This window comes from Enterococcus sp. DIV0970a (assembly GCF_051711265.1).
In the GTDB taxonomy this organism is placed as follows: Bacteria; Bacillota; Bacilli; order Lactobacillales; family Enterococcaceae; genus Enterococcus_D; species Enterococcus_D casseliflavus.
The window spans coordinates 2685858-2742409 of the sequence record NZ_JBIOMF010000001.1 but is presented as its reverse complement, the minus strand read 5'-3'; the positions used below and the strand labels follow the sequence as shown (position 1 = coordinate 2742409).

Below are 56552 nucleotides of genomic sequence, written 5' to 3'. Positions count from 1 at the left end.
ATCTGATGCCTTGATGGAAGAAAACATCGAACAAATGATTTTGGTTTCCTACGATTTAGTCAAACAAAAACTGACAAAAAAACAAAAAAGTGAGCTGGAAAACAGCGAATCGTAAGTCAAAGATTTAGCGACAAAAAATAATCAAACCAGTATCGAGGATCATCATAATCCCTTTACTATTCGTTATTTTCGACAACATTTATGCAATATTTTCAAAGAGCTTTCATGAAAGCTCTTTTTGTTTTATTTGTTCGCTTGTTTCCCGTCGGGATCCATGGTAAATTGTTGTGCAACCGAAATTTTTTGGCAGTCTTTTCTGCTAAACAAAAAGGAGTGGTACGTATATGGATCTGGTCTTACGCCATGTCAAAAAGTACAAAGCGGCAACCGGCATTGCCTTATTATCGGTCATTTTAATGGTCGTTGCTGCATTATGGCAGCCGAAGCTCTTGCAGCAAGTGCTAGAATCAATTATTACCGAAAACAATGATGAAATGAAAAAAATTGGTATGCAGCTGATTGGGCTAGCATTGCTAGGCCTTGTTGCAGGGATTATCAACACGATTTTTTCTGCGAAAGTGGCGCAAGGCGTTAGTGCCGATATTCGGGAAGAGATGTTTCGGAAAATCCAGACATTCTCATTTGGTAATATCGAAACCTTCTCGGCAGGAAACCTAGTGGTGCGCTTGACCAATGACATCACTCAAATTCAAAACTTAGTGATGATCTCGCTGCAATCGTTGTTTCGCATCCCGTTCTTATTTATCGGTGCCTTCATTTTGGCGATGACAACCATGCCGCAACTTTGGTGGATCATCGTCTTACTAATTATCGCTGTCTTAGTGATTACGGCACTCTCCTTTACACGGATGGGCAAACACTTTATGATCATCCAGAACTTGATCGACAAAATCAATGGGATTGCCAAAGAAAATTTGATGGGGATTCGTGTGGTGAAATCTTTTGTTCAAGAAGAAAACCAGCTACAAGGCTTTTCCAAAGTCAGTGAAACGTTAACGAAGCATAATATTATCGTAGGAACCTTGTTCTCTGTAATGATCCCCTCCTTTATGCTGGCAGCCAACTTAGCCGTCGTTGGCGCGATCTTCTTTGTCAGTGATCTAGCGAAAGATGATCCAACCTTGATTGGGGGAATTGCCTCATTCATGAATTATTTGATGCAAATTATGATGGCGATCATTATCGGCGGCATGATGATGATGATGACATCGCGGGCTGCAGTTTCGCTTAAACGGATCAAAGAGATTCTAGATACCGAACCGGATCTGCAATACCAAGATGTCCCAGAACAAGAGTTGTCTGGAAGTGTCGCTTTTGAAAACGTCAGCTTCCGTTACCCTGGGGATGAAAAAAATGCCCTAACGGCTATCAGTTTTACCATCAAACCTGGTGAAATGATTGGGATCGTAGGGGCGACTGGTGCCGGCAAATCAACACTGGCGCAGCTGATTCCTCGTTTGTTTGACCCAACGGAAGGTGTCGTGCGAGTTGGCGGCGTTGACTTGAAAGAAGTCAATGAACAAAGCTTGCGTAAAACGGTCGCTTTTGTCTTGCAAAAAGCGATCCTCTTTTCAGGAACGATTGCCCAAAACTTGCGGCAAGGGAAAAAAGACGCCTCAGAATCTGAGATGTCTCGCGCAACGGAAATCGCCCAAGCCAGTGAATTTATTCAAAAATTGACCGCTGGGTTTGAAGCGCCGGTCTCCGAGCGCAGCAGCAATTTTTCTGGAGGGCAAAAGCAACGCTTATCGATTTCTCGAGGAGTGATCGGTGAACCGAAAATTTTGATTTTGGATGATAGTACGAGTGCATTAGATGCTCGTTCGGAAAAATTGGTTCGCGAAGCGTTTGAAAAACAATTAAAAGACACGACAACGATCATCATCGCGCAAAAGATTGCCTCTGTTGTGAAAGCCGACCGCATCTTCGTTTTAGATAATGGACGTCTGGTTGGTGAAGGAAGCCATGAATTTTTAGCCAATAACAATGCCATCTATCAAGAAATCTTCGCAACACAGAAAGGAGAGGAGTAACCATGACAGATTTGTTCAAAGCGAGTAAATTTTTCTACCATTACTTAAAACAATACAAGTGGTCGTTTCTATTCATTTTTGTGACGGTGATTCTGGCAACGTATCTGCAAGTGCAAGCGCCAGTCTTTGTCGGAGAAGCGTTCCAAGAGTTGGCGAATTATGTTGGTGGTTTGATGCAAGGGGTCGATGATAAATCAGCTTTTCTATCGATCATTTGGAAATTGTTGATTTTTTATGTCTTAGCCAGTGCAGCCAATTTTGTTTATAGTATCTTGTTCACGCAAGTGGTGGGGAAATCAACCAACAGAATGCGGATCGGTTTATTTAATAAACTGGAAAAATTGACGATCAAATTCTTTGATTCTCATCAAGACGGTGATATTTTGAGCCGTTTTACCAGTGACTTGGATAACATCCAAAACAGTCTGAACCAAGCATTGTTGCAAGTGCTGACCAATGTAGTCTTAATGGTGGGGATCTTGATCATGATGTTCCGTCAAAACGTTGAATTGGCATGGGCAACGATTGCTTCTACCCCGATTGCGGTCTTAATCGCGGTGATCGTGATCCAAAAAGCCCGCAAATATGTCGATCTGCAGCAAGATGAAGTCGGAAAATTAAACGGCTATATTGATGAAAAAATCAGTGGTCAACGAATCATCATCACCAATGGACTGCAAGAAGAAACCATCGACGGTTTCTTGGTCCACAACCAACAAGTCCGCGAAGCTACCTACAAAGGGCAAGTCTACTCTGGGCTGCTTTTCCCCTTGATGCAAGGGATGTCCTTGTTGAACACGGCAATCGTGATTTTCTTTGGTGGCTGGTTAGCATTGAACGGTGACTTAGAACGTTCTGTTGCTTTAGGATTAGTTGTGACCTTTGTCCAGTATTCGCAGCAGTATTACCAACCATTGATGCAGATCTCTTCTGGTTACAGCATGATTCAATTGGCGATCACCGGTGCGCGCAGAATCAATGAAATGTTTGATGAACCTGATGAAGTCAAACCAAAAGACGGGATCAAAGTGAAGGGCATCAAAGAGGCGGTTGCTTTGAATCATGTGGACTTTGGGTATGACAGTCAAAAATTGGTCCTAAAAGATGTCTCGATCACAGTCAACAAAGGCGAAATGGTCGCATTAGTCGGACCGACGGGTTCAGGAAAAACGACCATCATGAACCTGTTGAATCGCTTCTATGATGTGAATGGTGGTTCTGTGACCTTTGACGGCATCGACATCCGGGAGCTAGACTTGGATCTGCTGCGTTCTCAAGTGGGAATCGTTTTGCAAGAATCCGTGTTGTTCTCAGGGACGATTCGCGAAAACATTGCTTTTGGGAAACCAGAAGCGACTGAAGCCGAAGTCATTGCAGCAGCGAAACAAGCCAATATCCATGAGTTTGTTATGACGTTGGAAAAAGGCTATGACACGGAGATCACCGAAGAGAACAATCTTTTCAGTACTGGTCAAAAACAATTGATGAGTATTGCCCGAACGATTTTGACCAATCCAGAATTGTTGATTTTGGATGAAGCCACCAGTAACGTTGATACCGTGACCGAAGCGAAAATTCAACGAGCAATGGATGAAGCGATCAAAGGACGAACCAGTTTTGTGATCGCCCATCGCTTGAAGACGATTTTGAATGCCGACCGCATCGTTGTCTTGAAGGATGGCAAAGTCATTGAAGAAGGCAATCACCATCAATTGGTGGCGGCCGACGGATTTTATGCGGAACTGTATCACAATCAATTCGTTTTTGAATAAGCGCAAACCAACGTAAAATCATCAAGAAGACACTAGCAGGACAGCCCGCAATTTCGTCAACCAATCGACGAAACAGCGGGCTGTTTTTTTTTAGGTTAAAGCAAGCGCTTCTTATGACGACAATGTCTATGAGCAGTTAGTGGTATAAGAGATCCGTTGTTCTGATAACCAAAAAAGACCAGCCTTAAGCATGGTCTTCTTTGGTTTTTTAGTGATACGCAGCGGTTTGAGCCAACCACTCAATAAAATGGTCTGGCTGTTGCGTATCCTGTGCCACGATATTCCACTGCTGGTTTTTGCAGCGGGTGCATTCATGCAGCAGCTGATATCCTTTTTTGGAATGTTGGCGATAGTCAATCGGTCGCATCAAGCCATGGCAAGTATTTTGACGATCACCCGGGCGAATATCCACGTGTAACGAGTAGAGACACTGGGGACAATGGTTGCGGTAAGAACCATTGGTCAAGGGTGCCACAGGCGTACTGCAGTTTTTACAAACAAAGGTCGTATTTTCATCTTTTCTCATTTTGCTTTCCTCCAAAAGAATGATTTCTTTTGAGAGAAAAGGGTTCCGTTCGTTCTTCATCAGGCTTCTTTGGCTAGGGACACATTCACCGTCCGTAACGATTACTTCTGCTTCCAGCTTCATGCGATTTCGCAATCCGTACCACGCTTAGTTTTTTCGTTTTGTGCTAAGCACTGTGTTGCGGCAGCCCACAACCCAGCAGTAAGTGTAGTCCAAAGTCACTGTCATTGGCGTCGTCCCCTAGAAAGCAATTGAGGAATGCTTTTTCATCGAGTACCTCCTATGTGTTTACGAGGGTATTATAGCAGAAATAGAGTTGGAATTCTAAGACAGATGAAACCTGATCGTAATTCATTCCTTTTTTATCGTTAAAAACAATAATATGTAGATAATAATGCTATTTTGTGACAAAATATTTACATGTAGGTTTCGCTCGATTTTATTTTGGTCACTGAAGAAGAGACACGGAATCACAAAATGAAGGAAGGATGACCTAACGAAAGGAGAACAAAAATGTTTGGTACGAACAAGAAATCCGAAAATTCGAATGGTACACAAGGCAAGAAACGAAAAAAGCGTTTGACTGTAGAAAATCTGATCAACCAATATCTTGAAGAAAAAGAGATCCATGAATTGAGTGATGGTCTGTCTGTCCAGATCTTTAATGACTTATCTGCACACCGAATACATTTCATGGAGATCCCCAACCTTAGTTACAAAAATCTCGGAGCAGCTATCCAAATCGATCAAAACTGGATTAAAATCAAGCAACAAGATACGATCATCAAACAGCAGGCAGAGATCATTCAGCTTTTGAAAGAAAAACGATAGAAGAAAAGTATTTTTTCAATTAAAAAAACGAAGAACGAGCTGAGTGGTTCTCCTTGAAAAGGAGGGCAGCTAGCTGGTTCTTCGGTTCCTTGTTGACAATGAAAGATCAATAGTACTCCCCGTGGCGATAGTCCCATGAGTTGAAGTAATCAGAAAGGTACATTTGGATTTTTTCAACATCGAGTCCTTTACGGATCAAGACAGGTGCGGGTGTGATGGAGCGTTGGTCTCCTTGCTCAGGAATCAAGTTGCCGTCTTTATCAACGAAAGAAACCATGACTCCTTGCTCATAGCGGGTTTCCAGCGTTTTGTCTGGTTGGATCGATGCAACATAGTCGTTGCCTTCAATGATTAGATCGGCTTCTTGCGCGATTTGTTCGCCGATCCCTTCAACAAGTCCGCGGTTTCCTTTGCCTGAAGGGTTCGCTGAGCTGGCGAAAAGCAATTTCTTTTGCTGATCCCAAAATTCTTTTGAAATCTGCTCACCAGGGACACCGAATTTGATCACAAAACAGCTGGTTCCCCGAACGTCCGTCATCAATTCTTCTGAACCATCATTTGGGATATAGGCTTTTCCTGATTCTTTCCAAGGCAAAATCGCACCGAATAACACGTCATTGTTCCAGCAAGTTTCGTAAACGGCGGCGGTTTCCGCATTTAGTTCGGCTAATTCATGTAGCTGTTCCAATGAGCTGCAAAGAACGACGCCTGGTTTGTTACGCTTGCGATTTTTCGCTGAAAACTTGCGTTCCAGCCCTTTTTTATCAGAGACGGCAATGATATAGCCGACTTTGGTTGGGCAAACGATCACTTTGCCTTCTTCATTCAAATAGTTGATCGCACGTTGATTTGGTTCTCCTGTCCATGGGACTTGTTTTGCTTCATTCACTCTCTTCATCCTCCCTGTCTTCCAATGAATCGCCGTTATGAAAAATATAACGGAATATTCTGAAAATTCTGATTGAATATGGTTACCCTTGATGATAAGGGAATCAATCCGCGTAGTCAAGGGGATTTACACCAGAATGTAAAAAGAGTGGAATAGAAAGATCGAATATGCATCACTAGAGAATAGAGTGAATGATTGACAGCAACACTATTTTTTTCCGCTTTGTATGAAAAAATTGACTGTTTTTCATGTTATTTATATGGGAAGATAGGCTTATAGATGGAAGAACGCAATCAAAAGAATAGTTTTTTTGTGAAAGATGAGGAGTATCATGAGTGAAAAGAAAAAAATACGCAAGCTTTTGTTGGCATCGATTGTCGCTGGGAGTATCTATGGTGGCGGTGCCTTGCTTTTTGGGTTGCTGGTCAGTTATAACGTCCTCTTGTTAGATGGGGTCTATACATTGATTGGTGCAGTGATGTCACTGATTGCTTTGTACGTGGCAAAATATATCCAAGCCCAAGATTTTGAACGTTTTCCATTCGGTAAAGAGGCATTGATGCCATTAGTGGTATTTATTCAATATAGTATCATCCTGCTGATCTCAATTTATGGGATCATTGAATCTGCTTTTAGTTTATTACACGTCAGTGATGGCATGATTGATCCAATCGGTTTGTATTTCTCGCTGGTTGGTACGATCTACTGTTTCTCTTTTTACTTGTACTTAAAAAAGAAACCACTGACCCATCCCTTTTATTGGGTGGAACTAGAACAATGGCGTTTCGGCTTTTTCTTTAGTCTGGGTGTCGTCGGTTCATTTCTTGTGTCCTGGCTGATCCAAGCCAGTCCCTATGGGGATTTTGCGATGTATGTCGACCCAATCATCTCCATCGGGATCACCTTGTTCTTTATCCAGCTTTCGATAAAAGAGTTGAAAGCAGCGATTTTAGAATTGACTTCCTCTACCCCAAAAGAAGAACTGCGGGAGACCATCATGACGATCGTTGAAAAAGAATTGCGCGCAGAAGAAGTGGTGGACTTTGTGTTACGTACCGCCAAAGTCGGTAATCAAGTCATTGTGGAATTAGATGTAGTGATTTTACCTGCAACTCCTCTCGATACAGTAGGTCAGCAAGATCCCTTGCGAGAACGATTGAATCAGGCAATCAGCCAACAGATTTCTGGTTATTCCCTCTGGCTAAACATAAATTTTGTCGGTGACATCTAATGGGCGTATAGTGAGGAGTAAGAATGGCTGCAAAGCAGCTTGAATAAACCGTGAAAATGACAGAGAAAAGAGGAAACAAATGACAATTCTGAAAGCCTATGGAAAAATCACCGCAGCACTTTTCTTGTTAGCGGCAAGCATCAATTTATTTTTAGGACCGCATCATGTGGCAGCTGGCGGTGTCAGCGGAATCGGTATTTTATTAGAGTCAGCACTCGGTTGGGATCGAGCGGCTGTGATCATGGTCTTGAATATTCTCATGCTTATTCTTGCCTATGCCTTTTTAGGGAAGGGGCCTTTTATGAAAGTCCTCTATGGTAGTTTTGCTTTTCCAGTAGCAATTGCTTTAGTTCCGGAATATATGGTGGCTGAAGACCGGTTGCTTTCCGTGATTTTTGGCAGTGCGATTTTTGCTTTAGGAGTAGCGATTTTGTACAAAAATCAGTCTTCCAGCGGCGGCACAACGATTCCACCGCTGATTTTCAAGAAATACTTTAATTTGAATCCAGCGATTGGCTTGCTGGCGACCGATGCGATCGTTGTTTCCATGAACTTGTTCGTTTTCGGGTTTGAAGAGTTCTTGTTTGCGATCTTATCGATCGTGATCACCTCTGGTGTGATGACCTACATTGAAACCGGCTTTAACCGAAAGAAATCTATCATGATCTTAAGTGAGAACCACGTGAATAAGATTCGAGAAGCGGTCTTTGATAAAACAGCTCGGGGTGCGACCCTGTTGGCTGCCCAAGGCGGTTACCAGCAAGCCGACAAGCAAGTGCTGCTGATCGTTGCCAGCGACCAAGAGTTTATGCAGATCAGACAAATCATTGAGACGATTGACCCAAAAGCGTTTGTGATCGTCAATAATGTCTCAGAAGTACTGGGGCAAGGCTTTAGTTATCACCCGATCGAATGAGCGTATTCTCGCTTGTTCAGCGTATGAAACCACCCTCGTCAAGTAGGCTATCTACTCGACGAGGGTGGTTTTTAAGGTCCATGATTTTCAAATAGCTTTACTCCGTAAAGTAATCGGGGAAGGCTTTTTCCACAAAAACCAGATCGTTATCAATGACATCAATGTGTTGCCCGACCAAGGGAGCAATTTTGGCTTGGTCTTTTTCTTTTAAGGTTGCTAAGATTTCTTCATGATCTCGCAAAATAATTTCCCAAGACAATTCCTCCACCTCTAAACGTAAGAAGCGGAAGCGATTTAATGGCAGATTGATCGTTTGTAGCCAATTCCAGACATTTTCTTTGTCGGCGATTTTATAAATCAACTGATGGAAGGCCTCGTCGAGTTGGAAAAACTCGATTTCATCCTTCAATTGGGCATAGGTCCGCTGCAAAATAACGAGTTTTTCTAGTTCTTTCAGTTGTTCTTCTGTAACGGCTTGGCAGGCAGCTACGAATACTTCTTTTTCAAGCGTCTCTCTGACAAAACGAGCTTCTTCAATTTGTTTGATGCTGATTTTAGAAATATAGGTGCCGCTTTGGGGAACGACATGGATCAGTGCTTCACGGCGCAGACGAATAATTGCTTCGCGGATCGGCGTCCTGCCGATGGTTAGTCGTTGCTCCAATTCCTTTTCAGATATTTTTTGACCGGGAATCAGTTTGGCGGTTAAGATCAACTCTTTGATTGATTCATAAGCTTGTGATTGAAAATTTGTAAGGTTCAACATAAACGCTTCTTTCTGTATCAGGCATTCAATTCCCTTCGAAAGAAAAACTCTGAAGGAAAGTGCCTAGGGATAGTTTTGAGTAATAAAACTAGTATATAAGTTGAATAACCTTTTGTAAAGGCTTGCAATTCAGTATGGAATGAACTAGAATACTAATATATCATTTTTAAGAAAAAGGAGGAAGTAGGATGTTTGATTTTGCTGCCTTGAAGCAGGCAGGAGTTACGATGCCGGTCGTTCCCAAAGAAGTGAGGGATCAATCAGATACTCAGTTTCAATGGCTACACTTTGGTGGGGGAAATTTGTATCGGGCATTTCACGCAGAAGTAGCCCAAACGTTGATCGATCAACAAGCGTTGTCAAAAGGAATCGTAGTGTGTGAAACCTTTGATGAACAAGTGATCGATCAAGTGTACGCGCCTTACGAGAATGACATTTTAGAAGTGATCATGCACGAAGGGGGACGGTTGGAGAAAAAATTGCTCCAATCAACGGCGGCTAGTTATTATTGCCATCCTTCCCGCACTGCGAGTTATGAGCATATACGTAAAGTATTTCGTGAGCCGTCACTACAATTGGTCACCGTAACAATCACAGAAAAAGGCTATGGCTTAAAAGACAGTCAGGGGAATTTTTTGCCTGTCGTCCAAGCGGATCTCGCTGCGGGTCCTCATCAGGTCAACCATACAATGAGCATTTTGGCTAGCTTTTTATGGGATCGTTTTCAATCAGGGGCTCTTCCGATCGCTATGGTCTCTACCGACAATTTTTCGCAAAATGGGCTCCGTTTCCAAGCTGCGATTGTCACCATCGCAAAAGAGTGGCAAAAGCTGGGGCATATTTCAGAAGCGTTCGTCCGATACTTAGAAAACAACGCGCAAGTGACGTTTCCGTGGTCAATGATCGATCGGATCACGCCAAATCCTTCAACAGCAGTTGCAGAAGAATTAGCAGCAGCTGGCATTCAGCAGCTGCCAGTCATTCGGACCGATAAAGGAACGATGATCGCTCCGTTTGCTAATACAGAGGCGACTCATTATTTAGTGATTGAAGATGATTTCCCGAACGGTCGCCCGAATTTAGACAAAGCGGGGGTGATCTTGACGAGTCGAGAGATCGTAGACAAAACCGATAGTATGAAAGTCACAACTTGTTTGAATCCACTGCATACGGCAATGAGTTTGTTCGGCTGTTTACTCGGCTATACATCCATTGCTGCGGAAATGACCGATCCAGATATTGTCGCTTTGATCAAAGGAATCGGCTATCGTGAAGGCTTGCCGGTAGTGGAAGATCCTGAGATCATTCAGCCAAAGAAATTTATCGATGAGGTGGTCGGTCTTCGTTTACCGAATCCGCTGATTCCTGACACCCCCCAGCGCATCGCCGCAGACACCTCACAGAAAATCGCCATCCGTTTTGGTGAAACCATCAAAAAGTATGTGGAGAAAGAAGGCTCGGCTTCTGAGCTGACTTTTATTCCTTTAGCGATTGCTGGCTGGTTGCGTTATCTCTTAGCGATCGATGATGAAGGCCATCCATTTGTCCCAAGTCCTGATCCCCTCTTAGCAGAATTGCAAGAGATTTTACATGAGTGTCAGTTGGGGTCAGCCGCCGATGTTCAAGAGATCATTCGACCAATCTTAGCAAATCCGCAGATTTTTGGTTTGGATCTCTATCAAGCAGGAATCGCTGAAAACGTGGGTCACTTGTTCGCTAAGATGCTAACAGGAACCGGCGCAGTTCGTAAAACATTACATGAAACAGTAGAAGGGATCGAATAAAAAATGGAAATGACATTTCGTTGGTATGGAAAAGAATACGATAAAATCAAGTTAGCAGATATCCGTCAAATTCCTGGGATGAAAGGCATCGTCGGCACACTTTTTGATTTGCCTGCTGGGGCAGTTTGGCCCAAACAACGGATCAAGGCGCTCGTGGAAGAAGTCGAAGCAGCTGGACTTTCTCTGAAGGTGATCGAAAGTGTCAATATTCATGATGACATCAAGATTGGCTTGCCTTCGAGAGACCTGTATATCGAAAACTACAAAGAAACGATTCGTAATTTGGCAGCATACGGAATCGAAGTGATCTGCTATAATTTTATGCCGATTTTTGATTGGATCAAAACGGATCTCGATTATCGCTTAGCCGATGGTTCTTCTACGATGGCATTTGAAAAAGCAGGGATCGACAAAGACCCAGAAGAGATCGTCAAAGAAGTTGAGGAGTCAAGCTCTGGCTATACCTTGCCAGGCTGGGAACCAGAACGTTTGGCACATGTCAAAGAATTGTTTGCTGCGTATAAGGATGTCGATGATGACAAATTAAGAGAAAACTTTGCTTATTTCCTAAAAGCCATCATTCCCACCTGCGAAGAGGTCGGCATCAAGATGGCTGTTCATCCAGATGATCCTCCCTATTCGATTTTTGGTCTGCCGCGTATCGTTAAAAACCGTGATGATCTGGATTGGGTCTGTAACGTGGTCGACAGTCCGTCAAATGGCATCACACTTTGTACTGGCAGTATCGCCGAAGACCCAGCCAATAATGTCTATGAGATTTTGGCTGAGTTTTGTCGCCGGGATCGGATTCCTTTTGCCCATGTTCGTAACATTCAATACTTGGGCAATGACAAAGACTTTTATGAAGCACCGCATCTCTCCTCTGAAGGCTCGTTAGACATGTATCAGATCCTAGAAGCGATGTACAAAAATGGCTTTGACGGCTATATTCGACCAGATCATGGGCGAATGATCTGGGGAGAAACGGGACGTCCAGGCTATGGCTTATATGATCGGGCGATCGGCGCTTCCTACTTATTAGGGTTGTGGGAAGCCATCGACAAGAGCGTGGGGCGTTAAGAAAAGGAGCGAAGAAATGTTTTTAACTGACGATTTTATTTTGAAAAACAGCTTTGCCAAAGAGTTATACCATGGGTATGCAAAAAAGCAGCCGATCATTGATTACCATTGTCATTTAGATCCGAAAGAGATTTTCGAAGACCAAAACTTCACCAATCTGACCCAAGCGTGGCTGGCGGGGGACCATTACAAATGGCGCTTGATGCGAGCCAATGGTGTTGCAGAATCTTTGATCACTGGCGATGCTGATGACTACGAAAAATTCTGTGCTTGGGCGCAGACCTTGGAGGCTTGCATTGGCAATCCATTATATGTCTGGACCAATTTGGAATTGAAGCGAATCTTTGGTATGGATGAGCGGTTGACACTAGCCAATGCAGCAAGCATTTGGGAAAAAGCCAATCAACAGTTGCAGACGAAGGAATTTTCACCACGAGGGCTGATCAAAAAGATGGCCGTTGAGGTGATCTGTACGACGGATGATCCCATTGATTCGTTGACGTATCATCAAAAGCTGGCAGAAGAATCCTTTGCTGTGTATCCTACCTTTCGTCCTGACAAAGCAATCAATCTGCAGAATTCAGAATTTCCAGCATACCTTAAGCAATTGGCTGCAGCTGCGAACAAAGAAATCACTAGCTATCAAACGCTGGTTGAAGCATTGGCCGTACGTATTTTTTACTTCCAGCAACGGGGCTGTCGTTTAGCAGATCACAGTCTATCACGTCTTGGAGAGGAAGCCTACGATACCGCTGCACTTGAAGCGATTTTTCAGAAGCGTTTGACCACTGGGACACTGACTAATGAAGAAATCAGACAGTTTCAAACCGGCTTGCTGATTGACTTGATGCGCCAATACGCGAAGCAAGGTTGGACCGCGCAATTGCATCTGATGGCGACTCGCAACAACAGTCAAAAACTTTTCCAACAACTAGGACCTGATAGCGGCGGTGATGCGATGGGGGACGATCGTCTAGCGAGCGGCTTAAGTCGGACATTGGCGCAGCTTCAGGCGGAAAGCTTATTGCCGAAGACGATTTTGTATTCACTGAACCCCAAAGATTATCCAGTGTTGACTGCGCTGATGGGGGCGTTCCAAGAAGAGCGCAAAGGCAAGCTGCAATTAGGCTCTACTTGGTGGTTCAATGATACGTATTCTGGTATGCGATATCAGTTGACGACCCTAGCAGAAGGCGGGATTCTTGGAAACTTCGTCGGCATGCTGACGGATTCTCGCAGCTTTTTGTCTTATCCACGCCACGAGTATTTCCGGCGGATTTTGTGTCAGGTGATCAGTGAATGGGTAGAAGACGGACAACTACCAGCAGATGAAATATATTTAGGGCAGATCGTCGCAGATATCTCTTATCACAATGCGAAAACCTACTTTGATTTTCCAAACTAATGACTACTCGATTCGTTCTTGGCTTGCTAGAGAAGGAATCGAGTGTTTGTATGGCTATTGCTAAAGTTGCGTCTGTTCATTTACTATTGGCAGGGAATCCAGTACTATGATAGAAAGAATCAAAGAAGGAGCGAACAGTATGAATCCATTCTATGAAGAAGTCTATGCGCTGGCGCGGCAGATCCCTTTTGGTAAAGTCGTCTCCTATAGTCAGATTGCGTGGAAATTGGGACAAATCAACGGCGCGCGAGCAGTCGGTCGAGCGATGCGCTTGAGCCCTCAGGATGTCCCTGCCCATCGAGTCGTGCGGGCAGATGGCGTCTTAGTTGGTCCCACCGCCAATGGGCGAAAAGCAGCACTCGTCGATGAAGGGGTGGTCTTCAAAGCCAGTGGTCGTATCGATATGAAGGCTTGCAGTTGGTCCATGAGCGAGATCGCTCCCGCTCAAATGAAGGAGCCATTATGAAAAAACGTGAATTTATCGTGCAAGATCTGTTGAGTAAAATCTATCAGGAAGAATTTTCTGCCGGCAAATTACCCAACCAAAGAACCCTTGCGCAAACCTATGGCGTTTCGCGGTTTACGATCCAGCAAGCAATCAAAAACCTTGAAGAGATCGGGATCGTCAAAGTGGTACAAGGTTCAGGGATTTTTATCCATGAAAAATGGGTCAAAAACCCAATGATCTTTAATTCCTTGACCCGCACCCCTTATGACCGCATCCATTCCAAAATGATTTCCTTGAATAAGGCGGCAGCAACGTTGGATGAACAGCAGATTTTCCAAATAGGCCCAGACGAGGAAGTCTGGATCTTTGAACGAGTGCGGATCGTCAATTATAAAATCGAACAGCTGGAAACCTCTAAATTGCCCGTCAGCCTATTTCCTGAATTGACACAAGAAATCGTGGAGCACTCGATCCAACGCTATGTCGAAAGCTGCGGATACCGCATTTCCCACTACATCACAAGCTATACCCCCATCACCACATCGACCGCGCAATCGGGTATTTTATTGTGCAAGCGGGGAACACCGGCAATGCAGATCAGCAATCGGGCGATTTTAGAAGACGGCCGCGTGTATGAGTTCAGCAATATCGTTGCCATTGATTATGCCGTGACCTACATCCGTCCCTTTGACCGTGAGATCCATCGCTCACGCATCGATTGATTTTTAGGAAAGCAAATGTGCCAGTTGCGTCGTCTTTACCCAGAGAGAACAAAGACATCCCCTGTCGATTGGACAGGGGATGTCTTTTGTTGTGTTTAAGGAGTGATCAAAGTGCCGTCTGGTGTACGGCTCTGGGTCCATTCGTGAGGACGGTAAACCACGGGAAATTCCGAAGCTGCTGCTTCATCGAACGTGATTCCGATCCCACTTTTCTCGATGGGATAAAAATAGCCGTTTTCAGGTTGTGGACTACCACCAAAGACCGACTGGGTATTTGCTGGGATCGCAATCGTTTCTTGGATCGCGGCATTGTGGAGATGGATATTTAGATGGGTGTTGACGGCTAAGCCGACAGGGCTGATATCAGACGGCGTGTGCCAAGCGATCCGAATGCCCATCGCATCGCAGAAGTGAGCCAATTTCAATGCTGGCGTGATCCCACCGATTTGTGAGACATGGGCACGCATAAAGTCAATCTGTTGATTTTTGACTAGCTCTTGCCATTCCATCGGATTATTGAACAATTCGCCGGTCGCGATCGGGGTCGCCGACTGGCTGCGGAGTTGCTGCAACCACTTGTTTTGATCCGGCGGCAAAATATCTTCTAGGAAAAAGAGATTGAAAGGCTCAGCGGCTTTTGCAAATTGAATCGCTTGGTTTGGATGCAGCCGTTCATGCACGTCATGCAGCATTTGAAATTGATTGCCGTATCGTTCTTGGATCGCAGCAAACATTTTCAGTGTTGTGTCCATGTAGTCTGTTTGATCAAAATAGGAACCAGCGATGGGCTGATCGGGTGTTTGCAGTTGGCTAGGATTTCCACCATAAAAGCCTAATTGGCAACGGATATAGCGATAGCCCTCAGCCAAGAAGCGATCGATTTCTTGATAAAGGTCTTCGAGATTATCTGCCACGGCATGGGTATAGGCGGGAATCGCCGTACGCGCTTTTCCACCTAACAGTTGATACAATGGCATATCGGCTAATTGTCCCTTGATGTCCCATAAAGCCATGTCGACTCCTGAGATGGCATTGTTGGTGATCGGACCATTCCGCCAGTAAGAATTGACATTCATCACTTGCCAAAGATCTTCGATTTGATTGGCATCGCGGCCAAGTAAGAGGGGGCGTAAATACTCGTCAACGACGGTTTTTACGGCTAGTGGGCGAAACTGGAAGGTTGCGCAACCTAACCCAGATACGCCTTTGTTTGTTTCTACTTTAACGACAACAAGGTTATGACGATCAGGTTTGATCGCAAAGGCTTTGACGTCGGTGATGATCGTTGGTGTCATTTCATTCACTCCAATTTTTGTCTCTAGTTGCTATAGCCATTGAAACATGCTTGGCAACCGCTGTCAATTTGGTCTAATAAAAACTGGATATACACCATAAAACCAGTCCAATTTTTGCCTATTTTATAATAAAACGTTGATATATAGCGTTTTTATTCTGGTTTTATCAAAAAAGGACTGGTTTTACAAGTCTGTGTGAGCATGCTACTATGTGTGTGAAAACGGAAACACCTGAAAGGGCGCCCGTCAAATGGATCAGGACCGTTAGCAAACAACAGGGGGAAAAAAAGATGACCAAAGAAGACATCGTAAAACAGATCATTAAAGATGTTGGCGGATCAGACAATATCAACAATGCATGGCACTGTATGACTCGCTTGCGTTTTGATTTAAAGGATGAGAAAAAAGTCGACTATGCGGCGTTAGAAAAAACACCCAAAGTCGTAGGAACAAAATATCAAAGCAATCAGCTGCAGGTAGTGATAGGAACGGATGTTGCTGATTATTATGCACCTTTAGCCAAAGAATTAGGTCTTGATGAAGCGAACCAAGGGGAAACATCAGAGAAAAAAGGAGCCGTTTCCTTATTTATGGATACCGTTTCTGGCGTTTTTGGTCCGATCGTTCCAGCTATCGCTGGCGCAGGAATGATCAAAGGATTGATGGCTGGATTGGTGGCATTGAATGTCATCTCTAATCAAACAGATACCTATTTAGTGATCGACATGATCGCGAGCGGCGTATTCACATTCTTGCCATTTTTTGTTGCTGCTTCTGCCGCTCGGATTTTTAAAACCAATCAATATTTAGCGATCGCAATCGCGGCAACGCTGCAATTTCCAACGATGACCAATGCGGTAGCCGAAGGGAGTATTTCCGCCTTTCGTTTGTTCGGCGTATTGCCAGTACCCGTCTTTAACTATGCAGGGACAGTGATTCCCATTATCTTTGCCGTGCTGGCGCTCAGTTATATTTACCGTTGGGTCGATAAACTCTTACCACAAGTGCTGCGTACCGTGTTTACACCGACGATTTCGTTGTTTGTCGCTGGTATCTTGACATTAACGGTCATTGGCCCAATCAGTATCCATCTAGGAAACTTATTGGCTGCTGGCGTGGCTGGATTATTCACTATCTCGCCTGTCTTAGCAGGAATCGTGGTAGGGGCGATTCGACCAATCGCAATCTTCACGGGACTGCATCATGCCATGACCCCGATCGCTTTGCAAAACTTTGCCAATCAAGGATATGATATGCTGATGCCAATGATGTTTATGGCAAATATGGCAATCACCGGCGCAACAGCAGCTATTTATTTCAAAGTCAAAACCAAAGAAGAAAAATCGATCATTCTATCGTCGGCGGTTTCAGGCTTGTTAGGGATCACAGAACCTGCGTTATTCGGGATTTTATCGAAGTATAAAAAAGCCTTTATCGCAGCAACAGTTGGTAGTTCTGTGGCTTCTGCCTTCATCAGTTTCTTCGGTGTTCGTATTTATGGGTACATTCTTTCAAGTATCTTTAGTTTGCCAGCCTATATCGGGGAATACTTTATCTACGCCGTTCTAGGGATCATCTTGGCGATCGGCTTATCTTTTGCCATGAGCTGGTTCTTGGTACCAAATCAAGCAGCAGAAGGCGATCGTTACACCAACGAAGTGGATCTGCATGCCGTGACCCATGGTGAATACGTCCCATTAGAAGATGTACCAGATGAAGTTTTTTCAACGAAAATGATGGGAGAAGGCTATGCCATCGAGTCACAAGATGGCCAAATCTTTGCACCAGTCAGTGGCGAAGTCACCACTGTGTTCCCTTCAAAACATGCCGTCGGGATCAAAACCCAAAACGGCGTGGAAGTTCTTGTGCATATGGGGATCGATACAGTTTCCCTTGGCGGTCAAGGCTTTGAAGTCTTTGTCAAAGCTGGGGAGCAAGTCACTCCGCAAACCAAACTGGCACAAATGGATCTGCCGTTTATCAAGCAGCAAGGCAAAGAAACCATGGTGATCGTTTTGATCACCAACATGGATCGCGTGCAACAATTTTCTGGAAGTACTGATTTAGAAGGCAGACACCAAGCCGGTGCATTACTGGAAAAAGTCGTTTTGAATGCCTAATAAAAGAAAAAAGATGAGCTTCGTTAACGAAGTTCATCTTTTTTTCTTTGTAATTAACTACGCAGCCCGCGGCCTTTTTGGATCAAGTACCAGCATACGCTGTATAAGACGACAATGAACAAGACCAAAATACCGATGGAGAGGAAAATCGGGACATCGATGGTGCCCAAAAATCCGTAACGGAAACCAGAGATCATATACACGATCGGGTTGACTTTGGAGATCGTTTGCCAAATTGGCGGTAGCATGCTGATGGAGTAAAAGACGCCTCCAAGATAGGTCAATGGTTGTAAAACAAAGGTTGGCACGATGGAAACATCGTCAAAGGATTGGGCGAAGATCCCATTTAGCAACCCTGCTAATGAAAATAAGATGGCGGTCATGACAAGGGTTAAGACAACGATGACCCAAGAATAAACATGTAATGGGACGAAGAAAAGGGAAATGATGGTCACCAATGTGCCCACCAAGATACTACGGCCAAGTCCGCCAAAGACAAAGCCCCAAATGATGACGTGGGTAGGGACCGGCGCCACTAAGAGTTCCTCAATGTTTTTTTGAAACTTCTGTGAAAAGAAGGAAGATGACACGTTAGAGTAAGAACTAGTGATCGTCGACATCATGATCAGCCCAGGAACGATAAATTCCATATAAGAAAAGCCGCCCATTTCGCCGATGCGGCTGCCGATCATTTTCCCAAAGATAATAAAGTATAAGGAAGTAGTGATGACGGGTGGGACGAGGGTCTGCACCCAAATCCGTAAATAGCGGTTGGTCTCTTTGACCGCTAAACTTTTTAAGGCTGTAAAATAAAGACTAAACATGGTTTTCCTCCGCTTCGTGTGATTCTTCGGTGATTTTCAAAAATAGTTCTTCCAAGCGATTGGATTTGTTGCGCATGGAGAGGACATTGATCCCTTGCTGACTGAATTGGGCAAAAAGATCGTTGACGCCTTGATCTCGAGCGACTTCAACAGCGATGGTCTGTTCATCTTCCATTTGGATCGGATACCCAGTGATCGTTGGTGCTTGCTTGATCGGTGCGATATCAAAAAGAAAGGTTTCAAATTGCAGTTTTGCCAATAAGGACTTCATGCTGGTGTTTTCGATCAGTTCACCAGATTGGATGATCCCGATGTTGCGGCAAAGCATTTCCGCCTCTTCTAAATAATGGGTCGTCAAAATGATCGTTGTGCCCTTTTGGTTCAATTCCCGCAAAAAGCTCCACATTTCCCGCCGTAATTCGATATCGACACCTGCCGTCGGTTCATCCAAAATCAATAGCCGTGGTTCATGCATCAGGGCACGAGCAATCATCAAACGGCGTTTCATCCCGCCTGACAGCATCCGCGCACGAACATTGCGTTTTTCCCACAAATTCGACTGCTTCAAGTATTTTTCGCTGCGCTTGATGGCTTCGTTGCGAGGGACACCATAATACCCAGCTTGATTGACAACGATCTGCTGGACCGTTTCAAAGGGATTGAAATTGAATTCTTGGGGAACCAGACCAATCTGTTGTTTGACTTGGACCAATTCTTTGTCTAAATCGTAGCCGAAGACTTTGACGCTTCCCGAAGATTTATTGACAAGAGAGGTGATAATGCCGATGGTGGTGGACTTTCCAGCGCCGTTTGGGCCTAACAAGGCATAAAAGTCGCCTTCTTCCACCGTCAAATTTATGCCCCGCAACGCTTCAACGCCGGTAGCATAGACTTTGCGTAAATCGGTTAGTTCTAGTGCATAGGTCATGTTTGTTTGAACTCCTTCTATGTATGATGGTTTATTCTATCATTTTTTTTCAAGAAGAACCGCATGATTTGATTTTTTTCATTTGATTAGATAACAATTGTTGCTAATCGATGAAAAGTGGAAAAGAGGCAAAAGAAAAAACGACCATTTGATCGTTTTTTCGATAAAGTCGATTGTTAGCATAAATACCGTTCTGGTCGTTCTGTCTGTCCTAATAAGTAATCGACAGAAACATTATAGAGGGAAGCTGCGTGTAGCAGCGTCAATACATCGGGTAAGCGATCGCCTGCTTCGTATAAGGTGTAATCGGGGTAAGACACATCGAGATGCTGGCATACTTCTTTTGGGCTCAATCCGCGTTCTTCTCTTAAAAATTTGAAGCGGCAACGCAAGGTGTCTAATAAAAAAGCTTCTTCTAATGTCACTTTGCGGTCCTCCTTAAAAAATAGCGCTTTTTTTCGCACTGTTCTCTTTTTATTGTACCAACAAAAGCAAAATATGCGAAGTGATTCACATGAAGGGCGATCGGTTTTTGTCAAAAAGTGAAACAAATGACTTGCTCTGAGACGCGTTTCATACAGTATGCTTGATTTATAAAAAGGAAGGCGGGATGGAAACATGAATACATACATGAAGAAAAATGGTGCGGAATGTTGTTATGTGACGTTGGCATTTGATGGACAACAACTGGTATTGACGAAGCCAAAAGGGTTCTTTCAAGAACGGTTAGTAGAAATTCCTGTGGATGAGATCAGTCACTTGACGTGTGATGAACACTTCGGGTCTCAGCGCATCGGATTTATCCATCACAACGATTACTATGAATTTTATACATGTGGGCTAAGTGTGATAGACTATATGAAAGAACAATTATTCGTTTAAGGAGCAGTGAGTCATGGCAAACATTCGGGATATTGCACGCTTGACCGGCTATTCGGTCTCAACGGTTTCACGAGTCATTAATAACAATCCTTATGTCAGTGAAGAAAAGCGTCGTAAGATCCTGGCTGTCATGGAAGAGGTCAACTATATTCCGAATTACACGGCGCGGGCATTAAGTGTCGGCAAAACCAAAAATATCGGTGTGATCCTGCCGTTTGTCAATCATCCCTATTTTGATCGATTATTGAGCGGCATCACGACAGCAGCGTTTGCTCGTGGCTATAAGGTGACGCTTTTAGCCACGAACTATGATCCGCAAGTAGAGGAAGCATATTTGCAAGAATTTGCGGCGAAAAGCTTTGATGCTTTGATCATTACCTCGCGGGCGAATCCGATCGAAACCTTATTGCCTTATCGTTCATACGGACGCATCGTCTTTTGTGAAAATATCTCGTATTTGACTGACGGCTGCACTTATATCGATCGAGAGGAATCGATCAAGGAGGTCTTCACGTATTTTAAGGAACAAGGCATCCAGAAAATCGGCGTGACATTGGGACGTAGCCGCAAGCTCAGCAGCAATTCAAAAATCACGGTCCGTTTGGCTCATGACTATTTTTCGACCTTTTCCGAAGACTTGATTTTTTGGGATTGCTTGACGGAAGAAGATGGCAAAGAAGCGGCTGCTTATTTTGCAGATAAAGGAGTCGAAGCGATTTTCACCAATGGGGATCATGTTGCTGCTGGGATTCAGTCGCAGGCGCCGGGAGAATGGCTCGTGATTGGACGGGACAATCTATACATCAGCGAGCTGCTGCAGCTTTCAACGATCGATCATCACTTGCAAGCTTGCGGGGAGACCGCCGTCCAATTGGCGGTAATGGAAAAAAGCGGCAACTATCGCATGCCCTATGAGTTCATCAAACGATAGCTACAGACGAAACGATGCGCAAACAGTGCCCCTGAGCGGGCAGTGCTTGCGCATCGTTTTTTTAATGGGATTTGGTGTAATGGTCAATGATCTGTTTCAACAGCTGCGCGCTGCCGACGCCTGCTTTTTGATCGTAATAGGCGGTAAAACGCTCGTCTTGAACGTACATTTCCCCTAAAGATCGGTGATATTCTGCTGAGTAAAAGGGCGCTGCTTGTTTAAGCCATGCTTGATGCGCAGCAAAAGCCTTTTCGGCTTTGTCAGAAGGGATTCGTTTCCCTTCCTTTTCATTCAATAGCTCTTTTATCAGCTGCAACAAGCGGTTTTCGTTGTCGGTCAGTGCTTGATAATCGACTTGGGTCATCTGCTGCCACTTTTGGTTGCTTTGTTCGATGATTTCCTCACCGTAGGCTTCTCGTAATTCGGCACCGTAGTTCGCTTCGTTTTCACGAATTTTTTGTTCCTTAAAATAACGGAATTTCTCTTGATCGGTCATCGTCTTTTCTCCTTCATAATAATCAATTGTTTGCGCTAAGGTGGTCAAAAGACTGTCCAGGGCTGCTCGCTCTTGTAAAAGCTGTTGGTAATGCTGCAACAAGACCGTTTGGATCGATTCTTGTGGCTCATACAAGATTCCGCGGATTGTTTCTAATGACAGCCCAAAAGACTTAAAATATAAAATCTGCTGTAGGCGATCGACTTCCTGTCTCCCGTAGATACGGTAACCAGCTGAGTTGGTGCGTTGCGGTTGTAACAACTTGATCTGATCATAATACCGCAGGGTACGGCTGCTGACTCCTGACAGTTTAGCTAAGGCACTGATCGTATATTCCATCGGCTTTTCCCTCCTTACACCTGTATCCTAAAGGTTGACGTAACGACAAAGTCAAGAAAATTTTTTTGCGTTTTTTAAAATGTGCTATAATTATAACAAAGAAAGGAAGATAAGATGCAAATAGTTTTTTCTGATATTGATGGGACGTTCCAAGAAATGGGGCACCCGATTCATGAGATCAATAAAGAAGCCATCCGTTGTTTGCAAGACCAAGGGGATCACTTTGTGTTTGTCACAGGGCGAGGATTTGAGCTTGTTCAAGATATGATGGCGGAAGAAGGCCTTTCCTGCGATGTGATTTTTGGAAACGGCGCTGGTCTGATGTTAAAAGGAGAAGCGCCTGTTTTGACGCATACCTTGCCCTATAAGACATTGGCGCAAGTGATTGGTATCTTAGAAACAGAAGAGGTTTTTTATTTCTTACATACTGACCATGGCATCATTTCCCCACAAGCGCATTTGTATGAAGCGCAGTTTCAAGAAAGCCGCAAGCAGTTACTCGCGGAGTTAGGGGAGCGAGGACAAATCATCGCTGACTACAAATATGAGTTCTTTTACAACGAATGTCTTCATAAAGACGACGTGCTGCAGTTCATGAAGGAACATCCAGAGATAAAGGTCATCAAAATCGAACTGATGGAAGCGTCAGACGAAAAAAGAGAACGGCTGCGGGAGATGATCCAATCAGAAACGGCTGCGATTTTTCAATCCTTTGTCCAAACACTGGAGATCGTTGATCCATTGGCGACCAAAGGTGCCGCGATCCGTTCCTTTTTAGAAGCTTTTCCCGCTGCCAAAAGCTACGGGATCGGTGATGGTGAAAATGACCTTGCGATGTTTGAAGCGGTGGATGTTTCTTTGGCTGTAGCAAATGCCAGCCCAGCGATCAAAGCAGTTTGTGATCGAACCATTGAGCGCGCGGAAGATGGCGGTGTTGGCCGCTTTATTTTAACAGAATTAGTTTCGAGAGAGGATGTTGTGCATGAAGTTGATTGAAACCCCAGTAAACCAAAATCTAAATATGGAAACTTTTTACCCGAACATCTCCAAGTATCTATTCGACAAAATAGCGATCAAATACTATAAATTGTACTCGCTTGATCGGACGCAGATTCTCTATGTGGATAGTTTTGATACGATTTCTTTAGTATTGATCAACAATAAAAAGAAAATCAGTCGGGAAGAAGTCGACACAGCGATTCATCGTTTGCTGAAGGTCGATCGCAAAGACGTGACCGTCAATGTTAATATTCGTAAAGAAATGGAAGCAAGAGGCATCACCTTTTCTAAACCGAGGAAAGATGTCATTCTTGTTCAATTGCCTGTGAAAGAATAGTAGTTGAAAGAAGTTGGGACATGCACGTTGCAAGAGCAATCAAACGTTGAACAAAGGGGCGACCTTATACGTGCGCAGGAATGATGCGCCAATAAGTAGGAGGCTGACCCATGCTTTTGAGCAATTTGTTCTCAGATGGATTGCCTTGTACTAGCAAAAACCCAACTTTTTTTGAAAAAAACAAGATTTTCTGTCTTTTGTGTTTTTTTTGCTATAATGAGAAGAAGTAAGCTAGAGGGAGTAAGAACATGCAGAAATTATTTAAAGATGACAGCTTGACGCTGCACACCGATCTCTACCAAATCAACATGATGCAAACCTATTGGGAGTTAGGCAGAGCCGATCGTAATGCGGTGTTTGAATGCTATTTCCGTGACATGCCTTTTGAAAACGGCTATGCGATCTTTGCCGGTCTGGAACGATTGATCGACTATTTGAACGATTTATCCTTTTCAGAAACGGATATTGCCTACTTGCGAGAAATTGGCGGCTACCCAGAAGCCTTTTTAGAGTATCTAAAGGAGTTCAAGTTTGCTTGTACCGTTCGTTCTGCGTTAGAAGGCGATTTAGTCTTCAACAATGAACCGATCATTCAAGTAGAAGGGCCGTTGGCACAAGCACAGTTGATCGAAACGGCGTTACTGAATATGGTCAATTTCCAAACACTGATCGCCACGAAAGCTGCCCGCATCAAATCCGTGATCGGCACGGATCCCTTGTTGGAATTTGGTTCACGGCGGGCACAAGAATTGGATGCAGCCATTTGGGGGACCCGAGCGGCTTATATTGGCGGAGCAGATGCGACGAGTAATGTGCGGGCAGGGAAGATTTTTGGCATCCCAGCCAGCGGAACCCACGCCCATTCCCTCGTGCAATCCTACGGCAATGACTATGATGCATTTATGGCGTATGCCCAAACCCACAAAGATTGCGTATTCTTAGTCGATACCTATGATACATTGCGCTTAGGTGTGCCAAATGCGATTCGTGTGGCCAAAGAGATGGGGGATAAGATCAATTTCTTAGGTGTGCGGATCGACAGCGGCGATATGGCGTATATCTCGAAAAAAGTCCGTGAACAGCTGGATGAAGCGGGATTCACGGAAGCCAAAGTCTATGCTTCCAATGATCTAGACGAAAATACGATTCTAAGCTTGAAAATGCAAAAGGCGAAAATCGATGTGTGGGGTGTCGGCACCAAGCTGATCACCGCTTACGATCAACCGGCATTAGGCGCGGTTTATAAACTGGTGGCCATCGAAAATGAGCAGGGAGAAATGATCGACACCATCAAATTATCCAGCAATGCTGAAAAGGTTTCGACCCCTGGGAAAAAACAAGTTTGGCGGATCACCCGTAAATCTGACGGCAAGTCAGAAGGCGATTATGTCACGCTATGGGAAGAAAATCCACAAGCAGCAGACGAACTGTTCATGTTCCATCCTGTTCATACCTTTATCAACAAAACAGTGACGAACTTTGATGCGCGACCATTGTTGCAAGATATCTTTGTGGATGGCCAGCAAGTGTATCAAGTGCCTGACTTAGAACACATCAAAGCCTATGCGACGAATTGCTTGGATTCCCTTTGGGACGAGTACAAACGTGACTTGAATCCACAGAAATACCCAGTCGATCTTTCGCAAGAATGCTGGGATCATAAAATGCGCACGATTGAAAAAGTACGCAAACAAACCAATGGCGCGATTTTGTAATCCGCAACTGCGCTGGTCCTAGGATCAGTCAGCTGCTTCAAAAAATAAGAGGAGGCGTTTCTATGACCATGCAACAAGAAATTATCAAAGAATTAGGAGTCTTACCGACCATCGACCCGAAAGAAGAAGTTCGTAAGAGTATTGATTTTTTAAAGGCGTATCTGCAAAAGAATCCGTTCTTGCATACGTTTGTCTTGGGGATCAGTGGTGGACAAGATTCGACGTTAGCTGGACGGCTTGCGCAATTGACGATGGAGGAAATGCGCAGCGAAACTGGGAATCCCAACTATCAGTTCATAGGGGTACGCTTACCTTATGGGGAACAAGCAGACGAAGAAGATGCCAAAAAAGCACTAGCGTTTATCCAACCAGACATTGAGCTGCGGGTAAACATCAAAGCCGCCGTCGATGCGCAAGTACAAGCGGTGGAAGAAGCAGGGTTAGCGGTTTCCGACTTTAACAAAGGCAATATCAAAGCCCGTCAACGGATGATCACGCAATATGCCATTGCGGGTGAAAAAGCAGGGGCTGTTCTGGGAACAGATCATGCTGCGGAAAACATCACCGGCTTCTTTACGAAGTATGGGGATGGCGGAGCCGATATTTTACCACTATTTCGTTTGAATAAACGCCAAGGCCGTCAACTCTTGCAATACTTAGGCGCGCCAGAAGCGTTGTATACAAAAGTCCCAACTGCGGACTTGGAAGATGGCAAACCTTTAGTGGCAGATGAAGCAGCTTTAGGAGTGACCTACAACGACATCGATGACTATTTAGAAGGCAAGGAAATTTCGGCTGAAGCCCAACAAACCATTGAAAACTGGTGGAACAAAACGCAACACAAACGCCACTTGCCAGTCACGATTTTTGATGATTTTTGGAAATAAACGAAACCAGTGATTGAGTTCCATTCGGATAGAAAGAAGAGTCTAGGGGGCAAGAAACCTTAGACTCTTTTTTTATGAGGCTTGCTTTCTTTAAAAATAACAAAAGCTTCTTACCTCGGCTTTACTTTCTTGCCTCGAAAGCATAAAATACGAGGGTACCTAGAACGTGTAGAAAAGGAGGAATGTTCCTTCGTGAAAATAAATATCCACCCTTATCTGAAGATCGCATTAAAAGGCATCGCCATCGTCCTGTTGATCATTTTCAGTAATTTATATTTGCAATGGTGTCAAAACAATCTTTCCGTTGAATTAGCTCTGAAATTTTCCTTTTCGTGGCATACAGCAAAGTTTTTCTTGGCTTGTGGGGTGCTACTGCTGGTGTATGGGGTGTTTGCCAGCTTGGCAGGTTCGGTACTGATCGGAGGCATCTTTTATAGTGTCGTCATCGGAATCTTAGGATATGCCAACCACACGAAGATGGTCTATCGCCAAGAACCAATCTATCCCGATGATTTAAAGATGGTCACTCAATTCGACCTTCTACGAACCATGATCGGCAATGGCGCCTTTTTCTTAGCCATCCTCTTCGCTCTGGCGGCGATCGGGGCGATCGGCTGGAGTATCTATCGCAGCCGCAAATTAAACGGGCGTTTGCAAGTGATGCGAGGAGCGGTGCTGGTCGTATGCTCGCTGGGCTTAGTCTATGTTTCTCACTTCAATGACAGCAACAACCTTTTACGCAAAGCCTACAATCAGACGGCGCTCTGGATTCCGTATTCACAAAAAATGAACTACTACAATACGGGATTTATCGGTGGTTTTTTGTACAACCTGCGGGTAGATGCCATGACGAAGCCTGAGGGGTATTCAAAAGAAGCAATCCAAGCGATTGCGGACACCTACAATGCACAGGCTGCGGAGAAAAATCAAGACCGTGAAAGTGAAGCACCAAATATCGTCTATGTAATGAGCGAGAGCTTTTCCGACCCGAGCCATTTAAATGGCTTGTCGATCACCGGCGATCCGTTGAAAGACTATTACCACGTCGCCGATCAAACCATCAGTGGAAAAATGCTTTCGCAAAATTATGGAGGCGGTACGGCAAACATCGAGTTTGAAGCGTTGACTGGTTTTGCCATGGGCCTATTGAATCCACAGATGACAACGCCTTACACGATGCTAGTGCCGAAATTGACGCAACTGCCATCCTTGGTTTCTTTCTTGGAACAATCAGGGTATACGGCAACGGCGATCCATCCTTACGATACATCGATGTACAAACGCAAGGATGTCTATGGGGGGATGGGGTTTGAACAGTTTATCGATCAAGAGACGATGACCTATACCGACAAAATCGAAAATAATCCTTATATTTCTGATGAGGCGGCCTACAAAGAAGTGCTGGCATTGTTGGAAAACGATCAGCAACCGCAATTTGTCCATTTAGTGACGATGCAGACCCATATGCCGTATGCTGGTAAATACGATACCTTGAATTACCAAGCAAGCGGTCCGGGCAATATGGCTTCTTTGGAAAACTACCTGCAGGATATCTCCTACAGCAGTACAGCATTGAAAAACTTTGTAGCTGAATTAGAACAGCTGGATCGGCGAACGCTGGTCGTCTTTTGGGGGGATCATTTACCAGGCATTTATGCCGATGAGATCAAGGAGCAAAATGAAACGGCTGCCCTGCATGAAACGGAGTTTTTGATGGTCGATTCGCAAGGAAATTTTGCCCCAGAAGATGTACCTGTAACAAGTCCCTTTTACTTTGCGCCGAACCTATTAGAAGCCAGTGACCAACCAACGAGCGGGTTTTACCAGTTGTTATTGGCCTTGCAAGATGAGCTGCCGGCTTTTGAAATGGGTCAATACTATCAAGGCGGGCAATGGCAGACGACCCTTGCATTGGATCAAGAAGCCCAAGAAATCTATGATGCCTACAATTTGATCCAATACGATGTGTTACAAGGAGAGCAATACAGTTTAACGACTGGTTTGTTTGACTAACTGAAACGTAAAATAGCGCCTTATCCCAGTGTTAGTCACAGGATAAGGCGCTTTTGTTTGTATGAAGTTATAAATCCTGCCATTTACGGTTTTGATCAAAATCATTGGCGGCGGCATAGGCGTCTTGAACGATCGTTTCAGGGTAGCCCATGACTTTTAAGAGGGCGATTGCATTGCGGCTCAAGGCAGGACCGGATTTGACCTTGTAATCAAAGGAGATGCCGTCATCTTCCGTGACTTGTTCAGAAAAATGGATGTTGCAGCAGTCATTTTTCAATATTTCAGTCAGCTCAATATCATGAGTGGCGACAAATGCCAATGATGGGTAGGCTCGCAGCCAATGGATGATGCTGGCAGAAGCAGCGATCCGTTCCACCGTATTGGTTCCTTTTAAAATCTCATCAACAAAACAATAGCAGCGCTGGTTCGTGGCAACGGTGTCTAGCAGGCGTTTGATGGATTTGATCTCCGCCACGAAATAGCTGTCGCCTTCAAATAAATCATCTTCAACAGCCATCGAGGTAATGACGTGACCGGGAACCATCGTAAAAGTTTCGGCAACTGCTGTCTGGATCGTTTGTGCCAAAATGCAATTGATGGCGATGCTTTTGACATACGTCGATTTGCCCGAGGCATTGGAGCCAGTCACGAGGGTATTGTGGGTCCAAGCAACATCATTCATGACTGCTTCACTTAGAAGCGGGTGATACGTACCCGTTGCTTGTACACCTCCGCTTGTTTGGAAGGTCGGTAGGCAAGTGATGGGCATATACGTGCGAAAATTTAAAATGGCGGCTGCGACTTCCAATTTTCCCAGCAAATTCCACAGATCGATGGCTGCTTGTTGGTGCTTTGCCAGGGTAGTAGTGACCGTTTGATAGGAAATAAACGGCAGCATAAAAATGATATTGATGTATTCAAACAACATATCTCCTTCGCTGCCGTTTTTGGCACGAAACGAGAAAGCGAAACGAGTGATCTTTTTTAATGGTGCCAAGGATTGTTTGATCTCATCTTGGAGGGGCGTGTTGATTTTAGCGATCTGACTGCCACAGGCAATCGTTTGAACCAAATAGCGCATGCTGTTCAGTTCTGTTTCCAGCTTGGCTTTTTTGATGGAGTAATAGATCGTATTGAAAACGACACTAACCAACGTCAACAGGATGCCTTGGACAAACCCCAGCAGGAGCAGCAAGATGCCGACTAACGGCAGCACACCTAAAAAGACAAAGAAAGGCAGAGAACCGATCGATTGCGCAGCTTCATTGGCCAAGTAGGCTTTCGAAAAATTATCATCTTGTTTTCCTAAACGAGCAAACGTATATTGGGATTGTTCGCGTGCAGCACTGTCAGCAGCAAAAAAGTCGATCAATTTGGTCAGCTGTTTGTCCGTTTTGAAGCGAAAGTTGCGTAACTGCTGATACAACGCTTCTGAACCGACACTGGAAAACGTCAGATTAATGGACTCAAACAACGAAAAGCCATCCAAGTCATACCAAGTGATGTCATCGACCTCACTATCAAAATCGTGAAACTTCTTCTCAGTCAGCCAAGCCTTTTTCAAACTCGCTTCTTTATCAAAGCGGGGCTGGCGGGGAAGCTTTCCCCAAGCAAGCCGAACGTAACGGCGTACTTTGTACCGATTCCAGATATCTAGTGCGGTCAAGATGAGAATGCTGCCGAGTATGATCAAAATGACCATCGTTTGTGGTTTCATATGCAAAAGTCCTCCTAATGGCTAATGAATGCTGGCTAAAGCTAAGTGTTGCTGTGGGCAGGATCGATTTCTTTCAAACAAGCATAGATCCGTTCAATATCTTGGGTCGTGCCTCGCAGCTCGAAATCCGCTAAGAACGGGATCGAAAATTGCTCCGCATATTGCTTTGCGGTCAAGCAATATTGATAATTGAAGTTTTTGTTGCCACTGCCGATCACGCCTAAGCAAAGAGCTGCGTTGTTTTCATAGTCAATGTATTCCCGCATGGTTTCTGTGAGAATCTCCTGATCGCCGTTATCGACGCCATTTCCACCTTCTAAATAGGTAGGGACAAAAACCACATAAGGTTCGTCTTCTTGTTCAAAGACACTATTGTCATGAATTTCTTTGGCTTCCCAAGTACTCGGAGTGTCTTGCTGATCCGCATAGGCCAACAAGCGGTTGACGAATGCACGGGTATTTCCAGAGATTGAAATATAAAGTAGTTTCATTTTTTTCATCACCTTCCGCTTTCTAGTATAACAGAAACCATTTATGAAAAGAGGAGAACTTCGGCAGTCTTTTCTAGTAAAATGCAGCCAAAGGCTTTAAACTGAGAGAGGAGTCCAATACAAAGGAGTGGCAATAATGTTTTCAAAAATGCATCATGTGGCGATCATCGCCAGTGATTACCAGCAGACCAAAGAATTTTATGTAGAGAAATTAGGCTTTGAAGTGATTCGTGAACATGCGCGCCCAGAAAAGAAAGATGTAAAAATCGACCTGCGCTTTGGGGAATCAGAAATAGAACTGTTTGTGGTGGAAAACCCACCAGCAAGACCAAGTTTCCCCGAAGCAGCTGGCTTGCGGCATTTGGCATTTGCGGTGGAAAATATTGAAGCAGTCGTGGCAAAGTTAGCCGCCAAAGGAATTGCGTGTGAACCGATTCGTTTCGATACCTTTACGAATAAGAAAATGACCTTTTTCCAGGATCCAGACGGCTTGCCGTTGGAATTGCATGAATAAATAAGGAAAACTTTGTGTGGATCCTTTGTCGATTCAACTTGGTTTTTCTTGAGAGAATTGTTATTCTATGTATAGAAGTAAGGAGGAGAAAACGTGATAAGATTTGCAAAAAAAGAAGATCGCTTTGTCATGGCTGAACTCGTTTTAGTCATTTTAAAGGATATGGAATTGCCGTTTGTCAAAGAGATCGGTGAAGCAAAGACCTTAGAGATCTTGGCAGATGCCATGCTAGAACCCGACTATCGTTACGGCTTTCGCCGTGCGTTGGTCAATGAGATCGACGGGGAAGTTGCAGGGGTCGCCTTTGGTTACCCAGACAAAGAAGAGGCGACGATCGATCAGCCTCTAGATAAAGTGCTGGAACAGTACGGTTTGAGTAAAGACATGAAGCTATTTATCGATGAAGAAACCTTACCAAATGAATGGTACTTAGATACCATCTGTGTGGCTGAGAAATTTCGCGGCAAAGGTGTCGGCTCAGCCTTGTTAGAAGCGTTGCCGAAAATTGCTTCTAGAGATGGCTATGAGGTGATCGGCTTGAGTGTGGATCGAGCCAATCCTCATGCGAAGCGGCTCTATGAAAAGCATGGCTTTGAAGTCGTGGCCCAAAGAGAGATCAGTGGCCACCTATACGACCATATGCAAAAAAGAACCAGCTGATTTTTCAGCTGGTTCCATTTGTTAGTCGAAGCTCAAGAGGATGGTCTTTCTTGCGGTGCCGATTGTACAGCCAGTAATCCATGACGGCAGCGATACAGATGCAGACTGGTGCATCCCGATCATCAACGACATCCAGTACATAATAATCCCCCGTCAATAAGGTTGCCTTATCCATTTCCATGATCTTTTTATTGAAATGATGGATCCCATAGCGATGATTGTAGATATCGCCGTGGACCGCCCAGTGAAGCTGCTGGATATAGTAGAAATCACCCGGCCAGTTAAAGATTTTCTGCAGTGTACCGACTTTCTCAAAGTCTTTGTAGATCTCAAAGCGCGTACCAAAAGTAAAGCTGATTTGTTTGATACTAGCAACCATTTGCCCATTCAAGCGGTAAAGGGAAAGAGCATCGCCCTTAGTTCCCCAACGGCCCACCATTAAAAACAGTGATTTGCCTGTTTCATCTTTGACAATGGTGCGTGTGACTCTGCTAAGTTGTCTGTCTTGGATGAAAAATTCTGACATACTTACGCCTCCTCATGTATCCCCAAAAAGCTGCGTGATTTAAAGATTTTCATCAATTGCCCGAACGATCGCTTTGCCGACACCAGACTCAATATTGGTGTCCGTCAAATACTTCGCGGCTTCTTTTACCTCTAACTCGCCATTTCCCATTGCAAAACTAACGCCTGCCAGTTGCAGCATACTTACGTCATTTAAGTTGTCACCGATCGTCATCACTTCCTCCAGTGAGATCATCCGATCCTTAGCGACATGCGCCACTGCGATTCCTTTTTGCGCGTTTCGGTGGTTGATCTCAATATTGTTTTGTCCAGAAGAAGTCACCACTAGATCGCCGTACCCATCGATGATTTTCGTGATAGGACCCAATACCCGCGCACCATCTTGATGGAAGCAGATCACTTTCAAAAATTCTAATTCTTCGATCGAAAACAACTCACTGAAATCATCGACATAATTGATCGGTAAAAATTCCAAACGGGCTGCTGTCATAGCAATCGCCATCTTATGGGTTAAATGGGGCATTGCTTCTGCCGTGTGGATCGCAAAATTTTCGATCCGACGTGTTTGGCTTTCCGAATAGATCCCGTTGCTCGTGGAGATCTCAAAATAGATGTCGTTTTCTTTGAGTAGGTCGATCAACGAACGAGTTTGTTCATGGCTGATCGGCACAGTAAATAATGAATTACCCGCTTCGTCGTAGACTTGGGCACCATTCAAGGTGATCATTGCACAGTCGATCCCGGCTTCTTGCAGCGGCGGCAAAGCCTCTTTGCGGTTACGGCCAGTTGCGACCATAAATTCGATTCCTTTGGATTGGGCATATTTGATTGCTTGGATATTTTCTTCTGAAATCTGCATACTAGCATTTAAAAGCGTACCATCCATATCAGAAGCAATTAATTTGATCATTGTCAGCGTCCTTTCTTAATCGTTTCTACAAATAGTGTACCATAAATCGCGCATTTTTTTTCTTTCGAAGAGTAATTCTTGTTTCTAAGGGGAGGGATTTGTTATCCTAGAAGAAAACAAAGGAGATTCGCCATGAAACGACTATTGGACAATGATTGGCAAGAACAATTGCAGGAATCATTTGAGCAGCCGTACTACCAACAACTGCGGACTTTCTTGAAACAAGAATATGCCCAGCAAACGATCCATCCAGCAATGGATCGTATTTATGAAGCCTTAAAACTGACACCATACCATGACGTAAAAGTTGTCATCTTAGGTCAAGATCCTTATCATGGCCCTCACCAAGCCCACGGACTGTCGTTTTCCGTACAGCCGGGGGTCAAAATACCGCCTTCGTTGCGGAATATTTACAAAGAATTAGCTGATGACTTGGGGATTCCACCTGTGTCCCACGGTTATCTCGTACCTTGGGCGCAACAAGGGGTCTTATTGTTGAATACCGTGTTGACAGTACGTGAAGGGCAAGCCTATTCACATCACGGGCATGGCTGGGAGCAGCTGACTGATACGATCATCGAAAAATTGAATCAACGAGAAGAACCGGTCATTTTTGTGCTTTGGGGCAAACCCGCCCAAAAGAAAGCCGCGTTGCTAGATACTAGCAAACATATTATTATAACAGCGCCTCATCCAAGTCCGTTATCAGCGCATCGAGGATTCTTTGGTTCGAAGCCTTTTTCTAAGATCAATCAAGCATTGCTGGCGTTAGGGGAAGAACCGATTTCCTGGGCGTTGCCCGAAAAAATAACACAGTTGTAAAACTGTGTTATTTAGAATGAGTAAATTTGTAAAAAAGGTAACGATATTTAAAATAATCGACTAATACAGGATTTTTATCTGTTCTTTTTTTCGCAATTATTGTACAATGGAAGGGTATAAAAAAACTGGAGGTCTTTACCCGTGGAATTATTCGAAAGTTTAAAATTTAAAATCGTGCGTCGTCATATCAAAATCGTTTTTCCTGAAGCAACAGATCCTCGTATCCTAGGTGCTGCTAGCCGTTTACGTTCAGAAGAATTAATTGAACCTGTTTTGATCGGTAACCCGGTTGAAATCGAAAAAGCAGCGGAAGCTCGCGGAATCAACGTATCAAACTTTGAAATTTTAGATCCTGAAAATTATGATCGTTGGGATGAAATGGTTGAAGCTTTTGTGGAACGCCGCAACGGCAAAGCAACCAAAGAACAAGCAGAAGAAATCTTAAAAGATGTCAACTATTTCGGTACAATGTTGACTTACATGGGCATTACTGAAGGAATGGTTTCAGGAGCGATCCATTCTACGGGTGATACAGTAAGACCCGCTTTACAAATCATCAAAACAAAACCAGGCATTAGCCGTACAAGTGGTGCTTTCTTAATGGTTCGTGGTCGTGACCAAGAAAAATACTTGTTCTCAGACTGTGCCATCAATGTAAACCCAACTGCACAAGAATTGGCAGAAATCGCTGTTGACTCAGCGAAAACCGCTGAATTATTTGAAATCGATCCAAAAGTTGCTATGTTAAGCTTCTCAACGAAAGGGTCTGCGAAAGCACCAGAAGTAGATAAAGTCGTTGAAGCAACAAAAATCGCCAAAGAATTGGCACCAGAATACCAAATCGATGGAGAATTGCAATTCGATGCTGCGTATATCTCAGCAGTTGCGCAATTGAAAGCTCCTGAATCTGAAGTAGCAGGTAAAGCAACCGTCTTTGTTTTCCCAGATTTACAATCAGGAAACATTGGCTACAAGATCGCCCAACGTTTCGGTAACTTTGAAGCGATTGGACCAATCTTACAAGGATTGAACAAACCAATCTCTGATTTGTCTCGTGGTTCAAATGAAGAAGATGTCTACAAATTATCAATCATTACTGCGGCACAAACACTAATGGAAAAATAAGCAGCCAATCGCTGCACTTATGAAAAACTGATCCCTTGAGGGTCAGTTTTTTGTTTTGTTTTTGGAAAGTTGAGGGCAGCAAAGGAGGAAGTGTGCGCAAAAGCAACGATCCAGTGATCGTCGGGAAATTTTCCCTAAGCTCCTTCTTTACAATTCCTTGAAAAACAAGCTATACTAGCAACTAGTAAATTAGATTGATCAAAGGATGGGGACTATGTTTACCATTAACGACTTAGAAGCAACCGCAGCATTTGCAAAAATCATTGGAGAGGCAGCCGAGCCAGGGGATAATCTGGTATTGACGGGCGATTTAGGTGCTGGCAAAACAACCTTGACGAAAGGCATCGCCTTGGGGCTAGGAATCGAGCAACTGATCAAAAGTCCGACCTATACGATCATTCGTGAATATACCAATGGGCGGCTACCGCTGTATCATATGGATGTCTATCGGGTGGAATACGGTGCAGAAGATTTAGGACTGGATGATTATTTCGAAGGGGATGGCTTGTGTGTGATCGAATGGGGCAATCTCTTAGAAGCCTCCCTGCCAGAGGATTATTTAGAACTGATTTTGGAAAAAGATGATACAGATGAACAAAAACGTCTTGTGAAATGTCATGCATATGGCACCAAAGCAACCGCCTTTTTGCAACGGATCACAACAAAATGGCAGGCAGCCCATGAGTGAGATCCAATTACAGATCAAAGAAGCCACGGGTGCTGATGCCAAAGCTGTGTTAGCAGTCAGTCAACAGCTAGGAGAAGAAACGGATTTTCTTTTGATGGACGAAAGCGGCTTGGCGTTGCCAGAAGCCTTATTGGCAGAACAGCTGGACGCTATCTATGAACGGGACGACTATTTGCTGTTGTTGGCATTTGATCAAGAACAATTGATCGCCATGGCATCAGTCAAAGGCCATGAAGAGTGGCAATTAGCCCATGTCGGGGAGATCGGTATCTCGATTTTAAAAGACTATTGGGGCTTAGGCTTAGGTTCGCTCCTGATTGAAGAATTACTGGACTGGGTAGTAGAAGTTGGCGAATTGACCCGCATCGAGTTGACCGTTCAAGCGAGAAATTTACGGGCGATCCATCTGTATCAAAAATTTGGTTTTTTAACAGAAGGCTGTATGAAAGAAGCGGTGCAAACCCGCGAGGGGCAAAAAGTTGACGTCTTGATGATGGCACGTCTTTTTGAATCATAAAAAAGGAGTGAAGGAAATGGAGTTTCGGGAACCGACGATCGCAGACTGCGATCAAATCGAAGCGTATCGGCAAGCCTTCGAGAAGAATCAAGAAGTCATCCATGGTGGGGCAGGACTTGTAGAAAGTCCGACAGCCAAAGACTGGCTAGAGGGATTGGTGGATTTTAAAACAGCAGAAACGGTACCAGAAGGATTCGTTCCCGCCCGTACCTATCTGGCTATCCAAGATCAAAAAGTGGTCGGTCTCTTGAATCTGCGTCTGACACTTAATGCGTATTTGCGCCAAATTGGCGGACACATCGGGTATTCAGTGCACCCAGACCATCGAAAGCAAGGCATCGGCTCGGCAATGTTGGCACAGTCATTGGTAAAGGCCAAACAATTTGGCTTGAACAACGTGTTAGTAACCTGTGAAGAAGCCAATCGCGCCTCCGCCAAAGTCATTGAAAACAACGGTGGTAAATTGACAGAAAAAGTCATTGATCCTGAAGATGGCGCTATAATCTGTCATTATTGGATCGATCTGACTTAAAATGAATCCTTCCTTAAATGAAAACGTGCGTCCTAAAGGCTAGCGCAATGCTGACTTTAGGACGCACGTTCTTATTTATTTGACTAAAACCAATTTTTTTAATGGATCGATACCAAATTCTTCTTCTTGACGCAATAAGATTTGGGCACATGCCCGACTATCTTCTAGTGCATCATGGTGGTTTAGTAAAGGAATCTGTAATTGCTCACAAACCGTGTTTAATTTGTGGTTCGTAAATTCTGGATACAGCTTGCGGCTCGTTCGCACCGTGCATAAGGAAAGATAATTTGGTTGTGACAACCCATAATAATCAAGACATCCCGCCAAAACTCCAGTATCAAAACCAGCGTTATGCGCAACGATCAAACTGTTCAGTTGATAATATTGTTGGATTTGTTTCCATACGTCAGGAAACTTAGGCGCTTCTTGTACATCTTCTGGACGGATGCCATGAATTTGAATGTTTTTCCAAAAAAATTCCGTTTCCGGTTGGATCAATGTGTAATATTCGCCCACGATTTTGCTATCTTGTACCATGACTAGTGCAAGGGAACAGGCACTATGCTTTTGATAATTTGCTGTTTCAAAGTCCATTGCGATAAAATTCATCAGACTCACCTCATTGCCATTCTAGCACAAAATCAAAGAATGAAAAGCGAACAAACGTTAAGAAAAACTGAAGTTTTCTTACGGTTAGTTGAGATCCAGTTCCACCGGACAATGGTCACTGCCAATGATATCTGTATGGATCTTGGCGTCTAGCAAGCGCTCATTTAAGTCATCCGAAACGACAAAGTAATCGATGCGCCAGCCAGCATTGTTTTTGCGAGCGTTGAAACGGTAGCTCCACCAAGAATAAATACCTTCTGCATCTGGATAGAAATAGCGGAACGTATCGGTAAAGCCAGCAGCCAAAAGAGTCGAAAACTTTTCCCGTTCTTCAGGTGTAAACCCAGCACTTTTTTGATTGGTTTTCCAATTTTTGATGTCGATATTTTTATGGGCAACATTCAAATCACCGCAGAGAATCACTGGCTTTTGTTGTTTCAATTCAGTCAAGTAAGCCAAAAAGGCATCTTCCCAAGTCATGCGATAATCCAAGCGGCGCAATTCATTTTGGGAATTCGGTGTGTAGCAAGTAATCAAGAAAAATTCAGGATACTCCAGCGTGATGACGCGACCTTCCGTATCATGTTCTTCGATTCCTAATCCATAACAGACCGATAGTGCAGGTTCTTTTGCGAAAATTGCTGTGCCAGAATAGCCTTTCTTCTCCGCATAATTCCAGTATTGATGATAGCCTGGTAAATCCAATTCGATCTGACCTTCTTGCAGCTTTGTTTCTTGTAAACAAAAGAAATCAGCATCGAGGGCTTCAAACACTTCAGAAAAATTTTTTTTAACGATGGCCCGTAAACCATTCACATTCCAAGAAATAAATTTCATTGAGACTCCTCCTTGTTTTCCACTACGCCTCCCATTTTACCTAAAAAAGCCAGAAGCGCAAAGCAAGTGAGCGGAATGAGGAAAACAAGGAGGAAGAATGAGGATTAAATTTGGATGCTAGAGAAAATTCGTTTGTAGTACGGAAAAGGAACGATGGCTCCTTACGTTTACTTCCATTTTATGATACAGTCATTTTGAAAAGGGGGCAGTTTCATGACGATCAAAGCGCAAGTTTCAGCGAAAATGACTTCGAAAAATCAAATAACTATTCCAAAAAGTGTGCGGCAAATACTAGGCTTAAAAGAGAATCACTGGGTAATTTTTGAATTTACCCCAGAAGGTGAGATCAAGGTAAGAGGCGAAAAAGCAGCACCTTCTTTTGAAGATTTTTGGAAACAAGAATTAGCGATCATAGAAGAAATGGGAAAATTTGACACAGGTGAGATGTTTTTTGAAAAAGATTTAGGTGAGGAGAACATTGAATGGTAAGGCAAGGAGATATTCTTTTTATTGACTTAAATCCCACCAAAGGAAATGAAATGGCAAAAAAAGACCGTGTGTAGTGGTTAGTAATGATTATTATAACAAGAGTTTCAATACCATCTTAGTGATGCCAATCAGTAGCTCAAAAAAATATGTAGAAGAAAAATTTGCTCGATCGAATGCGTTTCAAACAGTTACCGAAACACAATAAAGTAAAGTTCAAGGGACGATTCTTTGTCAGCATATTTGCAGTGTGGACTTCTTGCATCGCAGCAACTTAGAAGTAGTCGATAAAGTCACTACGGAGATGAAAGAACGATTATCTGAAATAACAAAACACTTTTTTTGAAGCTTACTCTTTATTAATCAGGTCATTCGAAAAGAGGCGCTTATGGGTCATTCGACCATTAAGCTTTTCTTTGATTCACCAGAGGTAGCAACTTTTCCTTGAACATGCTAAAATAAGTGAGATGTTTATTGTGAAAGGAAACCTTCTCGTGAATAAAGACTTGATGATTGCGCAATTCCCTGAAATTGCCTTATTAAAAGATGAACCCTTATTGAACTATACGTATACAAAAACTGGTGGACCGGCAGACATTTTGGCTTTTCCCAAAACAGCAGATGAAGCCAAACAGCTGCTTGATTATTGCCGAGAACAAGCGATTCCTTGGATCGTCTTAGGAAATGCCAGCAACTTGATCGTCCGTGACGGTGGTATTCGTGGCGTGGTGATCATGCTATCAGAAATGAACCAAATCGTGGTGGACGGCACTTCTTTGATCGTCGATGCTGGATCAAAGTTGATCGATACCACCTATGTCGCTTTGCATGAATCGTTGACTGGTTTTGAATTTGCCTGCGGGATTCCTGGCAGTGTCGGCGGTGCCGTCTTTATGAATGCTGGCGCCTATGATGGCGAAATCCAAGATGTCTTTGCGTCCTGCGACGTTTTGCTGGCTAATGGTCAAATCGTGACTTATACCAAGGAAGAAATGGAATTTGCTTATCGTCATAGCAAATTGCAAGAGCAAAAGATGATCATTTTGAGCAGTCGCTTTGATCTAGCAAAAGGCGATCAAGAGCAAATTAAAAAGCGGATGGATGAACTGACAGAATTGCGGCAATTGAAGCAACCGCTAGAATACCCCTCTTGTGGGAGTGTCTTTAAACGTCCAGTCGGTCATTTTACCGGCAAGCTGATCCAAGATGCAGGCTTACAAGGATTGAAATGGGGCGGAGCCCAAATTTCGGAAAAACATGCGGGCTTTATCGTGAACGTCGATCAAGCCACTGCAACGGATTACGTCGAACTGATCGCTCATATCCAACAAGTCATCAAAGAAACCTTTGATGTCACCTTAGAAACAGAAGTCCGAATCATCGGCGAAGAATAGAATAGCGAAAAGATTGTCCTGAGGGGCAGTCTTTTTTTTATGAGAGCTGATAAAAAAGAGCTTAGGTTTGTAAGCTTTCTCAGTCTTCGGTACAATAAACGAAAAGGAGTGAGCAGGATGAAAAAGTGGGGACGCGTCATTTTGTTTGTTGGGTTCGCCTTTCTTTTCGGCGGTTGTACGAAATTACCGCAAGAACAGTTTGCCGAACAGTTGACGAATCAGCAAGCAGCGAATGCTGGTGAATTCCAAGCGACGATCGATACCTTTGAGATGGGCAGCAGCAGCGAATACGGTCAAGAAGCCGATAGGTATGCCTCTATGTTGATGTCACAGTTAGTCGGCTCGTCATTTAAAGGGGACTTCGTCCAGGACAAAGAAACCAAAGCGATTTTACTCAATCTGGCAGTCGCTTTTGGGGGGCAGGAGCTGCCGATCAAGCTGATCGTCGATCCAGAAAAACAAGAAGCGTATGTGTCAGCTGAAATCTATGAAACACTGCAAGGGTATATCAGCGCATTTGGTAGTGACAGTTATGGGACAAAACCAGACGCTGCGGAATATGAAGGCAAATACCTGCGCATCGATCAAGAAACCTTAGATTCTTACTTTGGCGAAGGAACTTTTGCAGAGGACGGCGAGGGGACAACCGAAGCAGAAAAAGCGCCTGAAAACCTCTTTACCATGAACAGTCTTTTTCATAATGAGACATTTGCAGACTATCTGAAAACCTTTGAACCGGATGCTTTCAAAAGAGATGGAGATACGATCAGCCACACGTTTACCAAAGAAGAATTGGCAGATTATGCAGATTATGCCCAAGAACACGGCGCCGATCAAAAGCAAGTCGCCGAATTAGAAACGATGTTGGAAGAAGTCGAGCAGTTTGACTTAACCATGACCATCAATACGAAAACAAATCAGCAGAAAATGGCTTTTCACTTCGTGCAAGCGGATGAGCTGCAAACCACTATCGGAGCCACGGTGACTTTTACAGGGAAGAAAAGTGATACTGCTGTTGCAATCCCTACAGCGGAAGAATTGATTGACCCAGAAGAATTGTTTTCTCCCTATGATTATGGCTGGGATGACAGCTATGACGATGGGTATGAAAATGATTATGATGATGAGTACTGGGATAGCTATGATGAAGCCGATGATTGGTCTTCTTATATGCTGACGGATGAGGAGTTTGAAGAACTGCTGCTGCAAATCAAGCAAGAGCTGCCTTATTTGACCCAAGCAGATATCGATGATTATCTGACATTTTATGAAGAGTATTTGACCCAAGAGCAGTATCAAGAGCTTGTCGAAGCACTCCAAGTGACACAAAGTCTATGAGTCACTCAAAAGGGAAGCGACCGCCTAAGTTAGCCAAAAAGCTAACTTTGGGCGGTCGCTATTTTTTTAGATACGATTTTTTTTTCGGTTCATGACTAAGCGCAAAAGGACGGTTCCAACTGCCATCGTGGCGATTCCCGCTACAATGGCTTCAGGTACACCTTGGGCGAAGATCACACCCAAAATCGCTGCATAGACAGCATTGCCGGCTTTCCCCACAACCTCCGCATATTCTTGCTGGAACAAGAAGTAGATCAAGTTCATTACCAGGATCGTATTCGTCAAGCCTCCAGCAACACCAGCAATCAGTAGCGAAAGACTTTGCTGTTTGTTTTTCCAGATTTTTTGACAGCCCTTATAAACAAAGTAAGGAACGACACCAATCAAAATACGGGGGATCAGCGCTACGAGGATCGCTTTCCAACTTCCTTGATCACTCCCATAAATCGGTACGAAAGGAGAGAAGACAAAAGAAAGCGGGGTGATGATCCACGTCGAACGCACCATACTGATGATCCCAAAGGCGCCGCCTAAAAAGCCGCCGATCCGAGGGCCCAATACAATGGAAGCAATGATCACAGGAATGTGCATCGTTGTCGCATTGATTGGTCCTAAGGGAATAAACCCAAGAAAGGGAACCGATGCTAAAAGAATCAAGATTCCTAAAAAGAAAGCTGTTAAGACAAGTTCAAAAGTTGATATTTTTTTCATTGTTAGACACTCCGTACTTCCAAAGCAGTCAATGCTTTTTCGAGAATCGTTTCTGTTGCTGCTAATGCGCCTCTGCCGAAATCACCGCAAGCCAGTAACGCTTCACGGGGTTCAATCTCTTGGAAGCCGACTTCTTTCAAAATCCCCAAATTTCTTTGAACAATCGGGTTTTCGTACATGACGGTATTCATGGCTGGTGCAATCAAGCGGGGCACGGATAACGGCAACGCTAAGGCAACTGTTGAGATCAAATCATCGGCTAACCCATGCGCCAGCTTGCCAATACTGTTGGCACTGGCTGGGGCAAGCAAGAAAAGATCGGCTTGTTTGGCTAGTTCAATATGGTTGATCCGATCTGGTTGACGTTCTTGCATAACATCCACATGGATCGGGCGTTTGGATAATGACTGTAACGTCAAAGGTGTAATAAATTGTGTGCTATTTTGAGACATTAAGACATCCACTGCATAGCCCTTTTTGGTTAATTCATTGGTTAGGTCGGCTGCTTTGTATGCAGAGATACTGCCGCTGATGCCAAGCAGAACGTGTTTTTGTTTCATGTTTCTTTCTCCTTTTCTAAAAAACATCTAGCTAAGCACACAGGTCATTGCGTAATGTGTCAACGATCAAGGTTGCGATCTCAGCTTTCGTGCGGCCAGTCCCGATTTGTCCTTCTTGTGTCAAAAGGTGTCCGACATGCTGGTTTCCAGAAATTTGCGTCAAGTCGTTGGCCAACACATAATCCGCTTGGCTAGCCAGCAGACTTTTTCGTGCGACCGCAAACAACTCGGCTTCCGCTACGTCTACTAATAATTTGAATCCGACTAATAAGGTTGTCGGCTGTACTGCTTTGATGGTTTGGATCACTTTCGGGGTTTTCTTCAACACTAAAAACAAATGATCAGTATTGGAAGAAACTTTGCCTGCCGTTGTTTCAGATTGTGAGAGTACGTGTGCCATCAATGCGGGAGTGACCTGGTTGTCATAAGCTGGTAGGGCATCGTTGATTGCTTCATAAAACGCTGCTTCTGAAAAATGAGCAGCAGGGGTGAAATCACTGACTGCCATACTGTGGATCACGGCAGCATACGAATGGGTCGTCAATAAATCGGTCAACTGCGCCAACAAGTCCGTGGTCCCTTCAATGAAATGACAGGTAACTCGTGGATCGGTCGGCGGTTGTTTGGCAGTTTTCGTCGTAACGTAATCAATGGTTACCCCAGGGTATAGCAGCCATTCCTTGGCAATGGCTTGACCAAGTGAGCCCGTGGAATGATTCGTAATTGCACGGACATCATCGATTTTTTCGGAAGTACCGCCAGCCGTAATCAAAATTCTCATTGCCCTTGTGACACCTCAACGATCGTCCGTCCTTGGTGCGTACCAGCTAATAAAGCTGCCAATGTTTCTGGTAAGTCTTCCAAAGTGATGGCTTTTGTGTAAAGCTGATCGATCACATTCCACTCACCAGCTAATTTCTCCCATAATGCCGAGCGGATCTCATGGGAAACATTGACCGAATCGATCCCAATTACGCGAATCCCACGCAAAATAAATGGTAAGACAGTCGTTTCGATTTTGATCCCACCAGCATTGCCGCATAAGAAGGCACCGCCCCCATAAGCGATTTGCGGAAGCACTGCCGCAAGCAATGGACCGCCAACAGTATCGATGACCGCTGCAAACGATTGTTTTGCTAATGGTTTGACCTTTTCTGGTACCAGGTCATCAGGACTAATGATTTTTGCTGCGCCTAGGTCTAACAACCATTGCGCATCGGTTTTCCGAGATAGCGCCACTATATTTGTATAGCCCAGTTTTTTCAATAAAGCAATGCTGACACTGCCGACGCCACCGCTAGCGCCTGTCACCAAAATAGCAGCGTCTTTTGCTAAGTGCAGCTGTTCTAATTCTTGCACCGCTAAAGCTGCTGTGAACCCAGCAGTGCCATAGGTCATACTGTCTTTTGCTGAAAAACCAGCAGAACGTTTCACGAGCCACTCGGCTGGGACCCGTTGAAATTGACTGTAACCGCCTGGGTGAGAAACCCCTAAGCCATAACCTGTCACTAAGACTTGGTCGCCTGGGGCAAAATCAGCAGACTGACTGTCCACGACTTCCCCTGCTAAATCGATTCCCGGCGTCATCGGATACGTGCGGATCACGCCGCCATTTTCTTTTGCTGCCAAGGCATCTTTGTAATTGACATCTGAGTAATCAACACGGACAAGCACATCGCCTGCTGGCAGCTCGTCAAGGGTTGCAGTTGTGAGTGAAGCAGTAAAATTTGGTTCATTCATGACACGAAAGGTAGAGAAATTCGTCATTTCAGACACTCCTTTGATGGTTTGTACTCATAATACCATAAGTTTTATTTTTTTAACCAGTGAAGCAAGAAAAGGCAGGTCTTCTTATCAAAAAATCAGCAAAAACAGATCATTATTAAATCTACCTTTTCTTCGTTAAAATAGAAGTTGTTCTTTTAAACCTTTGAAAAGCGAAAATGACGGGACCGCCAATTGTTTCCTTTATAATACAAGCGTTTAGCGTCACTCCTTTTTTGATCAGAGAGAAAAGATTTCAAAAAAATGAAGAAAAAAGGCTTGTGTTTTTTGTAATTATTTGTATACTAGAAAAAGTGAAATTAAACATGAAGTTTACTTATAGCAAACTTTTTTATTTGAAGTTGTGTCAATTAAAGGGGGAATGAACATGGAGATTGGCGAGAAGCTGCGCAATTTGCGCGTTCAAAAGAATTTGACCCAAGAAGAATTAGGCGAGCGGACCGATTTGACGAAAGGCTATATCTCACAGTTGGAGCGTGATTTGAGTTCGCCTTCTATGGAAACTTTTTTTACGATCTTAGAAGTTTTAGGCGTGACACCAGAGGAATTTTTCCGAGAAGAAAATGCGCAGCATCAAGTGGTTTATCGCGAAGAAGATAGCACGCTTTATTATGATGAAGAAAATGGCTATGAATTGAAGTGGCTGATTCCCGATTCCAATGAAAATGAAATGGAGCCAGTCTTGCTGACCTTTGATAAAGCGGGCGAATACAAGACCTTTGAACCATCGTTAGCAGAAACATTTATCTATGTCTTAGAGGGCAGTGTGGCGTTGACACTAGGAGAAACGCAGTACAAGGCTCGTAAAGGCCAATCGATTTATTATCAGGCGACTGAGCCGCATCAATTAAAAAATATTGCGGGAAAAAAAAGCCGTGTGCTTGTAGTCGTGACAGATTCTTATTTATAGTACAGGAGGAAAGAGTGTGGGAAAAACAATAATTTCATTCAACAATGTGGTGAAGCGATTTGATGATGATGAAACAGTTTTGAAAAAAGTGAGTTTTGATATTGAAGAAGGTCGCTTTTATACATTGTTAGGTCCTTCAGGTTGTGGAAAAACAACCATCTTACGCATCATTGCGGGTTTTTCGGACGCAACAGAAGGCGACGTTTATTTTGATGGACAAAGAATCAATGACGTTCCTGCCAATCAACGGCAAGTGAATACTGTCTTTCAAGATTACGCCTTATTCCCACATATGAACGTTTTTGAAAATGTGGCATTTGGTCTGCGAATCAAAAAATTACCAAAAGATGAAGTGAATAAAAAAGTCTTAGAAGCGTTGCGGCTAGTGCAGCTTCCTGGTTATGAGAATCGTGAAATCAGCGAAATGTCTGGAGGACAACGCCAACGGGTCGCAATCGCACGAGCGATCGTCAATGAGCCCAAAGTATTGCTTCTTGATGAACCCTTGTCCGCATTGGATTTGAAATTGCGAACCGACATGCAATACGAGCTGCGGGAATTGCAGCAGCGACTAGGCATCACCTTTATTTTTGTCACCCATGACCAAGAAGAAGCGTTGGCGATGAGTGATGAGATTTTCGTTATGAATAAAGGGAAGATCGTCCAAAGCGGCACACCAGTGGATATTTACGATGAACCAATCAACCATTTCGTGGCGGATTTTGTCGGTGAAAGCAACATCGTCACAGGTACGATGATCGAAGACAACTTAGTGGAGTTTGTCGGCAAGCAATTTGAATGTGTCGATGGCGGGATGCGGCCGAATGAAGCTGTTGAGATCGTGATCCGTCCAGAAGATTTGAATTTGACGACGGCGGAAAAAGGCAAGCTGGTCGTTGAAGTAGACACGCAATTGTTCCGAGGCGTGCATTACGAAATCATTTGTTACGATGAACAAGGCAACGAATGGATGGTTCACTCTACAAGAAAAGCCACTGAAGGAAGCAAGATCGGGCTTTCCTTTGAACCAGAAGACATCCACGTCATGCGTTTCAATGAGTCCGAAGAAGATTTTGATGCTCGTTTAGAGAGCTACGAAGATTAGGAGGGAAAGCTAATGACGAAAATGCGTCGTTTTTATGCGATACCCTATGTCTTTTGGTTATTGCTATTTGTTATTGCACCAGTCTTATTGATCATCTACCAATCCTTTTTTGATATGAACGGCAACTTTTCGCTGGTCAATTATCAAAGCTACTTAGGTTCTGGCAAATATTTGATCATGACCTTAAACTCGGTTTGGTATGCCTTTTTGATCACCGTGATTACCTTAGTGATCAGCTACCCGACAGCCTATTTCTTAACTAAGCTGCGTCACAAAGATTTGTGGCTGCTGTTGATCATCTTACCAACGTGGGTTAACTTATTGTTAAAAGCCTATGCGTTTATCGGGATTTTCGGCATTCATGGCAGTGTCAACAACTTCCTAGAAATCATGGGTGTTGGACCAAAGCAGATTTTGTTTACCGACTTTAGCTTTTTGACGGTTGCCGTCTATATCGAACTGCCCTTTATGATCATGCCGATTTTTAATGCCTTAGAAGAAATGAATCCCTCTTTGATCAGTGCCAGTCGCGATTTAGGGGCAAACAGCTATGATACGTTTCGACGAGTGATTTTCCCTCTGTCGTTAAACGGTGTGAAAAGCGGCGTCCAAGCCGTCTTCATTCCGTCGCTCTCCCTCTTCATGTTGACCCGTTTGATTGGGGGCAATCGCGTGATCACGCTTGGTACGGCGATCGAGCAGCACTTTCTCGTTACCCAAAACTGGGGCATGGGTTCGACCATCGGCGTCATTTTGATCATCGCCATGTTCCTCGTGATGCTGTTTACGGGAGAAAAGAAAAAAGGAGGGCAACGTAAATGAAAAAATTTCGCTGGTCGAATCTTTATCTGATCGTCGTCTTTATTCTTTTGTACGTGCCGATCTTTTATTTGATTTTCTATTCCTTCAATGAAGGAGGCACCATGAATGCTTTTACGGGTTTCACTTTTGAACATTACCAATCCGTCTTTCAAGATACCCGCTTGATGATCATCGTGTTGAACACCTTTATGCTGGCATTTTTATCAGCATTACTGGCAACGATCATCGGCACATTTGGAGCGATGGGCATCTACTATACCCGCAAACGTCGAACGAGAACGGCATTGTTGAGTTTGAATAATATTTTGTTGGTTTCACCAGATGTCATCATTGGTGCCAGCTTCTTGATTTTCTTTACGATGATCGGCAACTTGTTCCGTGGGTTTAGCTTAGGCTTTTTCAGCGTATTGCTTTCGCATATCGCCTTTAGTATCCCGATCGTGGTCTTGATGGTCTTACCGAAACTGCAAGAGATGAACGATTCAATGATCGATGCTGCCCGTGATTTAGGCGCGAATAATTTTCAAGTCATTAAAAATATCATTTTGCCTTTCTTGACACCGGGCATCATCGCCGGCTATTTCATGGCCTTTACTTATTCACTCGATGATTTTGCCGTGACATTCTTTGTGACAGGCAATGGCTTTAGTACCTTATCGGTAGAGATCTATTCTAGAGCACGTCAAGGAATCAGTTTAGAAATCAATGCATTAAGTACACTTGTCTTCTTATTCTCCATGATCCTGGTGGTAGGTTATTACTTTATCAGTAAAGAAAACGGCGCGAAGAAATTGCGTAAAAACCGCCGTGTGGAGGTGGCAAATCTGCGATGAAACGACTACAATCTCTGATTATCGGTATTGTTGCGATCGTCCTGATCTTGCTCTTTGGTGTCCGTGAATTGGAACGCTCCTCTGGTATGGCAGGCGCTGAAGTCGTCAACATCTACAACTGGGGCGACTACATCGACCCAGATTTGATCAGTAAGTTTGAAGAAGAGACTGGCTACAAGGTCAATTATGAAACCTTTGACTCAAATGAAGCGATGTTCACGAAGATCCAACAAGGCGGTACGTCCTATGACATCGCCATACCGAGTGAATACATGATTGAGAAAATGATGGAACAAAATCTTTTAAAACCATTGGATCACAGTAAAATCAAAGGGCTAGACAATATCGACCCTCGCTTTTTGGACCTGAGTTTTGATCCAGGCAATCAATATTCCATCCCTTATTTCTGGGGAACACTGGGGATCGTCTATAACGATAAGTTCTTTGATGAAGGTGAGATCACCCAATGGGACGATCTTTGGAAACCCGAATTAGCAAATAGCATCATGCTGATCGATGGCGCGCGTGAAGTGATGGGATTAGGTTTGGACAGCTTAGGCTATTCTCTTAACAGCAAAGACGATGATCAGCTGCAAGAGGCATTCAATAAGCTACGGACCATGACCCCAAACATCAAAGCCATCGTCGCAGATGAAATCAAGATGTACATGGCCAACGAAGAAGCATCGGTTGCGGTCACATTTTCTGGGGAAGCAGCCGACATGATGTACGAAAACGAGCACATTCATTACGTGATCCCTTCGGAAGGCTCCAACCTGTGGTTTGATAATATGGTCATTCCTAAGACCTCACAAAACGAAGCCGGTGCTTACGCCTTCTTGAACTTTATGCTAGAACCCGAGAACGCTGCACAAAACGCAGAATACATCGGCTATTCCACACCTAACCAAGAAGCCATGGCATTACTGCCTGACGAGATCACCGAAGACGAACAATTCTATCCATCCGATGAATTAATGGAACACCTCGAAGTCTATGAAAACTTAGGTGCTGAGTATCTGGGCATCTATAATGATTTGTTCTTGGAATTGAAGATGTATCGGAAGTAAGCAAACTGCCATTAAGCAGGGAATGGATCCTGTTTAATGGCAGTTTTTTATAATTTACTATGACATATCAAATGAACCTCTAGGAATATGTATTAGAAAAGAAAATTTATAGAGAATAAACCTGCAATTGTTTCAATAATTAGAAAAAATCAACCTCGTTTTGTTCAAAATGTTTCAAAAACTACTTGACCTAAAGTCAACTCTAGGTGGTATCTTTTTAGATAGAAGAAATGAGCAGCGATTGTTAGAACTAAGAAAAATCACAATTTCCCTTCAGGATAACTTGCTATTTCTTGGTTTGACAGGAATTTAAAAAAGAGCGTCTAGCTCCGATTGCCGCTTTTTTTCATTCTAGAAAACGATCCACTCATTTCGACTTCGTGTCTTTTTACTTGTGAGTAAACACACGAACCATTCAAACATTTTTACAGGAGGTACGAACATGTTATTAGAAAAAATCAAAAGCCCCAAAGAGTTAAAAGAATTGACCAGTGGGCAACTTCAAGAACTGGTAGTAGAAGCACGAACTGCTTTATTGGAAAAAATAAGTCACCATGGGGGGCACAATGGCCCCAATCTGGGGATGGTTGAGATGACGATCGCGTTGCATAAAGTCTTTGATTCCCCCACCGATAAGCTGATTTTTGATGTGTCTCATCAGACCTATATCCATAAAATGTTGACGGGACGCGCCCATGCCTTTCTTGATGCTACGCAGTATGATGCGGTTTCTGGTTACACGAATCCGAAAGAAAGCGAGCATGATCTCTTTACGGTCGGTCATACCTCCACCTCAGTTTCGTTGGCAAATGGTGTGGCGAAAGCCCGTGACCTAAAAAATGAAACGTATAACGTCGTTGCCGTCATTGGCGATGGTTCTCTATCAGGTGGCTTAGCGTTTGAAGGCTTGAACAATATTGTGGAATTAGGCACCAATACTATCGTGATCCTCAACGACAATGACCAATCGATCGCAGAAAATCATGGAGGGATGTACCAGAATTTGCGGGCATTGCGGGAAACCAAGGGGCAAGCAGCAGACAATCTGTTCAAAGCGATTGGTTTTGAGTACCACTATTTAGATGAAGGAAATGACCTCGCTGCCTTGATCGCTTTATTTGAAAAAGTGAAAGACATTGATCGTCCTGTTTTATTGCACATTCATACGATCAAAGGCAAAGGCTTCAAGTTTTCGGAAGAAAATCGTGAAAAGTTTCATGCAGGCGGTCCCTTTCATTTAGAAACAGGCGAATATATTTCTGCTGGGGGCAATCAAGTAACGTACAACAGCTTAACGACGGATTATTTATTAGAAAAAATGGCGACAGATCCTAAAGTCGTGGCAGTAAACGCTGGTACACCGATGCTGCTTTTTTCTCCAGAACAACGAGAAAAAGCAGGTAAACAATTTGTAGATGTGGGTATTGCAGAAGAACATGCGGTATCGATGGTTGCTGGGTTAGCAAAAAATGGAGCGAAACCTGTCTGGGCCGTTTTTTCTACCTTTATGCAACGTAGTTTTGATCAAATTTCCCATGATTTGGCCTTAAATCATCTGCCGGGAACGATTCTGGTATACGGTGCATCGATTCATGGAATGAATGACGAGAGCCATCTGGGAATTTTTGATATTCCATTTTTGGCACATATTCCCAACCTTGTTTATCTTGCGCCAACCTCTAAAGAAGAATATCTAGCAATGTTGGATTGGTCGTTGGAACAAACCAACGCTCCGGTTGCGATCCGGGTACCGGTTGGACCTGTCAACGAAACGGCAGTGGCAGCCTCTACTGACTACAGCGATCAAAAAAATGAGGTGACTCAAGCTGGCACGCAGGTAGCCATCGTCGGTGTCGGAACCTTTTATGCGCTAGCGGAAGAGATCGCAGAACAATTGAAAATGCAACATGGAATTACGCCAACGGTGATCAATCCTAAGTTTATTTCAGGGGTCGACAAAGAGTTGCTGGATGCTGTGGCACGAGCGCATAAACTCGTTATCACGTTGGAAGACGGCATACGAGAGGGCGGCTATGGACAAATGATTGCCAGCTATCTTGGTGATCGTGAGATTGCCGTCAAAAACTATGGCTTAGAAAAGAAATTTTATGATAATTACCGAGCAGCGGACGTTTTATCCGAACTTGGTATCACTGCTGAGGCAATTACGAAAGATGTCATAGAACAGCTGCAGAAATAAGTTCTCTTAGGGTGTCTTCTGTAGCTGATAGGATTGTTAAAAAATGAATGATCGAAGGAAACCTTGCAGTAAAACAAACTGCAAGGTTTTTTCGCAGACAATCGGTGACGGTCTGCAGCAAATGCAGAAGACCAATGCTTTTCAAGCATAAAGCCTCAGCGTAGGAAGCATTGGTCAAATGCTGGCGATCCAGCAAATAATAAAGAGGTAGGAAAAGATTGCTTTGGTGTCTTATCCGGTTGAGCTCAGAGAAACAAAAATAGTATTTTGCAAAAAGAAAAGGGGTAACTATGAAATTTTTTTCAATGAAGTTGCTGGCACTGTTGTCGGTGGCAATGGTCGTTTATTCTGCACCAGCGATTTCTGCCAATGTTCCCGCAATTGTGGCAAGCTTTCCAGAAGTAGATGCGGTCTACGTCGGGTTACTGACCACGATTCCGTCATTGTTTCTTTTGCTGGGGATTTTTACTACCAGCATGATCGAAAAAAGGATCGGCAAAAAATACACGATGGTCACCGGCTTGGTCATTGTGGCGATTTTTGGCACGCTGCCGGCATGGTATCAGGGGAGTTTTCCCGTCTTGTTTCTTTCGCGCGCGATTCTTGGCTTCGGGATCGGTTTATTCAATCGTTTGGCGATTCAAATGATTAGTTTGTTGTTTCAAAATGAGCCGCAAAAGAAAGCCAAGGCCCTTGGGTTAGAAAGTGCCGTCGGTGGTTTAGGTGGTATCTTTATGACTTTGCTGGTAGGGCAGCTAGTGAAGATCAGTTGGGAGATCTCTTTCTTCGTTTATGGCTTTGCCTTGATCAGTCTCTTTTTTGTTCAGGTGTTTATTCCCAATGAAACAAAAGCGACCACCGATGCGGCTCTGATAGCGAACGTCACGGTTTCAAAAGAACGGAAACAAAAGTCATTTGTTTTGGGGGTGCTCTTGTTTCTGATCGTTGTCTTGTTTATCAACTACAATCTGCAGATCACCCCGTTGTTGTTGGAAAAAGGAATTGGTGATGCGACCGATGGCAGTAACATGATCGCCGCCATTGCGACGGGGGCATTTATCGCAGGCAATGCCTTTGGCTTGATATATAGACGCCTACATCGCTGGTTGCTGCCCGTTGCGGCATTGCTTGCAGGAAGCAGCATCTATTTGACCTATCCCATGCAGACGGTGGGGCTGCTCTTGGGTTGTTCTTTACTACTAGGCTTTGCCTTTCGCAGCATCATGCCTTTTTTCACCCACTTGCTGACGACTGGTGGTGAAGCGGAAGCTAAGTTTGGCACGATCGTCTCGATCGTTGCTTACAATTTAGGGGTCACGTTAGCACCTTATGCATCACGCTTGCTGATACTAGTCAGCGGCAATGAAACAGCAGGGATGCAGATGATCCTGTCAGGGGTCTTGTTGGTTATGATTGGGATTGTCTTAGGGATCAGCAATCGCTATTTTCTTTATTTCGAGCGGGGAACTTCTGAGGAACTTGGGTAGCTGTTTTTAAAAGATTGAATGAAAAACTCTCTTACGATCGTCAATGTAAGAGAGTCTTTTTTGTAAGCAAATCTTTTCATCGGCTTGCTATTTTTTCCCTGCAAAATGCGTAAAACGAACAAACTGATTTTGGGCTTCTTCTTGTAAAAATTCTTTTGGTGTCAGTTGAAATTCTTGTTTGAAGCAGCGTAAAAAATGGGTATAGGAGTTGAAGCCGCAAGCTTCGAAGGTGGCGGTGGCGCTTCTGGTTTTACGTAAAATTTCTTTGCTCTTTAAGAGTCGTTTCTTTACGACATAGGCATGAAAGGCGACGCCAGTTTCTTTTTTGAAGGTCCTTGAAAGCGAGTATGGGCTCATGAAAAGGGCTTTGGCGACGGTCTCTAAGGAGAGATCAGCGGTCAAATGCTGATTGATATAGGTAATGGCAGCCAAAATGTCTTTATTTTTATAGAGTGAGTCGGATAAAAACAGCGGTTCTTTTTCCTGATAGGCAATCGTATTGATGGAAATCAAAAACGCAATCAAATGATTTTGATAAAGTAAGTCGGTGCCATAATTGCTATCCGTTTTTTTGCGCAAAGGTCGCAATAGCTGGTCTAGTTGGTCGGCATCGATCGATAAAATACGACTGTTGATGCCGCCGTTGCTACGAAAACAGGCAGTGAGATCTGTTTGGGTAGTGGAGAGGGCAGTGAGATAACTAGGATTGATATACAGGTAGGTTCGCTCGAAAAAATCAGAAGTTTGATGGACGATTCGATGCAAGACGTTTGGAGGAATCAAGATGATCGTACCAGGTTCTAGAGGGAATTCTCCGCCATCGATAAAGAAGACCGCTGATCCTTTTAAGGTACAGTGAATCTCATAAAAACTATGGTAATGATAAAGGGTATTGTTTTCTTCTACGATGTCTTTGATATGAAAGGCCTCAAAGCGATCGTTGATCATCGTGTCCGCACTTTGATTCTCCATGATTGGCTCCTTTCGTGCTCGTTTGATTTTATCATACAAGAATAGATAGTAAAGTGTCAATAACTGCTATTTTTGTGTAAATGTAAGCGTGTTACGATCAATCTATCAAAGAGAAATGAGAGGATGAACCCAATGGTGATTTTAGAACAGTTATTTGTGGAAAAACGTGTCGTGGAAGAAAAAATTGATCGCATGATCGAAAATTTAACGACGATCAAGGATGATAATGGTGAATTTCTATTAGACTTTGACGGCTTGATCGTTGATGATAAAAGCTGGGGGATTTGGAACTGGCCGCAAGGGGTGGGACTATATGGCATTTATAAAAACTACCAAATCACCAAAAATCCCAAAGCGCTCCAAGTTGTGGAAGAATGGTTTGAGCAGCGAATGTTAGAAGGCGCGCCGCCTAAAAATGTCAACACGATGGCGCCGCTTTTGGCAATGGCGTATCTTTATGAAGACACCAAAGATTCTCGTTACTTGCCTTACCTTGAACAATGGGCGGAATGGGTCATGCATGATATGCCGCGAACCGATGAAAATGGTCTGCAGCATGCGACCTATGGACCAGAAAATCGCAACCAGCTTTGGGACGATACCTTGATGATGACCGCTTTGCCTTTGGCGAAAATTGGCATGTTGCTGAATCGTCCGGCTTATATCGAAGAAGCAAAACAACAATTTATGATCCATATCAAATACTTAGTGGATAAAAAAACTGGGCTTTGGTTCCACGGCTGGACCTTTGAAGAACGCCACAATTATGCACAAGCACTTTGGGCAAGAGGCAACTGCTGGATCACCATTGCGATTCCTGAGATCATTGAAATTCTCGACTTGCAAGAAGGAGACGCGTTACGGGGCTTCTTGATCAATACCCTCTTAGACCAACTAACTGCCTTGCAAGAAATGCAAGATGAAAGTGGCCTGTGGCACACCTTGTTAGACGATCCTAGCTCGTATGTGGAGGCTTCCGCGACGGCTGGTTTTGCCTATGGGATTTTAAAAGCCGTTCATAAGCGTTACATTGACAAAGCTTGGGAAGATGTTGCCTATAAAGCGTTAGCCGGTTTGATCGAACAAGTCGCAGAAGATGGAGAAGTCCAAAATGTTTCCATCGGTACTGGAATGGGAGAAGACTTGGCGTACTACAAAAACATCGCGATTACGGCGATGCCTTACGGGCAATCACTGACAGTCTTAGCATTTACTGAACTATTGGTTTCATTTTGTTAAGTTAAACACCTTACGCAATAAAGAGAGGAGCAGACAAAGATGATCAAAAAAGCGATTCGGATGCAGCTACATCCTGGATATGAAGCAGAATATGAAAAACGGCATCGCGAACTATGGCCAGAACTAAAAGAGCAGCTCATAGCACACGGGGCGAAAAGCTACCAGATTTTCTTAGATCCAGAAACCCTTGCGTTGTTTGGCTACCTTGAGATTGAAGATGAAACCCGCTGGCAGCAGTTAGCGGCAACCGAGATCAACCAAAAATGGTGGCATTACATGGCAGAACTCATGGAAACAAATCCTGATGATTCGCCAGTGACACAGGAGTTAAAGGAAGTCTTTACGCTGTAAGCTAGGTAAAAACGCTCATTCCTTAAAACGAACACGGTCGCATCAGTTGTTTGACATCAATCACTCGTTAGTCAAAGAGGTAGTTCGCTCACATCCGTGAGCGGACTACCTCTTTTGTTGAAATAGCAAAACAATCATTTCGGATAGAAGAAACGTTAAGAGAGAAGGGCTTTTTCTTGCTGCTTCAAAAATTTCTTTGGTGTCATACCAGTAATCTTTTTGAACGTTTGAACAAAATATTCGGGCGCATTGCTAAAGCCCGTCATCGCTGCCACTTCGTAGACTTTGTAGTTTTTCTTCAGCAGTTCTTGTGCTTTTTGGATGCGGTATTCGGCTAATTTTTGATTGAAGCGAATCCCGGTTTCTTTGTAATAGGTTTTTCCTAAGTATTCAGGATTTAAGTACAAAAGATGGGCTGCGATCCATTTCAATGACAATGCTTCATGGTCATAATATTCTTCGATGATCAGATTGACTTTTTGGGACAGCTGCATGTTCTCGCTATCATCTAAGCTGCCCCGCATCAAATCGATACAGTGAAGCAGCATAAACTGGAGTTCGTGCCAATTATTCAAGAGCATGATCTTTGGGGAATAGTCATCAAAGTAAATGTCTTTTTTGATGCGATGGTTTTCAAAAATTGCCGATAACAAATCGTTGACCTGCAGCCGCAATAGTTGGACAGGGTAAAGCTCCATGCGACAGGTAGAAAAAAAGTTTTCCGTAAGAACTTGGGCTAAAGTCAGTTCGCCTTTGTCGATCAATGCCAAAAGTTTTTCACGGTATTCCATGTAGAGACTATTTTCATAGACATTTTCTTGTGAGATTTGGGCTTCTTGGATGACTTCAAAGGTATCAAAATAAAACTCCTTATCCAAGTTCCGCTTGCCTAAATGATAACTGAGTAAAAATTTTTCGGGAGTTTCGACCCAGCAATTGATGGCGATCCCTTTTCCTAGATGCGCAGCCTGTACCTTCGTTTTAAAAAAGAGATTAAAGGTATTTTCCGTACTGAAGTTCAGGATATAGCCAACTTTGTTTTGATGACCGATCACCAACTCGTGATGGTTCTCATAGCTTTCGATCCGCTTAGCGATGGCGTGATAGAATTTCGAATCAAATAAGTACATACAAAATGGAAAAACGAACGAT

The 56552-nt window shown here is 43.8% G+C and carries 59 protein-coding genes (2 of these 59 cut by a window edge); 39 read left to right on the top strand and 20 right to left on the bottom strand.

The window, feature by feature from the left end; all coding sequences use genetic code 11:
- From IGK14_RS13215 to IGK14_RS13205, 3 genes are all read left to right on the top strand, one after another.
- Positions 1–115: the 3' end of an MmcQ/YjbR family DNA-binding protein gene (locus IGK14_RS13215; protein ID WP_010749917.1), read on the top strand. 287 nt of this gene lie to the left of the window's left edge; the window shows 115 of its 402 coding nt (coding positions 288–402); its start codon lies beyond the left edge, outside the window; it ends in the stop codon at positions 113–115.
- Between the two features lie 229 nt (positions 116–344).
- Positions 345–2054, top strand: a complete 1710-nt coding sequence (locus IGK14_RS13210) for an ABC transporter ATP-binding protein (RefSeq protein WP_010749916.1) — start codon at positions 345–347, stop codon at positions 2052–2054.
- A gap of 2 nt (positions 2055–2056) precedes the next feature.
- A complete protein-coding gene (locus IGK14_RS13205) occupies positions 2057–3826 on the top strand; it encodes an ABC transporter ATP-binding protein (RefSeq protein WP_010749915.1) in 1770 nt (589 codons plus the stop codon).
- A gap of 208 nt (positions 3827–4034) precedes the next feature.
- On the opposite strand, the gene IGK14_RS13200 is transcribed toward IGK14_RS13205, so the two are convergent.
- Positions 4035–4352 carry an RNHCP domain-containing protein gene (locus IGK14_RS13200; protein ID WP_010749914.1) on the bottom strand — a complete coding sequence of 106 codons (318 nt, stop codon included), beginning with the start codon at positions 4350–4352 and terminating at the stop codon, positions 4035–4037.
- A gap of 513 nt (positions 4353–4865) precedes the next feature.
- Here IGK14_RS13200 and IGK14_RS13195 point away from each other — a divergent pair.
- On the top strand, positions 4866–5183 hold the full coding sequence (locus IGK14_RS13195; RefSeq protein WP_010749913.1) for a hypothetical protein: 318 nt from the start codon (positions 4866–4868) through the stop codon (positions 5181–5183).
- A gap of 106 nt (positions 5184–5289) precedes the next feature.
- Here the strand turns inward: IGK14_RS13195 and IGK14_RS13190 are convergent, their stop codons facing one another.
- The gene (locus IGK14_RS13190; protein WP_174273011.1) at positions 5290–6081 is read right to left on the bottom strand and encodes an L-threonylcarbamoyladenylate synthase; all 792 of its coding nucleotides are present in this window, start codon (positions 6079–6081) and stop codon (positions 5290–5292) included.
- A 322-nt stretch (positions 6082–6403) separates the two neighbouring features.
- On the opposite strand from IGK14_RS13190, the gene IGK14_RS13185 reads away from it, so the two are divergent.
- Both IGK14_RS13185 and IGK14_RS13180 read left to right on the top strand, forming a co-directional pair.
- On the top strand, positions 6404–7303 hold the full coding sequence (locus IGK14_RS13185; RefSeq protein WP_010749911.1) for a cation transporter: 900 nt from the start codon (positions 6404–6406) through the stop codon (positions 7301–7303).
- A 79-nt stretch (positions 7304–7382) separates the two neighbouring features.
- Positions 7383–8219: a YitT family protein gene (locus IGK14_RS13180; protein WP_438712403.1), complete on the top strand. Its 837-nt coding sequence runs from the start codon at positions 7383–7385 to the stop codon at positions 8217–8219.
- 97 nt (positions 8220–8316) lie between these two features.
- Here IGK14_RS13180 and IGK14_RS13175 read toward each other — a convergent pair whose 3' ends face one another.
- Complete coding sequence (locus tag IGK14_RS13175) at positions 8317–8985, bottom strand: GntR family transcriptional regulator (RefSeq protein WP_010749909.1); 669 nt, start codon at positions 8983–8985, stop codon at positions 8317–8319.
- Between the two features lie 188 nt (positions 8986–9173).
- Between IGK14_RS13175 and IGK14_RS13170 the strand changes: the two genes are divergently transcribed.
- The 5 genes from IGK14_RS13170 (at position 9174) to IGK14_RS13150 (ending at position 14424) form a co-directional block, all read left to right on the top strand.
- Positions 9174–10769, top strand: a complete 1596-nt coding sequence (locus tag IGK14_RS13170) for a mannitol dehydrogenase family protein (protein ID WP_010749908.1) — start codon at positions 9174–9176, stop codon at positions 10767–10769.
- Between the two features lie 3 nt (positions 10770–10772).
- Positions 10773–11849 carry a mannonate dehydratase gene (uxuA, locus tag IGK14_RS13165; RefSeq protein WP_438712401.1) on the top strand — a complete coding sequence of 359 codons (1077 nt, stop codon included), beginning with the start codon at positions 10773–10775 and terminating at the stop codon, positions 11847–11849.
- Between the two features lie 16 nt (positions 11850–11865).
- On the top strand, positions 11866–13254 hold the full coding sequence (uxaC, locus tag IGK14_RS13160) for a glucuronate isomerase (protein WP_438712398.1): 1389 nt from the start codon (positions 11866–11868) through the stop codon (positions 13252–13254).
- Positions 13255–13393: 139 nt separating this feature from the next.
- Positions 13394–13720, top strand: coding sequence for an MGMT family protein (locus IGK14_RS13155; RefSeq protein WP_010749905.1), 327 nt, complete (start codon positions 13394–13396; stop codon positions 13718–13720).
- A complete protein-coding gene (locus IGK14_RS13150; protein ID WP_010749904.1) occupies positions 13717–14424 on the top strand; it encodes a GntR family transcriptional regulator in 708 nt (235 codons plus the stop codon). Before IGK14_RS13155 ends, IGK14_RS13150 begins: the two co-directional genes overlap by 4 nt.
- Before the next feature lie 95 nt (positions 14425–14519).
- On the opposite strand, the gene IGK14_RS13145 is transcribed toward IGK14_RS13150, so the two are convergent.
- Positions 14520–15719 carry an enolase C-terminal domain-like protein gene (locus IGK14_RS13145; RefSeq protein WP_010749903.1) on the bottom strand — a complete coding sequence of 400 codons (1200 nt, stop codon included), beginning with the start codon at positions 15717–15719 and terminating at the stop codon, positions 14520–14522.
- 290 nt (positions 15720–16009) lie between these two features.
- Here IGK14_RS13145 and IGK14_RS13140 point away from each other — a divergent pair, with 290 nt between their 5' ends.
- Positions 16010–17839 (top strand): glucose PTS transporter subunit IIA, encoded by a 1830-nt coding sequence (locus IGK14_RS13140; RefSeq protein WP_010749902.1) that lies wholly within the window; start codon positions 16010–16012, stop codon positions 17837–17839.
- A gap of 53 nt (positions 17840–17892) precedes the next feature.
- On the opposite strand, the gene IGK14_RS13135 is transcribed toward IGK14_RS13140, so the two are convergent.
- From IGK14_RS13135 to IGK14_RS13125, 3 genes are all read right to left on the bottom strand, one after another.
- Positions 17893–18663: an ABC transporter permease gene (locus IGK14_RS13135; protein WP_005228499.1), complete on the bottom strand. Its 771-nt coding sequence runs from the start codon at positions 18661–18663 to the stop codon at positions 17893–17895.
- On the bottom strand, positions 18656–19591 hold the full coding sequence (locus IGK14_RS13130) for an ABC transporter ATP-binding protein (RefSeq protein WP_005228500.1): 936 nt from the start codon (positions 19589–19591) through the stop codon (positions 18656–18658). Before IGK14_RS13130 ends, IGK14_RS13135 begins: the two co-directional genes overlap by 8 nt.
- 176 nt (positions 19592–19767) lie before the next feature.
- Entirely contained in the window at positions 19768–20016 is a 249-nt protein-coding gene (locus IGK14_RS13125; RefSeq protein WP_005234115.1) for a helix-turn-helix domain-containing protein, read from the bottom strand.
- 193 nt (positions 20017–20209) lie between these two features.
- Between IGK14_RS13125 and IGK14_RS13120 the strand changes: the two genes are divergently transcribed.
- Both IGK14_RS13120 and IGK14_RS13115 read left to right on the top strand, forming a co-directional pair.
- The gene (locus IGK14_RS13120; RefSeq protein ID WP_005228502.1) at positions 20210–20473 is read left to right on the top strand and encodes a hypothetical protein; all 264 of its coding nucleotides are present in this window, start codon (positions 20210–20212) and stop codon (positions 20471–20473) included.
- Positions 20474–20486: 13 nt separating this feature from the next.
- Positions 20487–21404: a LacI family DNA-binding transcriptional regulator gene (locus tag IGK14_RS13115; protein ID WP_010749901.1), complete on the top strand. Its 918-nt coding sequence runs from the start codon at positions 20487–20489 to the stop codon at positions 21402–21404.
- Positions 21405–21465: 61 nt separating this feature from the next.
- Here the strand turns inward: IGK14_RS13115 and IGK14_RS13110 are convergent, their stop codons facing one another.
- Positions 21466–22239, bottom strand: coding sequence for a MerR family transcriptional regulator (locus IGK14_RS13110; RefSeq protein ID WP_010749900.1), 774 nt, complete (start codon positions 22237–22239; stop codon positions 21466–21468).
- A 114-nt stretch (positions 22240–22353) separates the two neighbouring features.
- On the opposite strand from IGK14_RS13110, the gene IGK14_RS13105 reads away from it, so the two are divergent.
- The 5 genes from IGK14_RS13105 to IGK14_RS13085 all read left to right on the top strand — a co-directional run bounded on the left by IGK14_RS13105 (position 22354) and on the right by IGK14_RS13085 (position 28190).
- On the top strand, positions 22354–23235 hold the full coding sequence (locus IGK14_RS13105; protein ID WP_010749899.1) for an HAD-IIB family hydrolase: 882 nt from the start codon (positions 22354–22356) through the stop codon (positions 23233–23235).
- Positions 23222–23575 carry a DUF1827 family protein gene (locus tag IGK14_RS13100; protein WP_010749898.1) on the top strand — a complete coding sequence of 118 codons (354 nt, stop codon included), beginning with the start codon at positions 23222–23224 and terminating at the stop codon, positions 23573–23575. Before IGK14_RS13105 ends, IGK14_RS13100 begins: the two co-directional genes overlap by 14 nt.
- Positions 23576–23823: 248 nt before the next feature.
- Positions 23824–25290, top strand: a complete 1467-nt coding sequence (locus IGK14_RS13095; protein WP_010749897.1) for a nicotinate phosphoribosyltransferase — start codon at positions 23824–23826, stop codon at positions 25288–25290.
- 62 nt (positions 25291–25352) lie between these two features.
- On the top strand, positions 25353–26177 hold the full coding sequence (gene nadE, locus IGK14_RS13090) for an ammonia-dependent NAD(+) synthetase (protein WP_010749896.1): 825 nt from the start codon (positions 25353–25355) through the stop codon (positions 26175–26177).
- A gap of 192 nt (positions 26178–26369) precedes the next feature.
- A complete protein-coding gene (locus IGK14_RS13085; RefSeq protein ID WP_010749895.1) occupies positions 26370–28190 on the top strand; it encodes an LTA synthase family protein in 1821 nt (606 codons plus the stop codon).
- Positions 28191–28257: 67 nt separating this feature from the next.
- On the opposite strand, the gene IGK14_RS13080 is transcribed toward IGK14_RS13085, so the two are convergent.
- Positions 28258–29907, bottom strand: coding sequence for a MutS-related protein (locus IGK14_RS13080; RefSeq protein WP_010749894.1), 1650 nt, complete (start codon positions 29905–29907; stop codon positions 28258–28260).
- A 41-nt stretch (positions 29908–29948) separates the two neighbouring features.
- Positions 29949–30398, bottom strand: coding sequence for a class Ib ribonucleoside-diphosphate reductase assembly flavoprotein NrdI (nrdI, locus tag IGK14_RS13075; RefSeq protein WP_005228511.1), 450 nt, complete (start codon positions 30396–30398; stop codon positions 29949–29951).
- 136 nt (positions 30399–30534) lie between these two features.
- Here nrdI and gloA2 point away from each other — a divergent pair, with 136 nt between their 5' ends.
- Together gloA2 and IGK14_RS13065 are read left to right on the top strand one after the other, a co-directional pair.
- Complete coding sequence (gloA2, locus tag IGK14_RS13070) at positions 30535–30912, top strand: SMU1112c/YaeR family gloxylase I-like metalloprotein (protein WP_005228512.1); 378 nt, start codon at positions 30535–30537, stop codon at positions 30910–30912.
- A 93-nt stretch (positions 30913–31005) separates the two neighbouring features.
- On the top strand, positions 31006–31572 hold the full coding sequence (locus IGK14_RS13065) for a GNAT family N-acetyltransferase (protein ID WP_005228513.1): 567 nt from the start codon (positions 31006–31008) through the stop codon (positions 31570–31572).
- A 4-nt stretch (positions 31573–31576) separates the two neighbouring features.
- On the opposite strand, the gene IGK14_RS13060 is transcribed toward IGK14_RS13065, so the two are convergent.
- Both IGK14_RS13060 and IGK14_RS13055 read right to left on the bottom strand, forming a co-directional pair.
- The gene (locus tag IGK14_RS13060) at positions 31577–32098 is read right to left on the bottom strand and encodes an LURP-one-related/scramblase family protein (RefSeq protein WP_005228514.1); all 522 of its coding nucleotides are present in this window, start codon (positions 32096–32098) and stop codon (positions 31577–31579) included.
- 39 nt (positions 32099–32137) lie between these two features.
- The gene (locus IGK14_RS13055) at positions 32138–33007 is read right to left on the bottom strand and encodes a Cof-type HAD-IIB family hydrolase (RefSeq protein WP_010749892.1); all 870 of its coding nucleotides are present in this window, start codon (positions 33005–33007) and stop codon (positions 32138–32140) included.
- 132 nt (positions 33008–33139) lie between these two features.
- Between IGK14_RS13055 and IGK14_RS13050 the strand changes: the two genes are divergently transcribed.
- The 5 genes from IGK14_RS13050 (at position 33140) to IGK14_RS13030 (ending at position 36691) form a co-directional block, all read left to right on the top strand.
- Positions 33140–33829, top strand: a complete 690-nt coding sequence (locus IGK14_RS13050; protein WP_010749891.1) for a uracil-DNA glycosylase — start codon at positions 33140–33142, stop codon at positions 33827–33829.
- Between the two features lie 141 nt (positions 33830–33970).
- Positions 33971–34954, top strand: coding sequence for a phosphate acetyltransferase (gene pta, locus IGK14_RS13045; RefSeq protein ID WP_010749890.1), 984 nt, complete (start codon positions 33971–33973; stop codon positions 34952–34954).
- Between the two features lie 214 nt (positions 34955–35168).
- Positions 35169–35642, top strand: coding sequence for a tRNA (adenosine(37)-N6)-threonylcarbamoyltransferase complex ATPase subunit type 1 TsaE (tsaE, locus tag IGK14_RS13040; protein ID WP_010749889.1), 474 nt, complete (start codon positions 35169–35171; stop codon positions 35640–35642).
- Complete coding sequence (locus IGK14_RS13035; protein WP_010749888.1) at positions 35635–36159, top strand: GNAT family N-acetyltransferase; 525 nt, start codon at positions 35635–35637, stop codon at positions 36157–36159. The genes tsaE and IGK14_RS13035 overlap by 8 nt, the downstream gene beginning before the upstream one ends.
- A gap of 16 nt (positions 36160–36175) precedes the next feature.
- Positions 36176–36691, top strand: coding sequence for a GNAT family N-acetyltransferase (locus IGK14_RS13030; protein WP_010749887.1), 516 nt, complete (start codon positions 36176–36178; stop codon positions 36689–36691).
- A gap of 75 nt (positions 36692–36766) precedes the next feature.
- Here IGK14_RS13030 and IGK14_RS13025 read toward each other — a convergent pair whose 3' ends face one another.
- Both IGK14_RS13025 and IGK14_RS13020 read right to left on the bottom strand, forming a co-directional pair.
- Entirely contained in the window at positions 36767–37300 is a 534-nt protein-coding gene (locus tag IGK14_RS13025) for a 3'-5' exonuclease (protein ID WP_010749886.1), read from the bottom strand.
- Positions 37301–37384: 84 nt separating this feature from the next.
- Positions 37385–38137: an exodeoxyribonuclease III gene (locus IGK14_RS13020; RefSeq protein WP_010749885.1), complete on the bottom strand. Its 753-nt coding sequence runs from the start codon at positions 38135–38137 to the stop codon at positions 37385–37387.
- Between the two features lie 213 nt (positions 38138–38350).
- Between IGK14_RS13020 and IGK14_RS13015 the strand changes: the two genes are divergently transcribed.
- From IGK14_RS13015 to IGK14_RS13000, 4 genes are all read left to right on the top strand, one after another.
- Complete coding sequence (locus IGK14_RS13015; protein WP_010749884.1) at positions 38351–38626, top strand: AbrB/MazE/SpoVT family DNA-binding domain-containing protein; 276 nt, start codon at positions 38351–38353, stop codon at positions 38624–38626.
- Between the two features lie 73 nt (positions 38627–38699).
- Entirely contained in the window at positions 38700–38831 is a 132-nt protein-coding gene (locus IGK14_RS13010; RefSeq protein ID WP_225000597.1) for a type II toxin-antitoxin system PemK/MazF family toxin, read from the top strand.
- Between the two features lie 301 nt (positions 38832–39132).
- Positions 39133–40017 carry a UDP-N-acetylmuramate dehydrogenase gene (gene murB / locus IGK14_RS13005; RefSeq protein ID WP_371179810.1) on the top strand — a complete coding sequence of 295 codons (885 nt, stop codon included), beginning with the start codon at positions 39133–39135 and terminating at the stop codon, positions 40015–40017.
- A gap of 117 nt (positions 40018–40134) precedes the next feature.
- On the top strand, positions 40135–41355 hold the full coding sequence (locus tag IGK14_RS13000) for a hypothetical protein (protein WP_010749882.1): 1221 nt from the start codon (positions 40135–40137) through the stop codon (positions 41353–41355).
- Between the two features lie 66 nt (positions 41356–41421).
- Here IGK14_RS13000 and IGK14_RS12995 read toward each other — a convergent pair whose 3' ends face one another.
- The 4 genes from IGK14_RS12995 to IGK14_RS12980 are packed head-to-tail and all read right to left on the bottom strand — an operon-like array spanning position 41422 to position 44393.
- The gene (locus IGK14_RS12995; RefSeq protein WP_005228527.1) at positions 41422–42066 is read right to left on the bottom strand and encodes an ECF transporter S component; all 645 of its coding nucleotides are present in this window, start codon (positions 42064–42066) and stop codon (positions 41422–41424) included.
- A gap of 2 nt (positions 42067–42068) precedes the next feature.
- Complete coding sequence (gene coaC, locus IGK14_RS12990) at positions 42069–42626, bottom strand: phosphopantothenoylcysteine decarboxylase (protein WP_010749881.1); 558 nt, start codon at positions 42624–42626, stop codon at positions 42069–42071.
- A gap of 31 nt (positions 42627–42657) precedes the next feature.
- On the bottom strand, positions 42658–43407 hold the full coding sequence (gene coaB / locus IGK14_RS12985) for a phosphopantothenate--cysteine ligase (protein WP_010749880.1): 750 nt from the start codon (positions 43405–43407) through the stop codon (positions 42658–42660).
- Positions 43404–44393: an acrylyl-CoA reductase family protein gene (locus tag IGK14_RS12980; protein ID WP_010749879.1), complete on the bottom strand. Its 990-nt coding sequence runs from the start codon at positions 44391–44393 to the stop codon at positions 43404–43406. Before IGK14_RS12980 ends, coaB begins: the two co-directional genes overlap by 4 nt.
- Positions 44394–44778: 385 nt before the next feature.
- Between IGK14_RS12980 and IGK14_RS12975 the strand changes: the two genes are divergently transcribed.
- From IGK14_RS12975 to IGK14_RS12945, 7 genes are all read left to right on the top strand, one after another.
- A complete protein-coding gene (locus tag IGK14_RS12975) occupies positions 44779–45321 on the top strand; it encodes a helix-turn-helix domain-containing protein (RefSeq protein WP_005228532.1) in 543 nt (180 codons plus the stop codon).
- 16 nt (positions 45322–45337) lie between these two features.
- Complete coding sequence (locus tag IGK14_RS12970; RefSeq protein WP_005228533.1) at positions 45338–46426, top strand: ABC transporter ATP-binding protein; 1089 nt, start codon at positions 45338–45340, stop codon at positions 46424–46426.
- A gap of 12 nt (positions 46427–46438) precedes the next feature.
- Positions 46439–47248 (top strand): ABC transporter permease, encoded by an 810-nt coding sequence (locus tag IGK14_RS12965; protein ID WP_010749878.1) that lies wholly within the window; start codon positions 46439–46441, stop codon positions 47246–47248.
- Positions 47245–48081 (top strand): ABC transporter permease, encoded by an 837-nt coding sequence (locus tag IGK14_RS12960; protein WP_005228535.1) that lies wholly within the window; start codon positions 47245–47247, stop codon positions 48079–48081. The genes IGK14_RS12965 and IGK14_RS12960 overlap by 4 nt, the downstream gene beginning before the upstream one ends.
- Positions 48078–49151, top strand: coding sequence for an ABC transporter substrate-binding protein (locus tag IGK14_RS12955; RefSeq protein ID WP_010749877.1), 1074 nt, complete (start codon positions 48078–48080; stop codon positions 49149–49151). The genes IGK14_RS12960 and IGK14_RS12955 overlap by 4 nt, the downstream gene beginning before the upstream one ends.
- 442 nt (positions 49152–49593) lie before the next feature.
- On the top strand, positions 49594–51351 hold the full coding sequence (locus IGK14_RS12950) for a 1-deoxy-D-xylulose-5-phosphate synthase (protein ID WP_010749876.1): 1758 nt from the start codon (positions 49594–49596) through the stop codon (positions 51349–51351).
- Between the two features lie 290 nt (positions 51352–51641).
- Positions 51642–52838, top strand: a complete 1197-nt coding sequence (locus IGK14_RS12945; RefSeq protein WP_010749875.1) for an MFS transporter — start codon at positions 51642–51644, stop codon at positions 52836–52838.
- Positions 52839–52925: 87 nt separating this feature from the next.
- Here IGK14_RS12945 and IGK14_RS12940 read toward each other — a convergent pair whose 3' ends face one another.
- The gene (locus IGK14_RS12940) at positions 52926–53810 is read right to left on the bottom strand and encodes an AraC family transcriptional regulator (protein WP_010749874.1); all 885 of its coding nucleotides are present in this window, start codon (positions 53808–53810) and stop codon (positions 52926–52928) included.
- Positions 53811–53942: 132 nt separating this feature from the next.
- Here IGK14_RS12940 and bglB point away from each other — a divergent pair, with 132 nt between their 5' ends.
- Together bglB and rhaM are read left to right on the top strand one after the other, a co-directional pair.
- Positions 53943–55049 (top strand): beta-galactosidase BglB, encoded by a 1107-nt coding sequence (gene bglB / locus IGK14_RS12935; protein ID WP_010749873.1) that lies wholly within the window; start codon positions 53943–53945, stop codon positions 55047–55049.
- A 39-nt stretch (positions 55050–55088) separates the two neighbouring features.
- The gene (gene rhaM, locus IGK14_RS12930; protein WP_010749872.1) at positions 55089–55400 is read left to right on the top strand and encodes an L-rhamnose mutarotase; all 312 of its coding nucleotides are present in this window, start codon (positions 55089–55091) and stop codon (positions 55398–55400) included.
- Between the two features lie 155 nt (positions 55401–55555).
- Here rhaM and IGK14_RS12925 read toward each other — a convergent pair whose 3' ends face one another.
- A protein-coding gene (locus IGK14_RS12925) for a response regulator (protein WP_005234181.1) crosses the window boundary here: on the bottom strand, positions 55556–56552 show its 3' portion. Its footprint extends 455 nt past the window's final position; the window shows 997 of its 1452 coding nt (coding positions 456–1452); its start codon lies off the right edge, out of view — the gene reads right to left on this strand; it ends in the stop codon at positions 55556–55558.

Excerpts from the sequence above, each read along its gene's own strand:
- IGK14_RS13035 (WP_010749888.1), top strand. The coding sequence starts at position 35,635 with ATGAGTGAGATCCAATTACAGATCAAAGAAGCCACGGGTGCTGATGCC.
- IGK14_RS13170 (WP_010749908.1), top strand. The coding sequence starts at position 9,174 with ATGTTTGATTTTGCTGCCTTGAAGCAGGCAGGAGTTACGATGCCGGTC.
- IGK14_RS13210 (WP_010749916.1), top strand. The coding sequence starts at position 345 with ATGGATCTGGTCTTACGCCATGTCAAAAAGTACAAAGCGGCAACCGGC.
- IGK14_RS13100 (WP_010749898.1), top strand. The coding sequence starts at position 23,222 with ATGAAGTTGATTGAAACCCCAGTAAACCAAAATCTAAATATGGAAACT.
- IGK14_RS13135 (WP_005228499.1), bottom strand. The coding sequence starts at position 18,663 with ATGTTTAGTCTTTATTTTACAGCCTTAAAAAGTTTAGCGGTCAAAGAG.
- IGK14_RS12980 (WP_010749879.1), bottom strand. The coding sequence starts at position 44,393 with ATGACGAATTTCTCTACCTTTCGTGTCATGAATGAACCAAATTTTACT.
- IGK14_RS13145 (WP_010749903.1), bottom strand. The coding sequence starts at position 15,719 with ATGACACCAACGATCATCACCGACGTCAAAGCCTTTGCGATCAAACCT.
- IGK14_RS13190 (WP_174273011.1), bottom strand. The coding sequence starts at position 6,081 with ATGAAGAGAGTGAATGAAGCAAAACAAGTCCCATGGACAGGAGAACCA.
- IGK14_RS13155 (WP_010749905.1), top strand. The coding sequence starts at position 13,394 with ATGAATCCATTCTATGAAGAAGTCTATGCGCTGGCGCGGCAGATCCCT.
- IGK14_RS12955 (WP_010749877.1), top strand. The coding sequence starts at position 48,078 with ATGAAACGACTACAATCTCTGATTATCGGTATTGTTGCGATCGTCCTG.
- IGK14_RS13105 (WP_010749899.1), top strand. The coding sequence starts at position 22,354 with ATGCAAATAGTTTTTTCTGATATTGATGGGACGTTCCAAGAAATGGGG.
- IGK14_RS13195 (WP_010749913.1), top strand. The coding sequence starts at position 4,866 with ATGTTTGGTACGAACAAGAAATCCGAAAATTCGAATGGTACACAAGGC.
- IGK14_RS13175 (WP_010749909.1), bottom strand. The coding sequence starts at position 8,985 with ATGTTGAACCTTACAAATTTTCAATCACAAGCTTATGAATCAATCAAA.
- IGK14_RS13055 (WP_010749892.1), bottom strand. The coding sequence starts at position 33,007 with ATGATCAAATTAATTGCTTCTGATATGGATGGTACGCTTTTAAATGCT.
- IGK14_RS13150 (WP_010749904.1), top strand. The coding sequence starts at position 13,717 with ATGAAAAAACGTGAATTTATCGTGCAAGATCTGTTGAGTAAAATCTAT.
- IGK14_RS13020 (WP_010749885.1), bottom strand. The coding sequence starts at position 38,137 with ATGAAATTTATTTCTTGGAATGTGAATGGTTTACGGGCCATCGTTAAA.
- IGK14_RS13200 (WP_010749914.1), bottom strand. The coding sequence starts at position 4,352 with ATGAGAAAAGATGAAAATACGACCTTTGTTTGTAAAAACTGCAGTACG.
- coaB (WP_010749880.1), bottom strand. The coding sequence starts at position 43,407 with ATGAGAATTTTGATTACGGCTGGCGGTACTTCCGAAAAAATCGATGAT.
- IGK14_RS13025 (WP_010749886.1), bottom strand. The coding sequence starts at position 37,300 with ATGAATTTTATCGCAATGGACTTTGAAACAGCAAATTATCAAAAGCAT.
- murB (WP_371179810.1), top strand. The coding sequence starts at position 39,133 with ATGATTGCGCAATTCCCTGAAATTGCCTTATTAAAAGATGAACCCTTA.
- IGK14_RS13030 (WP_010749887.1), top strand. The coding sequence starts at position 36,176 with ATGGAGTTTCGGGAACCGACGATCGCAGACTGCGATCAAATCGAAGCG.
- IGK14_RS13110 (WP_010749900.1), bottom strand. The coding sequence starts at position 22,239 with ATGGAATATACGATCAGTGCCTTAGCTAAACTGTCAGGAGTCAGCAGC.
- IGK14_RS12995 (WP_005228527.1), bottom strand. The coding sequence starts at position 42,066 with ATGAAAAAAATATCAACTTTTGAACTTGTCTTAACAGCTTTCTTTTTA.
- IGK14_RS12960 (WP_005228535.1), top strand. The coding sequence starts at position 47,245 with ATGAAAAAATTTCGCTGGTCGAATCTTTATCTGATCGTCGTCTTTATT.
- IGK14_RS12940 (WP_010749874.1), bottom strand. The coding sequence starts at position 53,810 with ATGGAGAATCAAAGTGCGGACACGATGATCAACGATCGCTTTGAGGCC.
- gloA2 (WP_005228512.1), top strand. The coding sequence starts at position 30,535 with ATGTTTTCAAAAATGCATCATGTGGCGATCATCGCCAGTGATTACCAG.
- IGK14_RS13130 (WP_005228500.1), bottom strand. The coding sequence starts at position 19,591 with ATGACCTATGCACTAGAACTAACCGATTTACGCAAAGTCTATGCTACC.
- uxaC (WP_438712398.1), top strand. The coding sequence starts at position 11,866 with ATGTTTTTAACTGACGATTTTATTTTGAAAAACAGCTTTGCCAAAGAG.
- IGK14_RS13115 (WP_010749901.1), top strand. The coding sequence starts at position 20,487 with ATGGCAAACATTCGGGATATTGCACGCTTGACCGGCTATTCGGTCTCA.
- tsaE (WP_010749889.1), top strand. The coding sequence starts at position 35,169 with ATGTTTACCATTAACGACTTAGAAGCAACCGCAGCATTTGCAAAAATC.
- IGK14_RS13015 (WP_010749884.1), top strand. The coding sequence starts at position 38,351 with ATGACGATCAAAGCGCAAGTTTCAGCGAAAATGACTTCGAAAAATCAA.
- coaC (WP_010749881.1), bottom strand. The coding sequence starts at position 42,626 with ATGAAACAAAAACACGTTCTGCTTGGCATCAGCGGCAGTATCTCTGCA.
- rhaM (WP_010749872.1), top strand. The coding sequence starts at position 55,089 with ATGATCAAAAAAGCGATTCGGATGCAGCTACATCCTGGATATGAAGCA.
- IGK14_RS13095 (WP_010749897.1), top strand. The coding sequence starts at position 23,824 with ATGCAGAAATTATTTAAAGATGACAGCTTGACGCTGCACACCGATCTC.
- IGK14_RS13120 (WP_005228502.1), top strand. The coding sequence starts at position 20,210 with ATGAATACATACATGAAGAAAAATGGTGCGGAATGTTGTTATGTGACG.
- IGK14_RS13180 (WP_438712403.1), top strand. The coding sequence starts at position 7,383 with ATGACAATTCTGAAAGCCTATGGAAAAATCACCGCAGCACTTTTCTTG.
- IGK14_RS13000 (WP_010749882.1), top strand. The coding sequence starts at position 40,135 with ATGAAAAAGTGGGGACGCGTCATTTTGTTTGTTGGGTTCGCCTTTCTT.
- IGK14_RS13205 (WP_010749915.1), top strand. The coding sequence starts at position 2,057 with ATGACAGATTTGTTCAAAGCGAGTAAATTTTTCTACCATTACTTAAAA.
- uxuA (WP_438712401.1), top strand. The coding sequence starts at position 10,773 with ATGGAAATGACATTTCGTTGGTATGGAAAAGAATACGATAAAATCAAG.
- bglB (WP_010749873.1), top strand. The coding sequence starts at position 53,943 with ATGGTGATTTTAGAACAGTTATTTGTGGAAAAACGTGTCGTGGAAGAA.
- IGK14_RS13060 (WP_005228514.1), bottom strand. The coding sequence starts at position 32,098 with ATGTCAGAATTTTTCATCCAAGACAGACAACTTAGCAGAGTCACACGC.
- IGK14_RS12950 (WP_010749876.1), top strand. The coding sequence starts at position 49,594 with ATGTTATTAGAAAAAATCAAAAGCCCCAAAGAGTTAAAAGAATTGACC.
- IGK14_RS13140 (WP_010749902.1), top strand. The coding sequence starts at position 16,010 with ATGACCAAAGAAGACATCGTAAAACAGATCATTAAAGATGTTGGCGGA.
- IGK14_RS12945 (WP_010749875.1), top strand. The coding sequence starts at position 51,642 with ATGAAATTTTTTTCAATGAAGTTGCTGGCACTGTTGTCGGTGGCAATG.
- nadE (WP_010749896.1), top strand. The coding sequence starts at position 25,353 with ATGACCATGCAACAAGAAATTATCAAAGAATTAGGAGTCTTACCGACC.
- IGK14_RS13185 (WP_010749911.1), top strand. The coding sequence starts at position 6,404 with ATGAGTGAAAAGAAAAAAATACGCAAGCTTTTGTTGGCATCGATTGTC.
- nrdI (WP_005228511.1), bottom strand. The coding sequence starts at position 30,398 with ATGAAACTACTTTATATTTCAATCTCTGGAAATACCCGTGCATTCGTC.
- IGK14_RS13080 (WP_010749894.1), bottom strand. The coding sequence starts at position 29,907 with ATGAAACCACAAACGATGGTCATTTTGATCATACTCGGCAGCATTCTC.
- IGK14_RS12975 (WP_005228532.1), top strand. The coding sequence starts at position 44,779 with ATGGAGATTGGCGAGAAGCTGCGCAATTTGCGCGTTCAAAAGAATTTG.
- IGK14_RS12965 (WP_010749878.1), top strand. The coding sequence starts at position 46,439 with ATGACGAAAATGCGTCGTTTTTATGCGATACCCTATGTCTTTTGGTTA.
- IGK14_RS13050 (WP_010749891.1), top strand. The coding sequence starts at position 33,140 with ATGAAACGACTATTGGACAATGATTGGCAAGAACAATTGCAGGAATCA.